The organism is Paenibacillus hunanensis, assembly GCF_034055775.1.
GTDB classification, from domain to species: Bacteria; Bacillota; Bacilli; order Paenibacillales; family Paenibacillaceae; genus Saccharibacillus; species Saccharibacillus hunanensis.
On record NZ_CP139194.1, the window covers coordinates 3,473,332 to 3,531,002 of the forward strand.

The following is a 57,671-nucleotide window of genomic DNA, read 5'->3' on the forward strand; positions in this document are numbered from 1 at the left end:
ATCGTGACTGTCCATAATCCAGCAGGATTGCTACCAGGCCAGAAGCCGGGCGATGCTTCATGCTCGGTTAACCGATGCTGCTGCACCCGATCCATACGATGTGCCTGTCCCCGATGACGATACGGATCATCGAGCGAAAGAGTCAGTAGATTTTGCAGTGGCGCATATTTACGCCAGTCCTCTGCTCTTTGCTGCTCATAGCCATACTGCTTCATTGCCCGGGTAATAAGCTGCTCTGCTAGCTGTTCATCCTCCAGTAGCTTGGGCTCATAGCTAAATTCAATATTCAGACTTTGCACGGGCTCATGCAGCATAAAGCGGTAAGCAACATGGCTTTGAGCACTGTTAGGATTAACCGTTCCGGAAGCTTCATATAATACATTCATCTCCGCTCTAGCTCCTTTCCTTACCTATCCGATTCTCCAAATGTCCATATCAGCGCTTCCGGTGTATCCTTTGTTAAACGAATAAACGATTCAGCACGAATGCCCGAAACTGGACGATACTGTTCATCTAGCGTATAGGCATACATATGACCAAGCTCAACTTCATCTAGTCCGCCAGGCAATAATACAGCACGAATGGCAGCGATATCGTCTAAAGTTAACTGTTGATCTGTTTTGATCGTTGTGGCAAAGCCTGAGTAAGGCCCTTCATATGCCGCACGAAATGCTCCAATTCGCATATCAAAATAACTGGACGAAAGCCATTCCTGCTCCCCTTTTAAACGAAGCTGGTAATCGATTGGCGTCTGACGGAGCAAGGAAATATTCTCACCCGTCACTTCATCAATAGGGGTATCCTGCGACTGGCTACGAAGGGATTCAGGCCACTGCTTCAGCCCATGAATAAATAGATAATGCCGCTGATCGGCAAGCTTCCAGGAATGACGATCCACGGGCTGCTCTAGCTCATACTGACGATTCATTTCCCAATTGCTTACCTGATGGATGAATGGATATAACGCCATCACACGCTCACGCGGCTCGCAGGTACGATCCCATTGCAGCAGTGGCGGTAGCATATAACGATAATCCGAAAGCGGCTGATCGGTAAAATTGCCGTTAGCCGTAGCCGCCTGAAGCACCGGATGACCACCGCAATCAGTCAAGCCAGCAAATGCCGTTTCCACATGATGCGGCCCTTGATACGTATGACGTAAAACCTTGCCATCGCGATCTAGCTCTACCCGATGCATCCATTCGATATCTGTCGTACGCCCCCATTTACTCATAAGTAGACCAGACGGCGTTCCTTCATCCTCGTGGCTGAACACCATATGATATTCAATCGTCATACGATCCTCTTGCTGTTCGATCGAGTACATCAACAGCAAGGGCGTATCGGTAAACGTACTCTCATACGGATGAGTCAGCTGACGTCCATAGATAACAGGAGTATGCCGATATACCATCGCTAGCGGCTCCTTCTCATCAATATGGTATACACCTGCTCTTCGTACAACAGCGCGTGTAGCTCCAGCCGGTGTCATATCACGCTGTAGCTCTAGTGTGACGGTATGGGCTCCAGCAGGCAAGCAGCCGAGCAGTCTGCTATAATCCAGCGTCTGCTCGCCATAAAATAAAATGACATCCTGCTGGTATTCACCATTTAGATATAACCGCAGCACGACGGATTCCCGTCCCTTCTCCTGCCAGTTGCTATCCCCTGCGGCTTCCAGTCCAAGCACCGCATAACCTGGCTGCTCCAATTGAAAATGGATACTCATCGCCTGTTCACTGTCGACTATCGCATCCGTCATGCTCCGTCCATGCTGCATCGCATCTGCTGCATCAGTAACCGACTGCACATTCAGCTCATAATGCTGCTCATCATGTCCTGCCTGCTCCATTGTAGATGCCGCCTCGTTAGCTTGATTCATCGTCCATTCACTCCTTGTCCTGATACGAGCAGCCTACCGCTATATCACTTAGGACTGCTTATCCAGATCCTGTCCCATCGTACGAATGTAAAAGTACCCCATCACCGAGCATAACAAAAACATAAATACAGCCATCGCGCTTGCTGTATGCGTCTCCTGATAATTCGAAAACACCTGCTGCATCGCTACTCCAAGCACCTGCGGCGAATTCGCTCCGATTAGAAACGGCGCCGTAAAGCTACCGACAATGCCCATAAAAATAAAGGTGAGCGCCACCCACATCGTCTTGTAGGATAGCGGCAAAATAAAGCGAAAAAATAATTGCAGGCTACTCGCTCCTGCATCGCGCGCACTTTCGACTACGGAGTTTGGCACAGCAGCCAGCGCTGAGCTGAGCAGCATCGTAGCGAACGGAATATTAAACCACAGATTGGCTAGCAATAGACCACTGTAGCTATAAATGATCTTCGGAAAGGTATCGATCCCGATCAACAGCAGCAATCTAGCCATCCAGCCATGATTGCTATAGAGCGTGATCAGCCCATATGTAGCAATAACACCCGGCACAAACATTGGTATAAAATACAAGCGATTAATCCAGCGCGCCATCCAGCCTTTGCCAAAACGCAAATAAACAGCAAGCGCATAGCTAACGAGTAGAGCAATCACCGTCGAGACCAGTGTCACATTTAACGTGTATATAATATTGGTGCGCATCGCTGGCTCTGTAAACATACGAATATAGTTACCGAGTCCGAACTCACCACTATTTTGATCAATCAGACTTTCCTGTACAGCATACAGAATCGGCAAAATGACGACAACGAACAAAATGAGAAAGGAGGGGATAACCAGGGCAAGCCCCAGCATCCCTCTCTTTACCGAATGACTCATCTGTTATTGCCCCGCTACTTCGCTCTGCCAGCGTTGATTGATTTCTTTTTGCAGATCGCCGCTGTTAAATTGACGATATCCGCTGGACACACTGGCAAACTGATTTTGCAGCTCTTTTGGCATCAAATCCCATTTGATCCCTGGATAGCCATACATTTTGTTGACGATGATCGTTTGCGCTTCTGGTGTTAGCACATAGTTCAGCAGCTTCTCGGCAGCTTCTTTTTTCGTCGACATTTCTGGCATCAGCAGGTACGAAGGGCCACCTGTAAATGGAGGATCGATCTGCGCCAGCTTCACTGTTGATGGTAGCAGCTGCTTATTCAATTGCTCCAGCGCCATATCCGACCATGCTGGAATCATATCCACCTCGCCGCTTGCCAGCAGATCGAGTGTACCCTGATTTTTCTTAGGATATACGCCTTTTTGATACATGTACGGGCCGAGCTCTTTGAGCAGATTGAAGCCTTTATCCCATTTTTGCGCCATCGATGGATCACTGCTGTTCATCGCATCTGCTGGCAGGAAATTATAGATCGCCGTGTTCACAAATGAGCTACCCGAGCCACCTGTCGCTGGATCATTGTAAGCAAAGCGACCTGGGTGCTGACGAATCCAATCGTACAGCTCATCTGCTGTTTTCGGCGGCGTGCTGACACGTGAACTATCATAAGCAAGGACGACCGAAGAAGCACGATATGGAACAGCCATATCATTCGCTTGCTTGAGTGCATTGCTGTCTACATTGGACAGATTCGGAATAGCCGAGCTATCCAGCTTCGCCCAGATCCCCTGACTGTTGCCGCGTGTCATATCATCCAGACTGCCTTCATACAGATCCACATCTACACTTTGCTGTCCGCTCTGCTTTGCTGCAAGTAAACGATCTACCGCAGATTGACCGCCTGTACCGGATGGCAGGTACACCAGCTTCACCTTGATCGTTGGATTCGCTTTTTCAAATTCAGGAATGAGTGTTTCCCATAGCTCCTTCACGTTCAGTGAGCCACCGGTATACAGCGAAATCTCGGTTGTGCCTGTACTGCTGGCACTTGCTGCCTCTGAGCCTGATTTGCCGCTACAGCCTGCCAGCAGTGCGATACTGATTACAATCATGAACAGTGAACTCCATTTTGCTTTTGTGAACACGTTGGTTCCTCCTCGAATATGGGAAATGACGATAGGAAATGAAGATTAACTTTTTTAATGTAGACGAATGATAACGACCTTGCCCTCAAAAAAGACCATTCTGTTCTATTCAGACATCCTATTATGCTCGTGCAACGTATCCAGCACATCGCCTTTCTAATACCGGTTCGCGCTGAAACGTTGTTATTATCACCTCAGCTTTCTGGTATGATCCATGTATAGCCGTTATAGGATCGGCATACTCATACAGTTGCTGCTTGAGATGCTGCTGTATGACTAACCGTTATGCCTGCTGTCTGTTCGGGAAAGGCTGTAAATTTACGCAGCCCGATCCGAATCGCTTGCCCGTTTAGCAAATGAACTGCCTGCTCGCGTGGCACGAACATTTTAATAATCTGCCCATCGCACACGACCGATACTTCTGCATAATGACCAAGCACCATCACCTGCCGAATCGTGCCTGCCAGACTATGCTGCTCATCTGTCAGGTACACATCCTCCGGTCGAACAGCAATCGTGCAGGCTCCAGGCAAGAGCGTCTGTCCGGGCTGCGGCTCTAATTCCAGCGACTGTAGACGAATACGTGTACCATCACTAACTGCTGGCAGCAGGTTGATCCGACCGATAAAGCTCGCGACAAATAAGGAGCTTGGACGATCATAAATATCCTGCGGGGTAGATAGCTGCTCGATCTGTCCAGCGTGCATCACGACAATCCGATCGGAGATCGATAAGGCTTCCTCCTGATCATGGGTTACGAACACCATCGTCATGCCTGTACGCATCTGAATATCTCGCAGTTCTTCACGCATCTCCATCCGTAGCTTGGCATCCAGTGCAGAGAACGGCTCATCCAGAAGCAATACATCGGGCTCAAGTAGTAAGGCACGCGCTAATGCTACACGCTGCTGCTGTCCACCGGATAGCTCGGATGGGTACTTGCGTGCTGCGGGCGCTAGCTGTACGAGCTCCAATGCATCTGTAACCGCACGCTGAATATGTGCTTTTTTATGCTTGCGAATATGTAGCCCGAATGCAAGATTGTCATACACCGTCATATGCGGCCATAGGTTATAGCTCTGGAACACCATCGCGGTCGGTCTTTTCTCCGGTGGTAGCTTTAACACGCTCTGACCACGAATCAGAATATCGCCGCTATCCGGTTCCAAAAAACCGCCGATCGAGCGTAGCACCGTCGTCTTGCCACAGCCAGATGGTCCCAGCAATGTGACCATTTCGCCAGGCTGCACATCCAGTGTAATATCGCTAACGCCATCGCCTGTTTTGAATCGTTTACTCAATTGTCGAATCGATAGCTGAGGTTCTGTCATCGAATATCCTCCTGCTTTTCTATAAAGTCTTACTCCATCTGTATAAGGAAATGAAGATAAAGTGATTAGTACATACAGGTGAAGCAATTAGCCAATAAATATCAAGCGCGTACTACATACAAGCTGCGAATGGAATAACGACTACTCTTCATACGCACCGTCATTTCACCTGAAAGCCTCCTGCTAGCACATCCGCACTCACAAATCGACGTGCAGCAAGCAGCAGAATAATAGTAGGCAATGTTAAAATGACAGAAAATACAGCGCCTGTCGTGCTCGGATAATCGGCGATAATCGAATACATAATGATTGGCATCGTTTTAAAATCAGGGATACCTACCAGCAGTGTTCCCTGCGCCTCGTCCAGCGAAGCAAGAAACGTGAAAATCGATGCGACCATAATGCCGGGGAATGCCATCGGCAGTGTAATTTTCCAAAACACACGTAGTGGCCCTGCACCTGCATCACGCGCTGATTCCTCCTGTGCCCGATGTACACTCCGAAAAGCAGAGGATGGAATCCAGGTCATATACATCAATGTGTTGACCATATGAATGAGCACGATGCCCACAAAGGTATTCATCAAGCCGAACTTATAAAATAAGACGGCAATCGATACATACAAGCCCATCTTTGGAAAGGCATGAGTGAGCAAGAAGGAAAACAAAAACCAGCGACTAAACGGAAAGGCAATCCGTGCAAAAGCATATGCAGCTGGAATACAGACGATAATCGAGCAGATCGTGACTACAGCAGCAATCAGAAACGAAAGCGAGATTGACTCCAGTACATCATCCTGTGTTAAAACAAATTGCCACCATTCCAGCGACCAGCTCTGTGGTAATGCCGCTGGATATTGCCATTTGCCTGATACCGCGAGCAGTAACAAATTCAACAATGGCCCCAGAAAAAAGATAACAAACACAACCAGCACAACAAATTCCATAACCTTCCTCGCACCGAGCGAGCGTACATACCAGCCCATGACTCCATCCTTCCTACCTGAATTCCTCGTCACCTGTTCCGTGAAGTTGTCTAGACGTCTCAATTGTTTGCAACTCTGAGTATATAGATCGTTTATTAGCTCCACATGCGTCCCAGTTTATTTTTGTGTAAAGGAAATTTCTGTCTCTACTCACAGTGGAGATCAGCAAATGTTATACACACGGATCACTTGTATAACGCTTCCATTGCATTAGATACCCTATATCATGAACAGATATAGCCCGATAAAGACAGCTTCATAAACTGCCAAAATCGGGCTAGACATCTCATTTATTCGTTTATCAGGTACTGGCAATCATTTACGTCGAATTTACAATTGCATAGAGAGCTTGTACCTGCACATGAAAAAAAGGACTGGTTTCCCACAATCAAAGGAATATCAGCCTTTTATTTCATCTTATCGTTATGATGGTGCAGATCTATTCATGTAGACCCTCAATGAGAAGCTCCTACACATTATGTGCTCTTATTCATTCGTGCCACATTCTCGTCTAATTGCATCAATATTTTTTGCAAGGTATCCAATTCGTTGTCACTAATCTGTTGCAGCAGCTCCTCCGCAAAATTCTCTTTTTCCTTTTGCGATGCCTCAATGGATTGTCTGCCCAGATCGGTTAGTTGCACCCAGATAATGCGGTTATCTCCCGCTTTTTTGCGACGTGAAACGAGCTGTTGCTCTTCCAGCTGCTTGAGGTGCCGAGCAACGGCAGCTTTGTCCAGCGTGACTCGCTTTTGCAAATCGCCCTGACTGATCTCCGTCTCCTGATAGATTAACGCCAAAATTTCAAAGCGCGATTGGCTAAGACTAATATAAGCATCAAAGGTCGTATTAATAGCGTTGTTCACGCGATACATCTGATATAGTAACTGCGATTTTTTCGACCAATCCTGACTCAAAGGTATCACATCTTTCATAAGCATAATAGATTGTACAAAGCTTGTAATGTACTAGCCAATATACAACTTATGCTGTTTGTTGACAAGCATTCCGTGTCATGACGGCATCTTCTTGTAACGAAAAGATGAATAATGGTGATCAGGTGTGATCAAGCTAGCTCTGTTATTCCCAACGTGAGAAACCCTTGCCATTAGCTCAAAAGAAACGATCTCGCACAATCCCATACGATACACTCGAATCGGTATTCGATCAAGGCTAATTAGCCATAAACAATGGGTGTGCCATCATAATTAATAATCTGTCCATTATGATTTTTGTCATCGATCAGGAAGCTTACGATGAACTCAGCCGCTTCAGCAGGCATTTTCACAAAGTCACCGGTCATATTCCCATTCAAATCTGTAGAAACAGCACCCGGCAACACAGCCAAAATCTGTACAGGAAGCTGCTCCTGCTCAAAGCTCATTCCCCACGATTTAGTCATCACATTCAGCGGCGCCTTAGATGTGGCATAAGCAAATGCATTAAAATGAGTCAGCGGCTCAATCGGAATTGTGACATTTTGAATCTTACCATGGTTGGCAATCAGTAATGGAAGCAGCCCTTTCGTTAGCGCAAAAGGCCCGATAAAGTTAACGTCATACGTAGCTCGTAGCTCTTCTACATCAAATTCCCAGCCTACCTTATGCATATCGCCCGGAATACCTGCATTGTTAACCAGCAGTGACAGCTCACTGTATTGGTCAGTAACGATGCGTACAGCATGCTCAATACTTTGCAAGTTCGCCACATCCAGCAATACGAGCTGTGCATCACCCCATGCTTGCAGCTCTGCTACCGCCTTCTCCCCACGCAGCTGATCACGCGCTCCTACCAGAACCCGATATCCCTCCTGCAACAAACGCTTGGCAATCTCATACCCGATTCCCTTATTACCACCAGTGACTAGAACTGTTTTGGTCATTGTTATTCTCCTTTGTGTGGGCAGTATGTAATTAGATGCCCTTATTCAGTTTATGTTGATATATCAACGTTGATACATCAACAATATAGAATGAATTTGGAATTATGGCAAGTGTTTTATTTACTGTGTCTGTAGATTTTTGCGAAGAAGGTTATCAGATGAGAAAGTCATATTTAGTGATATCCGCTACATTACATTTACATTTAAGCTTTTCAATCATAAAATTGTGAAGGCTTTAATTAATATTTGAGCACACACTTGTTCATAAGTTCAGTAAACACCAAGCTTAAACAAACTATAAGAGACCATAAACATATTGATTCAATTGAGGAGGTTCTATTTTGCATTTAAAATCTACAGATTATACGATCTATATCCAAAAATATATCAACCATATGTATATTGAAAAAAATTTGTCTATGAAATCGATCAAAGCCTATATATCTGACTTGAATCGCTTCACCATCTGGTTAGATGAGCATCAATATGACTTTGTTACTGAAGATATTATTCATTTATATTTTTCTCATCTTATTCAGAATAACAATCTTAAAGATTCCACTATTAAAAGAAAGTATATTACCTTTAAAAGCTTCTTTGCTTTTATTGCACAAAAAAACTGGATTAGTGAATCTCCTCTTATACATCTTGGAAAACGATTTAAAACTTCTAAACGCATACCTAAAACGCTCCCGCCGCATGAAATTAAACGTCTATTAACTGCTCCTGAAAAAGAACGATCATCTCGTACAAGTCCATTTCAAGTACGTCTAAGTATACGAAATGATGCAATCATCGATCTTTTATTTTCTACAGGTATACGTATCGGCGAATTAGTACAAATTCGATTAAAGGATCTCGACTTGCGTAATCGCTCTATTATCATTTTTGGAAAAGGTCGAAAAGAACGGTTATTGTATCTATCGAGTTCAGAATTAATTGATAAAATTCAACACTGGTTAAAGATTAGATTCGAATTTTCACCTCAATGTGATTCCCTATTTTTAAATAAATATGGACAACGTCTTTCCATTTATGGCATTGAAGATATCTTTTCCAAGTATAAACAATTAGCCAAAATCAATACTAGCGCTACGCCTCACTATCTACGTCATTCTTTCGCAACCCAATTACTTGAAAATGGCGCCGATTTACGAGCAGTCCAAGAAATTTTGGGCCATTCTAGTGTGAGTACAACCGAAATTTACACTGAAGTTTCTATCAAACGAAAACGTACAGTATTGAATAAATATAACCCTAGAAACAAAATAGAGACCTCCAAATAACTATAAATTATTTGGGGGTCTACATACGTGCATGAAGTAGTAAAAAATTCTTACAAGGTTAAGATAGCGTCTAAAGGAGATGATGAAGACCTGATAAAGGCGCTTAAGATATATAACGATGAGACTCCACCAGAAATTAAAACTGAAACCAACCACATTTTGCATTGGTTAGAATCTAATAATAATGATGATTTTAAATTTTTAATATTTATTATTTATTTAGATAACATGGTAGTCGGTTTTGCAGAAATTGCTTATTTTCGCAAAATTAGAACCTCTTTTATTGATTATTTAACTTTTAAAAGTGGTTATCGTTTGAATGCTGTCTTCTTTCCCTCATTCAGTTTGATACAAAATTTAATGGACAAGAATGGATACGAATCTGATTACTGGGTTACGGAAATTAATAATAAAAAAAACGGAGAGCATATCGACAAAGAGAGTTCTTTTTTGAGAAGATTACTGTCCATGGAAAATTTTGGCGTTATTGAGTTTGATTACTTTCAGCCAGCACTGGGCGAGAATAACTTCGAAAGCTTTCTTCCTGCCAAACTGCATATTAAAAGCAATGCAACTACGGAATTAAAAGAATTATCCAAAAACACAGTAATAAATTTAGTTAAAACAATTTACTTTACGTATTATTTAAATTGGTATCAAGCATTTATGGCAGAAAAAGAGTTTGAAGAATATCAATTAGAATTAGAAAAATTATTTGCTCAAGTAAAAGAAGGAATAATAAAAGACCCAGTCAGTATCTCAGTAGAACAGCGTATTCTGTTAACGGTTGATGATTCACAAAAAACAGCAGGTTCTGTACCTGCAAAAAGTGTTAGAAGTAAAGTTATTTATTCTTTTGCCATAACAACATCGGTTTTTCTATTACTAGTTTTAGTATTTTTTGTTTATCAATTTATTTATAAGCATTTTGGACTAAAGGAAGAGTCCATAGCTACACTATTAAGTGCAATTATAACTGGTTTGACTACGATCGTAGGTATTTATATATCCCGGAAAATCAAATCATAATTTTTGACATAATAAAATAATGTTATGACTTCTTTTGGAGAAAAAGGGGATTTTTCTAAAAAAAACATCTAGGTAACAGAATTTAGCAGAATCATTTTCGCTTTTTGTCTTGAAATACGCATAACTACTAATTATATGAAATCTTGATGAATCGACTAATTTGAAGTTATTCATTTTCAATAGCTTTTTTATATATTCTATGGAATAAACAGTCAAAATATGATCTTCATTAAAATATTTTGTTTTGATAACACAGGCACTTTTTTTATGACTAGTTGACTTATAAAATTCCATACTCCAGCTACTCTCAAACTCGAGCACCAAGTATCCTTTGTGCTTAGTTATTCTAGACATTTCAGAGATTGCTTTTAATGCATCACAATAATTAATAACACTACCAACACAAATAATAGATCCAAAAGCCTCGTTTTTAAATGGAGTTTTTTCTATACTACACACTGTATAGTCTTCACAATTTTTAATATGTTTCTCAATTATATCGCTATGGTGCATTTTGATATCAAGGTTATATGTATTTCCTCCAGAACCAGCATTTAAAGTGGAGGGATTGTCTAGAAATAATTGCTTTTTTTTGTTTAAGTAAATTTCAATTTGTATTTTAGTATATTCATGCCATAAATCTCCTACAGGCCATATATCATTTTGAGATTCATAAAATTTTTTTACATCCAGATTATCTAAACTCATAGTTAGAGACCCCCAAATAATTTATAGTTATTTGACTATGACTGTGTTTATTCATAAGCCCTTAGTCTTAGTCCATTATACTCTCAATAAAAACAAGAGTCTCCATTTTTTTCTTTATATGGAGACTCTATCTTCAAAATTTATTCTATTTTCGCTCCCAAATCGCTCCCAGCTCATCCAGCTCATCAATCGTACGCCACGGCTTCATTCCTAGCTCATTATCCCATGCAAAGCTGCGACGCAGGAAAATACCACGCATACCCGATTGAGCGGCACCCCAGATATCATTTACCGGATGATCACCGACGAATACTGTTTCAGCTCCGCTTGTTCCCAGCCGTTCTAATATCATCTCATAAATGCGCGCATCAGGCTTCTTGATTCCCGCTTCTCCTGAGGTCAGAATAACATCGAAATCTCCTTCAAGCTTCAGATGACGCACCTTTCCATACTGAATATCATATGTCCCGTTTGTTAATATTCCCAGACGAAATCCTTGCTCTCTGCAAGCAGCAATCGCTTCACGCGCATGCTTCATCAGACGCGCTTCCTGCATATAATGCTCATTGTAATAAGCAAACAGATCATCCACTTCTGGCTTCTCTGCCCATGGTAAGCGCTCCGTCAATTCTTCAAAAAAGCCCCGTTTATCCCGATAGCCATCTGCATCGGTAATACGCAGGTAGCCGATAATATCTCGCGCCAGCGTTTCATCCACATGTCCAAGATAATCCCGAACGAGTCGCTCCGAAAAAGCGCGAAACGCATGATCCCGATCCATCAGTGTATTGTCCAGATCGAAAATGACTGCCTTGATCGGTGTATCATTTGCTGTAACCTCCATCGTCCTTCCCTGCTGGAGATTTTCTGCCGCCTTTTCCAGTGCTTCAACTGGTAACTGTTTTGTCATCTCATCGTTCTCCCCTGTCTATCCTTGATCTATCGTTCTTAATATCCTACTACGTCCCGTTTATTCTACAAAAGGGCAAGCTAGATGGCAATCGCCTGCTGCACACATCCTGTATTGTATGCAGGAGCCTACTATACGTACAAACAGCACAAAAAAGCCTGCACCGATTAGAATACACCGCTACAGACCTTGATTACCTCAAAATATACAATACATTTCCAATCTTCTTCTCATTCATGATCAAACGTTTAGCTAGTATCCATCACGAAGCCCAGCATCTGATTTTACTCGATACCATGCTCATGCCAACCTACTCGATACTACTCTATTCTTTATAAAATATATTATATTCATACGTTTTCAAGCCAATTCAGCCTATAACAGCACATATGAGCGATCCTGCTCTTCCTTCTGCTTCGGTAAAATAGCAGGCTCACGGTGGGTAACCATCATCTCCTGATCGGTCACGTATACGGGAAAATCAGGAATCTCATGCAGATAGCGCTGCTGATAGAGCTTGCGGCAATCCACCTCCAAATAAGGCGAATCGCTTAACACTGGCAAATGCCCGTTTTCATTCACATAATCATCGACCGCCCACTGCACACGATCCAGATGATACGGAATATGACGCTCGCTTTCGTCAAACAGCTCAAATGTTTCGCGGGACAGGTAAAACTTCTGATCAGACGAGCCTCCCAGATAACGACTCAAACGACCCAGATCTATACTTCCATCCTCCTGCATCAGTACAGTGCGGTTAATCCCATTGCCCATATCACGTTCAAAGCGCAGTACAGCGCTCCGTAATTCATCCAGTGTTACGTGAACAGACGGCAAGCGGTTAAGAGCCTTTTTACCTTTGCTTTTGAATCGTTCCAGAATAGACATAATTGTCTCTCCTCTCTAGCACATCGTTTCATAAATAACGAGTGCAGAAAACGGTTACAAACCCATCCGACGAAAGCGACTAACCTTTTCTTTATGCTTACTATTATTATACCGCCTTTTACAAAGATTGATGCATATTTTTACAAATTTATGCGATTTCACGCCAATTTGATTCATTTTAGCTAGCTGCAACAACATACTTAGGTATATGCTCTGATTCGACCCGGTCAGCGTCCCCTTCTCTCTTCCTGGTTCGATGTACTCACATCCTTGCGCTATAGCTATACATTATGCTCTATCATACATAATCGCGATTATGAAGTTATATACGAAGCGTATCTGACTTCATAATGTATGCAGCGTATAGTAGGATGGCTGTCAGCGTACACAGATTAGTATACCGACTGCGGTTTTTTGGTAAATATGGTATGATGGAGAGCAGCGAGTTTATAGAAATAATATGCGGATATGGAAAGGAGATTTACCCTGTATGCAAGATGTTATTATTGTCGGTGCCGGACCGTGTGGCTTGTCTGCCGCGATTGAATGTGAGCGTCTGGGCCTGAATACTCTTTTGATTGAAAAATATAATGTGGTGCACTCGATTTATCTGTACCCGACGAATATGCAATTTTTTAGCACAGCCGAGCTACTGGAAATTGGTGATCTTCCTTTTCCAACGCCCAATGAAAAGCCTTTTCGTCATGAGGCATTAGCCTATTATCGCCGTGCTGCACAGCATTATGAACTAAATGTGCAGCCGTATACTGAAGCAACCGGTATTGAAAAGCATGACGATGGCAGCTTCTCCCTGCACACGGTGAATCGTCAGGGCGAGCAGCATACGTATCAAGCACGTCGCGTGATCATTGCGACAGGATATTTTGACCATCCGAACTATCTGGGCATTCCGGGTGAGGATCTGGATAAAGTAACGCATTATTTTCGTGAGGCACATCCCTATACAGGTATGCGTGTTGCTATTATCGGCGGCAGTAACTCGGCGGTAGATGCCGCACTGGAAATTGTACGTGTAGGCGCGAAGGTCGATATGGTCTATCGCGGTAGTGATCTGTCTGCCAATATTAAATCATGGGTGCGTCCGATCTTTGAAGGTCTGGTCATGAAGGGCAAAATCGCGCTGCATCTGAATTCACGTGTGACCCATATTACCGAATCCGAGGTGCACGTTACTCGCAATACCGATGGCTCGATCGACAGGCTGGATAACGACTTCGTACTGGCGATGACTGGCTTTCGCCCGGATCGTAAGCTGATCACATCGATGGGTGTGACGATGAGCGATGATATGGACAAGCCGCGCTTTGACCCGGATACGATGGAAACGAATATCGCTGGTCTGTATGTCGCTGGTGTTATTGCTTCTGGTCGCAATGCGAACGAGGTATTTATTGAGACAGGACGTCGTCATGGCGCCTTGATCGCTCGTCATATTGTAGATCGTCTATCACCGAAAACATTGGCTGAATAAGGTTCAAAATACAGGCCAGGACGAGCTTGGGAAACGGAGGCTATTTTTGATCCCTTTCGTTTCTATCCTTTCGTCCGGTTTACTATTACTATTGTATCTATAGTTTCGGCTTATACGTATGTGTGTGAGTGTATAGGTCTTCGGTTTATACGTATGTACAGCTAGCTGTAGCTACTTCTATATAACTGTAGCTGCTTGTGTGTATAGCTGATACAGCTTATATGTATAGTTGTAGTTCCTTATGTGCATGAGCTACTCTCCAAACAATGTTACTTCTTATTACTGTTCCTATCTCAACATACGTCCGCTGGATTCCGGCGGACATTTTCAATTTGTCATACGATTCTTTATTGATATACTCGTTCACTTTTATGCACGATCATGTTGCTTGGTTTTTGGCAATACGTAAGACAAGAACCCTATGCTAATGATTGTAGCTTGCCTACAATCCGAGCAGGATAATCTCAGAACAAAGGAGTAATGAATACATGGCTGCCATTGATATGCCTTCGCTGATCCTGCTTGTAATGGCAGGACTCGGTATCGTAGGTAAAAATACAACGGTCACGATTGCGATGCTCGTGCTGCTGCTTATCCGTGCGTTTGGCTGGCATCAGGCTTTCCCGTGGCTGGAAAAGTACGGCTTAACGATTGGTATTGTAATTTTGACAATTGGTGTGATGACGCCGCTGGCTAGTGGTAAAATTTCCATCGATACGATCCTTTCCTCCTTTCTCAGCTGGAAATCGCTTGTCGCTGTAGGCATTGGTCTATTTGTCGCTTATCTGGGCGGACGCGGTACGATCTTGATGACGAATCAGCCAACGCTAGTAGCAGGATTACTGATCGGAACGCTGATTGGTGTCGCCTTTTTCAAAGGAGTTCCAGTTGGACCATTGATCGCGGCTGGACTGCTATCTCTGCTCATCGGTAAATCTTAATTCCCTCTATAATAGCGAGGTGTTCAGATGAAAAAGCTAACGACAGCAGCCAAAAATCGTATCGCTCGTGACTGGAGCGAGGTGCTTTCCGATTATACGATAATCAAGCCTTTACACTGGGTTAAACGTTATGGCCCTCTTCTGATCGGCGTATATATGAAGCCAGTCTATGGCGGCGAGCATTATGTGCCGATTGTACATACGCACTCTTTGATGACGGTATTTCCAGTTATTTCGTTAGTCTGTCCCCTTCCTATGTATGATGCCAGAGGTAGAGAAGAATCGATTAGCTTCATTCGCCATAGTCAGGAGTTTCAATATATCGCAGCGGCGTTTCGCTCCCAGTATAGCGCGATCCTCACAGAGCCGATAACCTATGCAGCGATGCAGCAATGGTATGATGCATCCATCCGCAGTGCTACAGATTATCCCGTGCAAGCGATGACCGATGCGGTGTTGCTCTCCTGGTGGTGCAATGAAATGCAGCAGGCTGAAGCGCTGATTCTCAGCTATAGCGCCATGATTGCGATATGGCCCGCCGCGGCTAGCACTCGTTTTGGAGGTTCAGCAGGCTGGGAGCAGCGTGTTCGTGCTCAGGCGAATCATGAACAGCTTCATCATACCGCTACGGCAGAATTGACAAAATTCAAGCTTGATACACTTCAGGATTATGGTTTAATTAGCTCTGACTAGAGCGATTGGAGGATGCATGACCTTCACTATAGTCTGGCGTTATACGCATGATCAGGCTGTAGCTCTCCTTGTACTCCCTGCTTGCTACAGCTGTACTTCGATTTTTTGCAAGTTTGCATTTATTGCGAGGGATCGAATATGGTATACTGCCAGTACAGCTTTGACTGTTTTTCTAAATGGTCAGGTTAACAACGATGTGTATACGTATGCATTTCCAGGAGGATTTGTCCATGTCCCAGACATTTGTCATTGAAGCGGTCATGATCGCGATTTATGGGCAGCTTCTAAACCCGGATAAACCGGTCAATTATATCGTTCCATACACAACGATTATGGAGTTATATGAATTTGCGGAAAGTGATGAACCCCTCATGAATAGTCCACTTGAGGATCGTGAGGTACGCAACCGGGTTCAAGAGCTGATCCGTTACTTAGAAGAGCCGCTCAATAAAAAGAAAATTCAGCGTTGTCTACAGATGCCATGGGCGCAAAGCTCTGGTATTGTATTTAGCGACAACGTGCAAATATCTGTCGTCAATGCGCTGGATAATGCGTATTACGGCGAGTCATTTGACCCGATCGAAACCGAATTAATTCTATCTTCACTGAAAAAGGAAGCGCCGATGCTAACCGATCAGTTCGAGTTAATTCAGCGTATGATCGAAGCGAAGGTACCTGTTCAGGTATTCGATATTGAAGATTTCTCTTATGCTCTAGAAGGTACTTCGCCCGTATAATCGCCAGGCAGTATAACCTAAAAAAGCTTCCAAAAGCGTGCCTGATGTACACGGCATCGTCCTTTTGGAGGCTTTTTTGTTGTAAAGATTACACATAATATACACTGTGACATTCTCATCTTCTGCCATCCTTCTATATATAGCATCCCATTACATATTCCCACTAATTCCGTACATGCTCAGCATCGAGGCACCTAGCATGAAGAAGCTTACCGATAGACAGAGCACCGCGTACCGTCCTCTTAGCACATGCTGACGGGTAAAATAAATAGCCGCTGTTGCGAACATCACACTGACCAGTAGCCATAAAAAGACAACCATTCCTGTTAATGTACTCATCTCTCTCCCATTCCTTTCCTGTATAACGTATATTGCCTTACTGCTTCGTCTACTGGAGCAGCTAAGCATGTCGTTATCATACCCATGCTGTATGAACGCTATGTAACGATAAGCTTAATGCTAGATAAATTCACGTATGGCTATGACAGGTATACTACTTTTTGCTGTGTTCTGATCGGTAGGCACCGGTCCATCACCCCTGTTCTGATCGCTATATACCAATCAATAATCGAGCGTCTGCGCTTATGTTATTGATATATTTTATAAGCAAATCGATCTTATCTATTAGTAAACGCATTGACGCTACTGCATGTACATCATACATTTAATGGCATAATTCATATTTATTCGATAGGAATTAAATGAATAATTCGGATCTGAGGGGAAGCTTATGCTAGATCATTTATCGCTTGAAACACATGCATGGAGGGATACGCTGGAAAGTGATCTGTCGCGCATTCGTCGTCACCTGCATCGTTATCCGGAATTGATGTTTGACGTTGATCAAACGATGAGTTTAATTGCTGGCTTATTACGCAAATGGGATATCGAATTGCATGAGCAGGTAGGACGTCATTTTCATAAAGGGGTGATCGGTATTTTACGCGGATCACAGCCAGGGCCTGTTGTTCTGCTGCGTGCCGATGTGGATGCACTGCCTATTCATGAGCAAAATACAGCCGCTTATGCATCGACTCGCGAAGGAATCATGCATGCCTGTGGTCATGATGCGCATACCGCGATGCTGCTTGGCGCCGCCAGGGTACTGACAGCCGAACGCGAGCAGTTGCACGGAACGATTATTTTTGCTTTTCAACCGGCCGAGGAAGGCGCGCAGCCTTCACTACTCGATGGACGATTGATTAGCGGTGGTCGCGATCTGATCGAGGATGGCCTATTAGAGCATGTCGATCAGGTATTTGCACTGCATGTATGGCCGCAATTGGAAACCGGACAGCTCGGTATTCATAACGATGTGGCGATGGCGGCATCGAGTCATTTTACCATTACCTTTCATGGTACACCTGGTCATCATAGCACGCCCCATCTGGCTTCAGACAGTATTATGATGGCGGCACGCTTTATTAACGATATCAAGCTGTTTATGGCAACTCAGATTGATCCGCTGGAAGCAACCGTACTGTCATTTGGAACATTGCACGCTGGCACTGTAAAAAATGCTATTGCTGGCAAAAGCGAGCTGACCGGCACCTTCCGCTCCTTCCATTCACAAACGGTAGAACGTATCACATCCGCTATCCAGCTTTATGCGGAACAGATTGCTGCGCAGCATGGTGGAACCGCCGAGATTGTACAGCGTACAGGCACCGTGCTGCGTAATGATCCGGCTGTCGTAGAGCAAGTGAAGGCAGCGGCAGCAGAAGTATTCGGTTCAAGCGGTATTCAGTCATTAGAGCCCGTACTGGCAGGTGAAGACTTTGCGCTGTATACGCATCAGCGCCCCGGAGCCTTTGCTTTTATCGGCTGTCGTGCACCAGAGCAACAGGAGGTTTATCCACTCCATCATCCACGCTTTGATATTGATGAAAATGTACTGCTGCTGGGCACACGCCTGCATGTGCAGTTTGCCCGAAAAGCGTTATCCTCTATCTCTCATCAACGAAAGGATGAATCCGATGAATGATGTTACACCTAAAATCGCTTTACACTATTCCCGACGCAGCCTATGGATTGGCTTGCTTGTAATGGTATTTATTTTGTCGGGTTGCGGTTCCCATGCAGGCACTGGCAGCGAATCTGCACAGGCTGCCAATGGCGGAACCGGCGGTACGCTCACCTATGCGCTGGCGACAACGCCTGATACGCTTGATCCGCAGCGAAGTGGCTGGGCCGTATCGGTGCGTGTATTTGGCAATATTTATGACAATCTGGTTGTCCAGGATCAAGACGGCAAAATCAAGCCCTGGCTGGCAAAAAGCTGGACAACCTCCACAGATGGATTGAGCTATACGTTTAAGTTACGTAAAGATGTTACCTTCCATGATGGCACCCCATTCAATGCAGAAGCTGTCAAATTCAATCTGGATCGTATTATCAATCCAGTAACCAAGGCAGCGAATGCACTCGCGCTCATACAACCATATCAATCATCCAATGTGATTGACGAATATACGATCAAAGTTAATCTGTCGCATCCATCGCAGGCATTTCTTGCCAATCTAAGCCAGTCGATGCTGGGCATCATCTCTCCTACCGCAGCCAAAAAATACGGCGAGCAGTTTGGACAGCATCCTGTCGGCACAGGTCCATTTGAATTTGTGAGCTGGGAAGACAATGCCAGCATTAAGCTGAAGCGTAATGATCGCTATGCATGGGGACCCGAAACAGTGGACAATACAAAGGCACCTCAACTGGATGGAATTACATTTTCCATTATTCCAGAGGAAGCTACGCGTGTTGGCAGTGTACAGAGTAGACAGGTGCTAGCCGCTGAAACCGTCCCTCCGCAAAATATACTCGGACTGCAAAACAGCTCGGATCAGCAATTGCTGCAAACCGATACACCTGGCTTACCTTATACGCTTTTTATTAATCAACGCAATGCTCCGTGGAACGAGTTAAAAGCACGGCAGGCACTGCAATCCGCTATCGATGTCGGCGCCATTGTCAAAACGCTGTATCTCGGAACCTACAAACAAGCATGGTCTGCACTCACTCCAAACATTCTAGGCTATGATGCATCACTGGAAAATAAAATCCAGCCCAATGTAGAGCGAGCCAATCAATTACTGGATGAATTGGGCTGGACACGCGGTGCAGATGGAATTCGCGTGAAGGACGGCAAACGGCTAGTACTACGATATGTCGATAGCTCCCCTAATCGCGAAAAACGCAATGATATCGCCGCTATGGTACAGCAGCAATTAAAAGCCGTCGGGATCGAAGTACAGGTAAATATTACGAAAGATATCGCTACCATCGTCTTTCAAAATAAGGCATATGATCTGTATGGAAATAGTCAGGTGAACGCCGACCCCAATGCATTATCTTCCTTCTATCACACCCCGGCAGCTGGTGCACGCGAAACGCTGACAGGCTACTCTGATCCGCAGCTCGATACATGGCTGGAAGAAGGTGCTGTGACCAAGGATTCTACTAAACGTCAACAGATCTATCGCCAAATTCAGGAGCGGATTAGCGATCAGGCGCTCATTATTCCAGTGTATATTTTCCCATATACCGTGGTCGCTTCTAAAAGTGTGCACGGTCTACACTTTAACTATCTGGGATATCCGGTCTTCAATGATGTGACATTAACAGGAACAGGAGGATGACCATGCTTCGTCTGGCAGGAATCCGTATCATCTCGTCCTTACTGGTCGTGCTGGGATCATTGATACTCGTATTTGCTATCTTTTATCTACTGCCGGGCGATCCGGTGTTGTCCATGATTGATCCAACGTATGCTACCGCGGAAATGATTCAAAATTTGCGGGTACAGCTAGGGCTGGATCAACCCTTTTACATTCAATTCTGGCACTATTTGAGTGGTATATTACGTGGCGATTTTGGCGTATCGATGCTGAATTCAGAGCCTGTATTGCCTAAAATTCTGGCTCATTTTCCCGCAACGCTCATGCTTACGCTAACGAGCACGCTGATCACCGCAGTTATTGGAGTTACACTCGGTGTGCTGTCCGCTGTACATCGTAATGGGTGGATTGACGTTCTGGCTCGCATTATCGGATTGTTCGGTATTTCGATGCCAACCTTCTGGTCAGGCATTCTGTTGATCCTTATCTTCTCTATTCAGCTCGGCTGGTTTCCAGCAATGGGCTCAGATGGCTGGCAGACACTCGTACTTCCCTCCATTGCACTCGGTATCGTGGGTGCTGGCTTTATTATTCGGATGGTGCGAACGAGCATGCTGGAAGTGATTCATGAACCGTTTATTACAACCCTTCGTGCTAAAGGCATTAGTGAGCGGGTGATCATGTACCGCCATGCGTTACGCAACGCATTAATTCCGGTCGTTACCGTTGTCGGGATGCAGCTTGGCGAAATGCTGGCAGGTACAGTCGTTATTGAGACGGTCTTTTCCAGACAGGGCATCGGGCGTATTCTTGCCGATGCGATTATGGGACGGGATATTCCGGTTGTGCAGGGTGTCGTCTTTTTCACAGCGATTGTGTATGTGTTGATTAATCTGATTGTGGATCTGTCGTATGCGTATATCGATCCGCGCATCCGCCGCTCTACTTGAATGATATAGCGAATGCCTTATTAGCAGCATGAGTTCAACTATAGACCGATATACGACAAATCGTATCCAAAATAGGAGGATTGCAGATGAAAGCTCTATTCGGTATAGCTACCGTGAATCGGCGCGATGCTGCAAATCATGCTCTACAAGCCGAAAGTCATGGCTGGAAAAAGCAAAAGCGACAGCAATGGTTCAGTCTGCTGCTGGCTGGAATTGCCTCGGCACTCGTTGCGTCACTGATCGTATTTGCGTTAGTTCCACAATGGATCGCGCCCTATTCGCCTACTGCCATGATGGCAGATCGTATTTTGCAGCCGCCTGGAGCTACGAACTGGCTCGGAACGGATTATTTTGGTCGCGATATATTAAGTCTGGTTATCTATGGCACAAGAGTCTCACTATTAATCGGCTTCAGCTCTGTTCTTGCTGGCGTACTTGCTGGTGGTATACTGGGCGCACTGGCAGGCTATGCAGGAGGTTGGACAGATACGATCATTATGCGCATTATGGATATTTTGATGACGATTCCGGGTGTATTGCTCGCACTTGCTATTGCCGCAGCATTAGGTCCTGGTCTGCCTAATATTGTGCTAGCGATTGCAGTTGCTTCCATCCCTGGCTATGCACGAGTCATGCGTGGTGGGATTGTTGGGCTTCGCACACGTGGTTATATTGAGTCAGCACGTGCGCTTGGTGCTTCTAACTGGCATGTCATTCGTCGCCATATTTTGCCGAATGCCGTATCTCCTGTACTGGTAATGGCAACGATCGGTCTGGGTAGTTCCATTTTGACCGGAGCCGGGCTGAGCTTTCTTGGTCTGGGAACGGTGAGTGAGATTCCTGATTGGGGAGCCCTGCTATCACAGGGACGTGGCTACTTGACGATCGCATGGTGGATATGTACATTTCCAGGGCTAGCCATTACCAGCTTTGTCCTCGCCGTTAATCTAATTGGGGATGAGCTGCGCGATCGATTAGATCCCCGTGTCGGAGCCTAATAGCAACTTTACTATGTAGAAACGATTATCAATGCCCTTATCCTCGCGGCATCTGTAATCCTATATTAAAATCACAAAAAAAGCGGTATGCACCTCATGTGCACACCGCTCTTCATCGTTTAGCTACCCGCTTATCGTTCATGCTCGCTTACATTCGATCGCTTACGATTCTGGAATATAGGCGTAACGGATGTCATCCTCATGATCCATATACTCTACATTCAATCGATAACCGTTCAAATACCACATATCCTGAGATTCCATATAGAACTGGATCCCTTCTGCCTGCTGCTGAAGTACCGGACTGATTGGCTGCTCTACCGAAATACCGAGCGAAAAGCCCGGATGAATATCGCTATTACTACTGTAGCGGGCGTAAAAGCGAATCGCATCGCCCTCCTTCAGATCAAGCTCCTTTTTATACCAGCGTGCTGCTTCATCAGAAACTGCAATGGACATCATTGATCCCGCCTTTCTTTAAGTTTAATTCATTCAATGCATACAACTGCGATACAATACATTGTGAAGTATAACCATGTAAAGGTCTTGGTATCCTATACCCTCAACATGCAATTATTATATCATGCTTGCAAGATATTCGTCACAGCTTCATGCCAGCTTAATGGGTGCAACATGACATGTCAGTGTATATTCAGCCTGAAAGCGACTACGTTTCGTTATCCGCAATTCCATTTGACATAACTACTTGATATGAAGTTCGTTATGTAAACTTTTTTAACTCTATACGGAAAAATAGAATTCATGATATCTAAAATTTGTTATAAAATCGACAAGTTTTTGATTGACAACGTAAAAAACGCAGTGCTACAATCAGACACAGGCAAGTGATAATTTTCAAATTATTGCCATCTGCCACTATTCCAAGAAGAAAGGGTGAACTCCATGCGTCCACTGATGATCGTACATAACCTTGATATGACTTTCGATATGAATTTTGATTCGATGGGACAACTTAACAATGGAGCAACCCGGCAGATGGATATCCTTCTTCAAGGTGATTGGTACGCCTGACTACACCTTACAAGTATCCACTGGAGATTATTCGCGCGGTTGCTCACAACCGTGCGCTCATATGACGTCCAATGATTAGGACACGTCGTCTGCTTATGCACACGACGTGTCTTTTTTTGGTTGCTGCATGTGGAAGGATGCCAGAATAGCAAGTTTGGAACAGCATGTCGAAGCAATGAGAGGTAACATGGTGCAGATGACATTTGCACCGGAAAGGTAGTGATACTATGTTCGCTGTTTTGAAAAATCTCGGCTGGTTTTTTCGCCGGGAACGTAAGAGGTATTTGATCGGGATTATTATGCTGGCGGTGGTTGGCGTGATCGAACTCGTTCCGCCCAAGCTGCTTGGAGAAGCGATTGATCAGATTTCTGGAGGCACCATTACGTACCAATCGCTGTTTTATTACTCTGGAACGATCGTATTGACGATGGCTCTCATTTATGGAATCACCTACGTCTGGATGCATAGCCTGTTTGGTGGCTCCAATCTGGTCGAACGACTGCTACGCACACGTTTTATGGCGCATCTGCTACGCATGACACCGCCATTTTTCGAGCGTAGTCGTACAGGGGATCTGATGGCAAGAGCGACTAACGATCTTCGCTCTGTTGCACAGACGGTTGGATTCGGGATGCTGACCTTGACCGACTCCACAGTCTATCTGCTGACCGTCCTGATGGCGATGGGCTTTCTGATTAGCTGGAAGCTGACGTTGGCTGCTATTTTACCATTGCCCTTTATCGCCCTGTCGATGGCAATTTACGGTAAAGTCATTCACTCGCGCTATACACTGGCACAGGATGCTTTCGGTGATATGAATGACCAGGTACTGGAATCGATCGCTGGTGTGCGTGTTATTCGCGCTTATGTACAGGAGCGTCAGGATGAGAAACGATTCGAGCATATTACGAATGATGTATATCGTAAAAATCTGGCGGTAGCTATGGTGGATGGATTGTTCGAGCCAACGATTCGATTGTTCGTTGGACTGAGCTATATTATCGGTCTCGGCTACGGAATCTATCTCGTATTCAATAATGAGCTGACACTCGGTAACCTGGTGTCCTTTAACATCTATCTGGGCATGATGATCTGGCCGATGTTCGCTATTGGCGAATTGATCAATATTATGCAGCGTGGTAATGCATCGCTGGATCGTGTCAATGAAACGCTTGCGGTGAAGCCGGATGTGGAAGATATCGATGAGCCATTCCCGGTGAAGCGCCCAGATCGCATTGAATTTAAAGATGTGATGTTCCGTTATCCAACCTCTACAGTGGATAATTTACAGCAGGTTTCACTTCGCATCAAAGCAGGCGAAACGCTGGGTGTTGTCGGTCGAACCGGTAGCGGTAAGTCCACGCTGCTCAAGCAATTACTGCATGAGTATCCAGCAGGCAGCGGTACACTGAGCATCAATAGCGTACCGATCCAGCATATTGCAAAGGATCAGCTACATAGCTGGCTTGGATATGTACCGCAGGAGCAAATTTTGTTCTCGCGTAGTGTACGGAACAATATTCGCTTTGGTAAATCGGATGCTACGGATGAAGAAGTGATGACAGCAATTCGCACAGCTGCCTTCGATAATGATCTGCATACCTTCCCGGAAGGTCTGGACACGGTCGTAGGTGAGCGCGGGGTTGCTCTCTCCGGTGGACAAAAGCAGCGTGTTTCTCTAGCACGAGCATTTATCTCCAACCCGGAAATTCTGATTCTGGATGATGCATTATCCGCAGTCGATGCTAGAACGGAAGCACGTATTATTGAAAATATCCGCAGCGAGCGTTCAGGTAAAACGACGCTGATCGCTACTCACCGCCTATCTGCGGTTGAGCATGCTGACCATATCGTCGTACTGGACAAAGGACGAATTATAGAAGAGGGAACACATGCCGAGCTGCTACAAGCCGACGGCTGGTACCGTGAGCAATATGAGCGGCAGCAGGTTTCGGATTCTCTTGATGAGGAGGTGTCTTAATCGTGGAGACACAGGATTTGAATGAACAGCCGATGACACGGCTGGATAATAAGACAATTACGAAGCGATTGTATCAATACGCTTTACGCGCCAAAAAGACATTTATCGTTGCGCTGATCATGCTCGTGATCGGCGTCGGCGCCGAGCTGGCTGGTCCATTTATCGCTAAGAACATTATCGATAATCATATGTTTGCTATTGAGCAGCCTTTTTACGAAACGACTGCTAACGATACGAATGCGGCTGCCTACAATGGAAAGTTCTATAAGCGTGAAGGCTTGTGGGCAGAAGGTGCTACCAAAGGTAACGAGGCTCATGTCCTGCAAAGTGGAGCCAGCTTCTATTTTGTAGAAGGACCGATGCAGACAACAACAGGTGAAAAAACATATGCCGATGGTAAGCTGACGATCAGCAGCCCGCAGGGTGAGCAAGCTGTCTACAACGCAGTTCCGCTATCGGCTAGTGAATTGTTTTCCTTTTATAAGCCAGAGCTGCCGAGTATTTATAAGCTGATCGGACTTTACTTTATCTTTTTGATCATCTCGATCATTACAGAGTTTGGTAAAACGTACTGGCTGCAATCCTCTGCCAACAAGGTCATTCAGCAGCTGCGTATCGATCTATACGCTCATATCCAGCGCTTGCCTGTGCCGTTCTTTGATAATCTGCCCGCAGGTAAAGTCGTATCACGGGTAACGAATGATACGGAAGCAATAAAAGACCTGTTTGTTGCGGTTCTGGCTAACTTTAGCTCAGGTACAGTCTATATGCTGGGCGTGTATGTGGCGCTGTTCATTCTGGATTTCCGACTTGGACTTGTCTGTCTATTCCTTGTACCGGTACTGATCGCATGGGTTATGATCTATCGCAAAATTGCAACCAAGTACAACAAAATTATCCGTTCTCGTCTGAGTGAGATTAATGCGATCATCAATGAATCGATTCAAGGGATGTCGATCATTCGCATCTTCCGTAAGCAGAAGCAGACACAGGATGAATTTGAACAGTTAAACAATGACTATCTGTTCTATCAAAATAAAATGCTGCGTCTAAATTCATTGACCTCGCACAATCTGGTCAATGTGCTACGTAACCTGACGCTAGCTATGGTGCTATGGTACTTCGGTTCTGCTGCACTCGGTAGCTTTGATAGTGCAATCTCGCTGGGTGTGCTGTATGCATTCGTCGATGTGCTTGGACGTCTGTTCCAGCCGATGACAGGTATGGTGAATCAGCTGGCTGCACTCGATCTGTCGATGGTATCCGCAGGACGTGTGTTCGAGCTGATGGACGAGGAAGGCGAAGCCGTAACCGATGGCTCGATGCCTCGCTATAAAGGGGATGTACAGTTCAAGGATGTTACATTTGCCTATAAAAAAGACCCTGTACTGAAAAATATCAACTTTGAAGCGCGTCAAGGTCAGACGGTCGCACTTGTCGGTCATACCGGCTCAGGCAAAAGCTCGATCATCAATCTGCTGTTCCGCTTCTATGATCCACAGCAGGGCAAAATTACCATCGATGGTCAAAATGTTCGCGATCTGCCGAAGCAGTGGATTCGCCAGCATATGGGTATCGTCTTGCAGGACCCGTATCTATTTACCGGTACGATCGCGTCTAATGTCAGTCTGGACAATGAAAAGATTAGCCGCGAACGACTGGAGCAGGCACTGCGCGATGTAGGTGCGGATACCATTCTGGCCGATCTGCCAAAGGGCTTTGATGAGCCTGTAGTGGAAAAAGGAAGTACATTGTCTGCTGGACAGCGTCAATTAATCTCTTTTGCCCGCGCACTTGCGTATGATCCAGCTATTCTAATTCTGGATGAAGCGACAGCCAATATCGATACCGAGACAGAAGCACTGATCCAATCTGCACTCGAAGTGTTAAAACGCGGACGGACTACCTTTATCGTTGCCCACCGTCTCTCCACCATTCGTAGTGCCGACCAGATTCTGGTGCTGCATCGCGGAGAAATCGTTGAACGCGGTACACATGATGAGCTGATGGAGATCGATGGACGCTATCGTCAAATGTATCGCATGCAAACCGGGATTGGCTCGAATGCTGTTCCAGATGGTACAGAACGTCCCGAGGATCGCGAAGTTCCTGTACCCGCAGGGCTGGTTGGGCGTACGACATAAGGTAGAGATATGAGATGAGACAAATAAGAATGGAGAAGCGATAAGGAGCGTTGGGTTGAACCTACCTCCTTTCACTCTTCACTCTTCACTCTTCACTCTTCAGATGAAAATGTACATTATATTAGCGTTATAATCAGGGCAATGCAGGATCGGTTTCTGCAGGAGCATATATTTCGGTGTACATGCGTGGTATCGTGGCGCGTGACATCGTTTCATTTCAATTTACCTTTAGACTTAGCAATGGATAAGCTAGATCGAAGACTTTATATCATAGCTCTCGTGCTCCATAATGGGCGAGAGCAAGTATTGCATATCATAATCGTAGCTTTTTTAGAACGACAATAGCTTTTAGCATGTATAGACTGGCAGTTTAATGCTGCCCGTGCAACTACAACAGGTCAGGCATCATAGACGATTGGAGTGCTAATTACGAGCGTCTTTATTTACTGCCCTGTTTATAGCTCCTGTAGAATGACCTGCGCAAATGAATTGGCGCCAAAACAAACAGACCGTATACACTTCTTATCGTAGCGATATGGCTACGTCTAGCTGTGATACGGTCTGTTTTTTAATTGGAATTAGATTCAGGCGGTGAATACCTTCGTTTTTTCTAATAAACGCGAGGTCATGCTGCTCAGCTCATCGGAGGAGGAAGAGATTTCTTCCATGATCGCTGTTTCTTCATGGGTTGCAATCGAGATCTGGCGTGCGCCTTCATGGAATTTATCCGCCATTTCGCGAATTTGCTGCACATGCTGGTATGTTAGCTCGACGCGATCCGTTTGCTCGGAGATGGAGCTTTCCATTAATTGTACAGCCGCCATGAATTCATCGACAACGCTTCCAAACTCATTCAATGTACGCTCCACCTGACTTGTATGCTTCGTCTCACGCTGTACAAGCTCATTTTGATTATGGATAAGCTCTACGGTGGCATGAATTTGCGTTTGTACCGCGGTGATCAATGATTGAATGCGCTGTGCGGAATCATTACTTTGTTCTGCCAGTTTACGAATTTCGGAAGCAACGACAGCGAACCCTGCGCCGTGCTCGCCAGCATGAGCCGCTTCAATGGATGCATTCAGTGCCAGTAGATGCGTTTGCTCGGCTAGCTCTTTTACCGTACCGCTAACTGCGCCGATATCGGAAGCCTGATTGTCCAGCAGTCGCACCGTTTGCTCGGCTTGATTTTGCGAAATGGATAAGGTATCCATGCCTGTCTTCAGCGAAGCGAAAATACCACGTGTGGATTGGACAGAGTTTTCCATCGTACTGGACAGCTCCAGCATATGATGAGACTTATCACGCATCTGCTGAAAGGAACCGAGCATATTTTCCGCAGTTTTCAGCGAGGTTTCCGCAGATTCCTGTTGCCGCTGTACACCCTGATAGATGCCATCGGCAATCGTCGATAACGATTCAATCTGATGCGCTGCTTCATTAATTGCCCCGCTCAAGGAATCAGCATTGCTGGAGGTGGTACTTGTATTACGAGCAATATCGCCAACGATATCTTTAATATTCGTTACCATCATCCGAAATGCATCATTCAACACTTTAATCTCATCTTCTTCACGGCGTTCAGGAATATCAACCGTCAGGTCACCAGCAGATACATGCTCGGCAATCTTCGACAGCTGTACAATCGGACGCGTCAAAAAACGAGAGATCACGAAACCCAGAATACCGCTCCATGTAATACCGAGCAGCAATACAATCGATACATACATCCAATCCGCCATACCAGATGCCAGATAAGACTTCAAATAAAAAATAAAGAAAGCGCTTGTACCATACGTAATGATAGACACGGCAATAAAGCTTGCCACCAGCTTAGAACCAAGAGAGAGTTTCATAGTGCACCTCGCAAATCGTGATTTTGGGTAAGGTTGGATTGGAATAAATACAGAAATGTTGGAGATTCTACGAGCTGCTAGCTGCTCATATACACACTATTGTTCATTCACAATCTTATTAATTTAAATTTTATCAAAAAGCTAAACTAATCGTTGTGATGTAAGTCACAGTTTCTAAGTTTTTTTAAGCCTTTTGAACTACAATTCAATTTAGCTCTTTTCTCCTTCTTTGTCTACCTATAAATTGCATTTTTGTTAGTAATATTCATAGCTTTAACGCAGTTTACTTGCTCTATCAGTCGCTTACCGCTATGCTAGAAATATCAAGCGAATGGATCACATTACACATCATAGACAATTAGACTTAGAAGGGAATGAAGCCACTCATGGAACGCGCTAGACTATGGAGCGAACGTTTTAAATTATTTTTTCTAAACAATCGCTTCGTTATTTTTTTGCTTGTGTTATTTTTGATTTCGATTAATATTTTTATGCTTTCTAAAATTCCGTATGTGTTCACCCCATTGATCGTACTGGTTAAAACGGTCATTTTGCCGATCATCTTGAGCGGTATTTTATTTTATCTATTCAATCCGCTCGTCGACTTTTTGGAACGGCATAAAGTCAAACGTATTTATTCCATTATTTTGCTCTATATTCTCATTATCGGCGTACTCGTACTTATTATTAGTCTGGTTATTCCGGTCATCAAAAGTCAGATTCTCGAATTGATCGGTAATATTCCAACACTGTATGATCAGGCGACCGTTCAAATTCAAAAATGGCTTGGCAGCGATGTATTCCTCCAAATTCAGCAATCACTGAATGTGAATCCGCAAGAACTACTGAAAACACTCTCTGCTCGTGGCGAAGCATTGTTCAGTAGCGGATTTTCAGGATTTGCATCTACATTTTCCGGTATTGGTGGTTTCCTCGGTACATTAACAGAGGTTATCCTGTCGATCGTAACCGTACCGTTCATCCTGTTCTACCTGCTCAAGGATGGCAAAAAGTTACCGTCGTACATTCTGCAATTCATTCCGGTTAATCTGCGCGGACAAACCTCCGAAGTGATGTCGGAAATGAATAATAAAATCAGCTCGTATATTCGCGGTCAGATTATCGTTAGCTTTTGCATCGGTATCCTGCTGTATATCGGCTACAATATTATCGGTCTCGATTATGCGCTTGTACTGGCGATTATCGCTTCGTTTACAAGTATCGTGCCTTATCTCGGGCCTGCAATCGCCATTACGCCTGCTCTGGTCGTTGCACTCGTAACCTCGCCAGTCATGCTGCTCAAAATGATCGTTGTATGGACCGTGGTACAGTTGATTGAAGGTAAACTGATTTCTCCACAAATTATGGGTAAATCGCTGAAGGTTCATCCGATCACGATTATCTTCGTTATTTTGACAGCAGGTAATCTGTTCGGCGTAGTAGGTATTCTGCTAGCTGTACCAGGCTATGCGGTACTCAAGGTCGTTATTACGCATCTGTTCGAATGGCTGAAAAAAAGCTCTGATCTGTATGAAACGAAGAAGGTTACGGAGAAGCCAATCGAAGTCGAGCCGAAGAAGGTTTAAATTAACGATTAGAACAGTTTTAGGAGGCATCCATTACAATCCATTGCATATATAATGGTGGAAATGAATCCTACAATTAGTGGTACATTTATTTTTCTAAATGTATATGTATTTCTTACCTCTACCTGCTTCAATCTAAAATTTGCATCAAATAAGCGATCTAATTAATAAATCGTCATAAAAAACAGCCCGCTCGAATGTATCGAGGGGCTGTTTTTCTATATCTATTCTTCATCACAGTTATCCATGATGATGATGTATTCGTTAAATCGCTAACTCATCGTCTGGATCATACGGATGCATGATTCATTGCACCAAATGCCATTACTTCGTTGCCAGCTCCGGAGTATAGCCTGCTGGAATAACCGTCTCTACTTTACCTTCGCTAATCACCTGCGGATACATCATACCTGGCTCAGGCTGAGTCATAGAATAGGAAATAATCGCACGTTTGTCATCGGTCAGCTTCACATTATCGATCTTCAAGCCATAGCCCGGGTTAGGCAGTTCGACAGTTAAGGTAACCTTTTGCTTGCCATCCGCAGTACTGGTTACGTTCAGTAGCGGCTCATCCCCCATCTGCGATCCCTCCGATCCGGTAGCTGGTGGTGTTGTCGTATCATCATTCTGATTCGCATGAGCACGATCAATCATCTTCACTGCACTATCTACCCATACCGCGGCGTCCATACGAGTAATGGCTTCCTTCGGCTCAAACTTCTTACCTACACTGGAACGTGGAATCACATTCATATTGACCAGTGTCTGAATGGCATTGGTTGCATCCTTATTGATCTGATCCTGATCCTCAAACACGACAAACATCTTCGTCGCTGGATACTGCCCCGTTGTATTGATCGCTTCATACAGCCACAGTGCAAAGTCCTCGCGATTCACTTCTGCGGATGGCTTAAATGTAGATGGCAACGACAGCTTGTTCGCCTTAGCCGCTTCCACTGCACCGGAATACCACGGCTGGTTTGCCGCTGGAATCACCTGTGCACCACCCTTTTTCAATTCAAATGCTTTGGCAAGAATCTGAATCGCCTGCGCCTGTGTTAATGAACCATTCGGCTTGAACTGCGTAGCGGTCACCCCATTAATAATTCCCTTGTCCTGAAGCGAGCTCACGATCGCTTGATTATCTGCGCCCTTCACATCTGTAAATGCGGCTGCTGCCGCCGAAGCTCCGCCAGCAATGGCACAGGACAACGCCAGTGTTGCTGCAACCTTTTGTTTTGCATTCCACATTGCATATCCCTCCATCTATTATCGAATTTTCAAATGATACGGGCTTACTATAAAGCATTTTATTGCCCATGATCACGGTTCTGTATGAACCTTCACTCTATAAACGATTAGGTATACGCAATTGTTGCACGCGATTTACATCTGTTGTGGAGCCGCCATACCAAGCAATTTTAACGTGCGCTCCAGCGTATGCCCGGTCCATTTTGCCAGCGCGAGACGATCTGCTTTTACCCGAGGGTCAGCGTCGACAATCCGATCTCGACTGTACCACTGATTGAATAGCCTTGCCGTCTGTAGTGCATAGCGCGCCATCACTGACGGCTCCTGTAGCTGTACCGCACGCGCCAATGCTTCACGATAGCTACCCAGATGACCTAATAGTTCCCATGCGGCATCACTCCACATCTCCGGCATTGGCGCATTGTGCGCTACGATAGGATCATTTACAAAGCCTTCTGCTTTACTCAATATACTGCAAATCCGCGCATGCGCATATTGTACATACGGTCCTGTTTCCCCTTCAAAACTGAGCGCTTCCTCTAGTGAAAAGTCGATCTCGTTCTGACGTGCATTTTTCAGATCGCTAAAAATAATAGCGCCAATCCCAATCTGCTCGGCAACCTGCTTCCGCTGTGGTAAGGCTGGATTCTTCTCCGCAATGATCTGAGCTGCACGTGCTACCGCTTCATCCATTAGTTGCTCTAGCAGCACGACCTTACCTTTACGCGTAGACATCTTTTTACCGTTAATTCGCATCAAGCCAAATGCGACATGGGTGCAATGATCTGCCCACTCATAGCCCATTTTGCGTAGTACAGCAAATACCTGACGAAAATGAAGCGTCTGCTCGCCGCCCACTACATACACCAGCTGATCACCAGCCATCACCTGCCGCCGATAGACCGCAGTAGCCAGATCACGAGTCGGATAGATCGTGGTTCCGTCTGATTTTAAAATCAAGCATGGCGGAAGCTCCAGCTCATCAAGCCGTACAACCTGTGCGCCCTGGCTTTCCTCCAGTAATCCAAGCGTCGTGAGCTGCTCCACAACTGCTGGCATTTTATCATTGTAAAAGCTCTCTCCCAGCACTTCATCGAATTGCACGCCTAGACGCTCATAGATCCCATTTAGCTTCTCCATACTGACCTTTACAAAATAGCGCCATAGCTCCAGCGCTTCTTCGTCACCCTGCTCTAGTCGACGGAACCACTCTCGTGCTTCGTCCTCCAGCTCTGGCATCGTCTCTGCTTCCTGGTGAAACTTGATATATACTCGCAGGGCTTCGCCAATCGGATCAGCAGCTGCCTGCTCTGGATTACTCCAACGCAGATGTGCCACAATCTGCTTGCCAAATTGTGTGCCCCAATCACCAATATGATTAACACTAATCGGCTCATGCCCGGCAGCCGCATAAATGCGGTACAGTGCCGCTCCAATCACGGTTGAACGCAAATGCCCAACGCCAAATGGCTTCGCGATATTAGGCGATGACATATCGATAATGATGCGCTGCTTCTGCTCCGGCTGGAGCTGTTCGTAATCTGGCAAAGCAATTGCATTCAGCAGCAGTGGTGCATAATGCTGCCGATTCCAGGATAGATTAACATAACCTCCAGTTGCTGCTGCTGTAGCATAAGGCGATGCAGCGGCACCAAGTTGCTCACTTAGCTCCACTGCAATCTGCTGCGGCGCACGGCGCCAGCTTTTCGCCAGTACAAAACAAGGGAAGGCAAGGTCACCCAGCTCAGATGAAGGCGGAACCTCCAGCATAGAGATCACCTGCTCTACGGGTAGCTCCGTTAATGGCTGGAGCCAATTCGCCGCCTGTTGCTTGAGTGAATAGGTAGTAATCATCGTTTATTCCTCCATATTCTTTATTTTTAATCATTAGTGGATCATCGGGTTGGTGCTTATTTTCTAAATAAATAGTTGCTAATACTTCTGAAAAATCAGAACAGATACGAGCCGATCTCAGACTCTTGCCAATAGATAAAATCTTGTTATAGCCTGACGACTGCAAATCGATGCTGCATCATGCTATATGAATGAGCTAGCATACCGATCAGGTCACTCGCATCAAATACAAAAAAGCTCCCGTCATCCGGTACGCTACTGCATACGCGGAGACGAGAGCTATTCATGCTTTCCCGTGGTGCCACTCCATGTACAATTCAAGAATGCGGAGGATGGGGCTTGTCTATGCTTGTACAGCATGATACGGCGAGGGCTTCTTATCATTGCCCTACGTTTCGCATCCGTTCTGTAACTCAGCACAGATATCGTCCAATCCTATTCTTCGAATTGTCACTCATGAACCTGTAACGAAGGTTAGCCGTGTCTGTCTATGCACATTACACCGCAAGCTTTCGGGCTATAATGGGTTGGACAAACCTTCTCCAGGGTGCGCTTCTGCCAGATGTACTGCTGCCGGCTCTCACCCTCCCGGCTCGCTCGAAGCAGACCATTCCAGACATACTCTCCCCTTCATCGAGGTCAAAATTATGTAGTTTAATCACCATGTGACCTACTTCCGAGTGAATGCATGGATGCCATACTGAATCATACTCACATGAGCTGTCAAAGATATTAAGCTGTATTATACGGTTGCGTTCAGTAGAAGGCAAGCATTTTTCGAGAAGAATGGGTGCTATCATTCTAATTGCAACTCCAGAATTGCCGTGTATATATTGCGATCGGAGCCTTTACGATCCAGTCCATTTTAATTCTCATTTCACTCCAGCCGCTCGCTCATCCTGGACATTCTTTTCGTATTCATTCACGCAAAAAAAGCCATATTCGCTCTTCCACAGGCATTCGCCCTACACGAGCAGGAAACAACCTGATCGCCGGAAACACGACAATATGGCTTATCTGTTCGAATATAAGAATACAGAAGTAGTGATGATTACACCAGCGCCAGCGAACCTTCAAGCTCACGGCACATTTCTGCACAACGACGGCATGCCTCTACGCAATCCTGACAATGCGTCTGCTCGTGCTTGGAGCATTCTGCGATGCATGCTTCACATGCTTTTGCACATAGACCCGCAATCTCTGCTGCAAATGCATTACCCTGACTCAGCGCTTGAATCGTAAAGGAGCACACTTCTGCACAATCGCGATTCACACGAATGCAGTCGCATAGTTTTTCCAGATCATACTGCTTCAGGTTGGATACATAGGACAGATTACAAGCATTCATCGCTTCAACACAAGCTTCGATGTAAGGACGGTATTGATGTGGTGTAGACATCGTATAAACAACCTCCAGTATAGTTCAAATTAAGTACCCTGCATGAACGTCCAGCGTATCCTAGGCGCCTGGGTTCAGGCACCGGGTGATTATTGAACTATTACCCGCGACTTACTCTGGTTGAAACTCTGTCGAATACTTGCTGAACAGCTTATAGATTTGTCTCCTGCTGCTCCAATAGCTGCAATTGTTCCTGAATATGGCGTTTGTCGAAATGCTCGCCGATAAATACCGCGACATCTGGCACTTCCTTTTGCGGTGTAATTTTCATAAAATCACTTTGCTGATACGCATACTGGAATAAAAAGCGACTATTCGTATCGCTAAATGTTAAGATGCCTTTGGCACGGTACACCTCAGACGGCAAGCTCGCAATCAATCGCTCAAAAGCTTCACTGTTAATCGGCTGTTCAAAATAATGCGTATAGACCATCACATGTTCATGAGAATGATGCAACCCGGCATGCTTATGATCATGATTATGTTCATGCCGATGAGCGGATGTCTCGGACGAGGTAGCTTCGGTAGAAGCAGCCATTTCAGCAGTCGTACTATCGTCTTCTATCGCTGCGGAATGACAGCCACAATGCTCATCATCCGTATGATTGTCAGCATGAGAATGGGTAGCATTTGTCCCGGCATTCGGTGTAGTATTCTCCGCTACCATAGCTACTTCAGCCTGTACCGAGCTATCGGCGGCAAGGGATGGATGCGCTTCTTCATACAGCGCACGATCAAGCTCGCAACGTACAGTCGTGTACATCGGTGCATAAGGGTTCCAGCGACGTGCAATCTCCTGTACCTGTGTTAACTGCTCTGGCTGTACGAGATCACTTTTATTCACGATTAATATCGAAGCTGCTCGGATCTGCTCCTGCATTAGTCGATACGTTTTGCCCTGTTGCTGCTCATACAGCTCCCACAGATGCATTGCATCGACGACAGTGATCAGATTACGCAGCTCCATACGATGGTAGAGCGAGATTTCAGTCACTGCATCGAGAATTTCCACTGGATTTGCTACACCGGAGGCTTCGATTATAATGACATCTGGCTCGCCTGATTGAATGAGATTGTACAGCTCCATGCCCAGATCGGCTCGATTGGAACAGCAAATACAGCCACTGAGCAGCTCTGCCATCGCCACATCACCATCCAGCATCATACCATCCAGATTCACATCTCCAATCTCATTCATTACTACTGCGGGTGTCTTGCCTTCTGCCTTCCAGTTCTCCAGCATTTGCTGAAGCAGCGTCGTCTTTCCGCTCCCTAAAAAGCCGGACAAAATATAAATAGGTACTGTCATCATCATCGCTCCGTTCGTATCATTATGCTACATGTCGTCATAGGACATGATTGTTGGCTCATTGATCCATATCCCTTTATTATAAAGGATATAAGGAACGAAGCCTATCCCCTATCGTTTGTAGCATGAGTTTGCATCGTATTTTATACTTGTATTTTTGTACGCCTTATCAGCAACAGTAAGTCAGTCACCTACTCGTGATTTCTGACTTGCGGGTATGCTAAAATGAAAGCGAGCATAGATAGATGGATATCTACGAAGGAGCTTGCATGATTCTGCCTGTAGTAGAATGAGCGCATATCCCTGTAGATATTGGATATCGACGATCTCTAAGTCCCAAAGGAGTTGATCAAGATGCGTTCGGTAGATGAACATCGGGCAGAAGCGCCTGATACGGTGAAATGTATGGTCATTACAGTGTCGGACACACGTACGCCAGATACGGATACGGGTGGTCAATTGATTCAGTCGCTACTGCTGGAGCATGGTTATGAAATCGCAGGCTATACGATTGTAAAGGATAATTATGAACAGATTCGCGAGCTATTACATGAATATGCGGAGCAGCCCGATGTGGAAGCGATTTTGCTAACCGGCGGTACGGGTATTGCGCCACGTGATGTGACGTTTGAAGCCGTACAAAGTTTACTGACAAAGGAACTGCCTGGTTTTGGAGAGATTTTCCGCTATTTGAGCTTTGCGGAGGATATTGGATCAGCGGCAATTTTAAGCAGAGCGATTGCTGGTACGATCGGTCGCACTGCGGTGTTCTCTATGCCTGGTTCACGAGGTGCAGTCAAGCTGGCGATGGAACGAATTATTTTGCCAGAGCTTGGTCATGTGATGCGTGAAATTTATAAAAAGTAAATCATCATTCTGCCTACTAAATAGTAGCTCTCAACATATAAAAAAGCCCCTTTCTGCCAGACTTCGACAGAAAAGGGCTTTACTATTATGATATCGCTAGCTGTAGCATTAAAGGTTGCATATACCATCCCAATGTAAACTCAATATCACAACGATTCAATGCTCCGTATGAAGTACTCTGCATGATCGACATGGATACGAGCTGCTTTTCAATCTATAATCCGAATAATCTGTCTACCTACGGCCTGTCCATTCAGCACCGTTTGTAATGCCTTTGGAACATCATTCAGGCTATATTCCGTTATACCCTGACGTAATACCGTGTCTGGCTTCCAGTCTGTGGCTAGATGCTTCCAAAGCTTGGAGCGTAGCTCAGCAGGACAGTAAACCGAATCAATACCGATCAGCTGTACACCGCGCAAAATAAACGGAAATACGCTACTTTCGAACTTAGCACCAGCCGTATTGCCTGATACCGCGACAGCACCACGATAAGCTACACTTTTCAAACGTTCACCTAATGCTGCTCCACCGGTTGCATCGATAATCCCTGCCCATGTCGTTTTACCGAGTGCCCCTTTAATCGGCTGCTCGCTTTCCTGGCGTGAAATGATGTGGGTCGCTCCCAGCTCTTGAAGCCATTGTGCTTGCTCCACCTTGCCACTGGATGCGTATACCTCGTAGCCAAGCTTACTCAGAATCGAGATCGCTACCGAGCCCACGCCACCTGTAGCCCCCGTAACGAGCACAGGACCTGATGTCGGCTCTACACCGGCATGGATCAGCGCATCGACAGACATCGCTGCGGTAAATCCAGCCGTACCGAGCATCATCGCTTCCTTCGGCTCCAACCCTGTCGGCAAAGGCACAAGCCAATCTCCGGGCACGCGTGCATACTCGCTATATCCGCCATAATGACTAACACCAAGCTTATACCCCGTACAGAGCACCAGATCTCCAGGCTGGTAGCGATCATCCTGTGACTCTACCACCTCACCTGCCAGATCTACTCCGGGTACGAATGGATACTGCTGCACTACTTTACCATTGGTCAGGCTCGCCAGACCATCTTTATAATTGACATCCGAGTAGTGTACAGCGATCGTTACATTACCTTCTGGTAATTGTTCCATCGTAAGCTCTTGAATAGAGCCGTGTACTTCCTCGTCTTGCTTTTCTAATACATACGCGCGAAATGTTGCTTCCATGTGAATCATCCTTTCTATCATGCTGTGCAAGAAAAAGCATAGTGGTTCTTATCGTTGTCAGACTATGCCTTTTCTCATAGCGCGCTGCTCAGGATTCTTCTGCCGGTAAATGGTCAGCGATCAGCTTCTGCTTCATTTCCCATGCTTTCGGACTAATATTCACACGGTAAATTTCCGGATTCAGCTTGCGCAAATATTCCGGCCAGAATTGCTGCAATTGAGCACGATGATATTCGCGAACCTGTGCCAGTTCTGGTAGCTCATATACCTGCTTACCTTCTACGAAAATAGGCTGTAGCATCGCTACCGCTTCATAGTCCGACACATATTTACGAATATACGGATGCAGCGGATTAAATAGCTTGAGTCGTTTCCCCTCACGCGGCTCCGATTCATCGGGGAAGCAGATATAATCAGCAATCGCTTTGCCGCTACCTGTGCTAATAATACGATATACATCCTTGCTTCCCGGTGTCGTCACCTTTTCCGGATTCGCAGAAATTTTAATTACTGGCGTCATCTCGCCATCAATTTCACATTCGACGAGCTTGTACACACCGCCAAGCGATGGCTGATCAGATGCAGTGATCAGCTGTGTACCGACGCCCCATGTATCAATGCGAGCGCCCTGTGCTTTCAGATCAAGAATTGTATTTTCATCCAGATCATTCGAAGCGACGATTTTCACATAAGGAAGCCCTGCTTCATCCAGCATTTTGCGAGCTTGAATTGATAGATACGATAAGTCACCACTATCCAGACGAATCGCGCTCATCTTTTTACCGCGTGCTTCCAGCTCCTTCGCTGTACGAATTGCATGGGGCACACCGCTACCGAGCGTGTCAAATGTATCCACAAGCAGGGTTACGCCATCTGGCAATGCCGCAGCATAACGGTCAAACGCTTCCTGCTCGTTGCCAAAGCTCTGTACCCACGCATGCGCATGTGTACCCTTCGCAGGAATACCGAATTTGGCACCAGCAAGTACGTTCGATGTACCGTGGAAGCCTGCAATATACGCAGCACGCGCTCCCCAGATCGCAGCATCGGCTTCCTGAGCACGTCTTGTACCAAACTCCAGCAGTAGATCGTCTCCAGCCACCTGCTTAATACGCGATGCCTTGGTTGCGATTAACGTCTGATAGTTCATAAAGTTGAGCAACGCCGTCTCGACTAGCTGGGCCTCCATAATCGTGCCTTCGACACGAATCAGCGGCTCATCTGCAAAGACGACCGCTCCTTCCTGCATCGCGTACACATTCCCGTGAAAGCGGAATTGACGTAGCTCATCCAGAAAACGTGGATCATACTGCTCCTCCTGCTCTGCCAGAAAAGCAATCTCGTCCTCATGGAAGGTCAGATTGTTAATGTAATTCACAATGCGTTCCAGACCTGCAAACACTGCATAACCATTACCGAATGGCAGCTTACGGAAATAAGCTTCAAATACCGCTTGCTTATGGTGCGTACCATTTACCCAGTGTGCATACATCATATTGATCTGATACTTGTCTGTATGTAAAGCTAGGCCATATTGTCTCATCGTCGTTCCACCTCTTTAAGATCGTGATCACGCTGCAATTCTATGTGAATCGTATCACATTAGAGATTGCAGCGTTCGGCAAATGCCGGCTTGATTACCTTTTAACCACTTTTGACTACCTTTGCCCCCATTGTGGTGCGAAAATGTTCAAGTGCCCATGTATGCCCTGCCGCATTGAAGCTTGCAACGGCATCCTCATGCACCACAATATTAAAGCCTTTATTATACGCATCGACCGCTGTATGCAGTACACAAATGTCAGTACACACACCGATCAGATGCAGATCCGTAATGCCTCGTGCACGTAAGCGCAGCTCCAGATCCGTGCCGGCAAATGCGCTATAGCGTGTTTTGTCCATCCAGTATATCTGCTCACGATGCTGCTCATAGACAGACTTCAAGCGACCATACAGCTCGCGACCTTCGGTGCCACGAATATTATGCGGCGGGAACAGATTCGTTTCCGGATGAAACGGGTCCTGTTCCTCGTGCAGATCAACGGCCATCACAACCCAGTGACCCATATTCACAAACTGCTCCGTGAGCTCAGCAATTTTCGCTTCAATCGCAATTCCCGGCTCTCCAACAGGTAGCTTCCCATCTACAAAATCATTCGTATAATCAATAACGATCAAGGCTCTCATTCTTGTGCCTCCCTGTAATTAGGACATATACGCAAACTAATCGAGCATGCAGATATAGCTTTCAGCCGATACAAAGTAACGCTGCCTATCCATCGATCATATCGTTGATACCCCATCATCGTTGCTATAGCGATACCGTTACGATCCGATTACGAATAAATCGATAAACGCGGCACAAGCCCTGTAAAACGGTATAGCTGTGCTGGACGCTGTGAATATTGATTGGAGCTGAGCGGATTACCATCCTCGTCTCGCACTTCCTCAATAATACCTTTACGACTACGCGTCGACGTAATTTTACGAATAAAATTCGGCTCTTCAAAATCAGGTACAACTGCCTTGATCACCTGATATAGCTCACTGAGTGTGAACTCCGGTGGCAGGAACTTCTTCGCAATCACAGTGCTCAGCATCTGCTCCTGAATCCGCATGTATGCATCACGAATGATATCATGATGGTCAAAGCCAAGCTCCAGTTCATCCAGCGCTTCCTCAATCGTAAATAGTCCTACCTCTTCCGCATCATCAGCAGCACGGCGTTTTTCTAATATTTCCTCTTCCACCAGGGCAAAAAAAGCATGTGAGATAATCCAGCCGCGCGGATCACGTCCCGGCTTGCTGTATACGCCGAGATATTCCAGGTGACGTGCATCGACGCCAGTCTCTTCCTTAAGCTCACGCTGTGCCGCTTCAAACAGGGATTCATCATCGTGTGAAAAGCCACCAGGAAGCGCCCATTTGCCAGCAAAAGGCCAGGAACGGCGTCGAATAAGCATGACCTTCAATTCGCGCAGCGGTAGTGTTTTCGTGAATGTCTTGCGCTCCTTTTTGGTTAGCGTAAACATGACGATGTCGGCGGGAGCGCCATCCGGGGTGCGGTACTTTTTGACATCGTACGTATGCTGCTTACTATTGTCCGTCATTATGATCACCACTGTTCATTTTATCTTTTTGATAATATCATTATGAACTATTAATGCCGTGAGGTCAATGTTTAATTTGACATCACGGCAAAGGAATCATGCAGGTATTCAATTTATAGGGTATAAAAAAATGCAGTTATTACTTGCTCCGTGTCGCGATAAATGTAGCTGTAGCAATAGCACCCGTCTCTCCTGCTTCGTTCGTAATCTCCGCTTGCAGTGTCATCGTGCGACCGGACTGATGGATCACTCTGGCGATTGCGTATAGCTCACCTTCACCCATCGATTGTACAAAATGAGTATTCATATTCGTCGTTACACATGGCTGCCCACCCTGTACTGCCATCGACATCATGCCCATCGCCTGATCCATCATAGACATCATTACCCCACCATGCACAATATGCATATGATTCAGGTGACGCTCTGTTGCAGTTAATGCAATTTTGATATATTCATGGTGACTTTCCACCAGTCTACAGCCAAGCAATCCCCAGTACATTCGCTCACTTGCTTCTAATATCTCTTGCCACTCCGTCATTCTCTATTCCTCCTGTTGATTCCATCGTGCTTTAATCGATTCCGGCTCAAACGTTCATGTCGACAGCAACAAGCTCATCTGAATCAGATCGACATAGCTTCCTTCTACGATCAATGCCTGCTTTTGGATGCCCTCGATATGGAAGCCGAGGGAGCGATACAGATGAATACCACGTGCATTCGTAGACTGGACGGTTAGCTCCAATCGCTGAACACCGCGATCCTCTGCCCAGTGCATCATCGTCTGGAATAATCTTCGACCAATGCCGCGATTCGCATATTCCTGTAGTACACCGACCACAATATAGACGCTGTGACGATTACGCGTCACTTTGCCGCCCATCGCTTCCAGATAGCCAATAATCTGACCCTCGTATTCTGCAAGGAAAATATTCGAGTTTGCGCTACGCAACGCATATCGTATCACATCTCGCTGCTCGCTTTCACCCATCATGCGCTCACCTGGCTCCAGCAGCATAAAGGTCGTCTGTTCATCAAGCCGCCGCTTCATACGAATCAATGGCCCTGCATCACGAATTTGTGCGATACGGACAGAGACACTGGCTTGAAAATTAGACAATACGATAGGACGCTTAGCCTTAGGCGCATCGTTAGCCTGTCGCCTGCACAAAATAATGCGATCACGACATGGGATGCCATTTTCCATAATTGGCTCATCATAATGCTGAATAAAATAATCCGGCTCAATCGCTTCCATCCGAAATCCATTTTTCTGGTAAAAGGCGAGTGCGCCCAGGCTAGAATTGCCTGTGCATACGATGATCTCGATAGCGCCTTCATGATCCAGATCCGCAAGCACGCCCTTCATCAGCCTGCTCCCGATTCCCTGACCCTCGCAGCGAGTCAGCACAGCCATATTCATAATCTCCCAGGCGCCACGGCTACGCTCCAGCACACCGCATACACCAACAATCTCATTCCCATCGTCAGCAAACCACCAGCGGCACAGCGCAGCATAGCGCTCAATCGCTGCTGGCTCCGGATCAGCGAGCAATAGTAAAGGCATAGGTAGCGCTTCATGCTCGGCACGCGGACGTATGATCACACGAGCATCATTATAGTTGGACGATTCCATGATCAGCTCACTTCTTTCCGCTCAAATTCGATCTGGTATACTACGAAAGAACATTGTGTGACCATTATATCGTAACGCTGACCCTTTATTGAGATAAAAAAGACGCGGAGATGAATTCCGCGTCCTCTACTTCTGTGTTATTTCTCCATGATCATCGATCTGATCAAAGGCTTAGTCCCCGCAGGACGCCGGGGGAGAATCTTTACCGCTCTCCACATGGATCTTCTCCGATACCGTGCTGTAAATGGCAGATACGACCATTTGCAGCAGATCGTTGATCTCTACCTGAGATTCCTGATAATCACCGACAAGCGGGATATCATCCAGCTCCTGTTGCAGCTCAGCCATCTCCGCTTCAATCTTCGCTACCATTTTCTGATTGCGAAGCGATTCGAAGGCAACGACTTCCTTTTGCTTTTTCTTGATCTGCGAAATCAGACTTTGCACACGTTCATGCGACTGAATCATCTGCTCTGCCTTTTGAAAATGAATAATTTCCTCGCTGTTGGAGATCAGGCCAGCAAGCTGCCGCGTTTTCTCCATAATATCTTCACGGATGTACAATCCGCTCGTTTCCAGCTCCGGGCTGTCTGCTGCCGTCTGCTGATTATTTATGTTATGCTCCTGTCGGTCCACGGCAATAGCATCCTTTCCGTCAGGTCAAGTCTGGCAGCACCCTGTAATCAGCTTATCGCTGCCGGCTCAGCTACCAGCTCGCCTTTAATATAAAACGATTTGGAATCGGTAATCTTTACATATACGAACTCGCCAATCAGCTCATCCGAGCCTTCAAAATGGACGAGCTTATTCGAGCGTGTGCGTCCAGCCAGCACCTGATCATTGTTTTTGCTGGCACCTTCTACCAGCACCTCAACGACCTGACCAAGAAACTTCTCGCTACCGATTCGGCTATATTGCTTAATCGTAGCGTTCAGACGCTGTAAGCGCTCCTTTTTCACTTCCATCGGCACATTATCTTCCATCGTGGCAGCCGGTGTACCTTCACGCGGCGAATAAATAAATGTATACGCTGAATCAAAGCCAACCTGACGCACAAGAGATAATGTTTCTTCAAATTGCTCGTCGGTTTCCCCAGGGAATCCAACAATAATATCGGTTGTGAGTACCGCATTTGGAATAGCACTGTAAATCTGGTCAACCAGCTCCAGATAACGCTCACGGCTATACTTACGGCTCATTTTCTTCAAGACTTCCGTGCTACCGGATTGAACAGGCAGGTGAATATGCTCCACCAGATTGCCACCCTTAGCCAGAACCTCGATCAGGCGTTCATCAAAATCACGCGGGTGTGAAGTGGTAAAACGTACACGCGGAATATCGATTTTGGAAATATCGTCCATGAGATCGCCAAATGTATAATTCATGCCTTCCAGGTCTTTACCGTAGGCATTCACGTTCTGTCCGAGTAGCGTAATTTCCTTGAAGCCCTGACGTGCCAGCTCGCGAACTTCCGCGATCACATCCTGCGGCAGACGACTGCGTTCTTTACCCCGTGTATACGGAACGATACAGTAGGTGCAAAATTTATCACAGCCATACATAATATTTACCCAGCCGCGCATACCCTGGCGTTTTTTCGGCAGATTTTCAACGATATCGCCTTCTTTAGACCAGACCTCAACGACCATTTCCTTGCTGAACAAGGCACCCTGTACAAGCTGTGGCAAACGGTGAATATTGTGTGTACCGAAGATCATATCGACAAAATTATGCTTCTGCATAATCCGATTCACGACGCCTTCCTCCTGCGCCATACATCCACATACTCCCAGCAGCAAGCCCGGACGCTCCAGCTTGAGAGTTTTCAGATGACCCAGCTCACCAAACACACGATCCTCTGCATTTTCACGAATGGCGCAGGTGTTGAGCAGAATAATATCAGCTTCCTCGCGGCTTTCTGTAGCCGTATAGCCCATTTGCTCCAATATACCCTTGATCGTCTCCGAATCATGCTCATTCATCTGACAGCCAAACGTATAGACGAGATAATGCTTGCCTGCACCGATCTCGCGCAGTTCTTCTGGCACCGCATCTTCGTACATCACCTGTACTTCCTGCTTGCCACGCTTCTTCTCTTCGCGCTGATTCGGTTCGGACATAATGTGGATTTCGCGTCCGCGAATACGGATCTTTTTGCCCGTTTCATCCTCGGATATTACCTTAGCATCCGAAAAATCAAAATATTGAGAATAATCTTTTGTTTGTTTTGACATGCTATGCTGTCACTCCCCCACCATAAACATTTCCTGAACATACCGATCGTATCGCAATATACTAAACAGCCTGCGCTGCTTGATATGGACAACTGCTGCTCTATTCTTTTGCCGATGGATGCGATCCATAGAATGTGAATTCTTTACGAATCTCTCTCTATTTTGCACCATAATTAACGGAAGCAATCGGTTCAACAAAAAAGCATCACCTGTAATTATAGCATGGCACTATCTATATAAAAAGCAAGGAATCTCCATTCATGCTGGATCAGAGTAGCGAATCACGCCAGGAGCTACTGTCATCCATCGATCTATTAGTAAATGCCATTACCGACACCGATACGAATTTTGGGAGAACGATCAGGATTGATGGTCTTCATCACGCGCAGCAGATTCTCCTTCGACATCGCGATGCAGCCTTCGGTAGGCTTATCAGCTGCTCGCCAGATATGCATGAAAATAGCACTGCCTTTCCCTCGTATAACCGGGTTGGTATTGTAATTGATCACCACTGCATACTGATATAATGGATGATTAAGCCGCTCGAAGGAAGACCAGCGCTCCTTCGGATCACCCTCGTAGGCAACCCAACTGTTATAGTCTGGAGATTGCGGTGTATCGACCCAGTAATCATCTACTCCTGCAGGGCGATAATCGATTTGCAGGCCTGCTGGCGGCTGTGAACTGCTGCCAAAGGCGGTACCAAGTGTATACGTGCCAAGCGGTGTTTTTCCATCGCCTTCTTTCGTTTTGCCAAGGCCTTTATTACCGAAAACAACAGGAACAGGGCCTAACTGATGCTGCCAGCTACCAGCCTGCTTCTCGTATACATATAGTCTACCTGTGATTGAGCTTGAGCGATCAGCAGTCACCAGAATAATCTGTTCACTGCTAAGCTGATCCAGCTTCTTAAATAGCCTCGCTTCATCGATCAGTCCTCCAGCCTCTGCCTCTGCCTGCGAATAGACAGGCATTGAACCGATGAGTAGCAATAACAGCATTGTCAGTCGAACACGGTATTTCATCATATGACCCTCCTGTAGTTATGGCTGTATTTAGAGTTTTATTTATAATGTAGTTATCATTCATTTTTTAAAGTAGTTATGGTTCATTTTTTAATTTTAGTTCCGATGCTAGTACTCATTTTACTTTAAAAACTAGATCATCTAACATTCATGGTATGTATAATACATAATTATTCAAGGAGGGTACAAGTTGAAACAGCCTACACTATGGTTAACGAATGAATTACGCCCTTATTTTGGCTTACAGCAGTTGAATGCGGATTGGGAGCTAATGGAGCTACGCGCAGGCTACTGGATTGCGCTCGAGGACGATGTGATTCGGAAATGTATGGGCACGTACGAACAAGCCTATTCCGAGACAGATGTACATATTGAGACGCGGGATCGACAATGGATTCTTCCTCAGACGGCAAAAGGAAAGGAAAAGAAGCTGAATTTTTCGAATATTACAAGCATCAAAGCAGCCAGCATAAAATTTTCAGCTGGTATCCGTGATCATGATCATAAAGGCTATGTGACGGTCACGAATCCGAATAATACGATTTCGCTGCCGCTTGGCGAATGTCCGCAATGCCATACGCGTGAAGAGCTGCTGGCATGGCTCCAGCAGTATCCCACACTGCTTCCAGCCGATTATGATCAAAAGCTGGAGCGCCTTCTATATGCGAAGCGCACGCGTTATAACGCGATACCAGGCGATATTTTCCGGGTGGAGCTAGATTTGTACCATGATGCCTATGTACTGGTCGTTGGAGATTTGCGTAAAATGCAAAAGGATGGGTTATTTAGCGAGTATAGTATCTGGAATCAGGCTATGACGATGCCGCTATTTGTGCGTCCTTATTTGTATCGTACAACGAATCGTTCTACCCAGCTTGCTGACATTATTATGGCTCCACAATCCGATCATGTGATCACAGTCATGGATGATCATTTTCTACGGGGGCACTATGAGCATGTCGGTCATAAGCTGCTGGACGAGCAGGATATTGCTTTTCCAATCGGATATGGCAAAATGAATGCTAAGCCGGAAAATGGTTACTCCTTATCATGGGGTACCGGAACGGCATTCAAGCCTGAATCAGAGGTTCAATTTACCGCAGCACGTACGTATATCAATAATGGCGTGTATAGTGGCATTTCACCGCATGAATTCGAGCCGCTGGAGAATCGTGATTGGCCCAAAACTTTGGATCATCCGCTCTACATTGAAGCACGTCAAAAAGCAATGGCAGAGTTCGGTTTTCCAGTCGATATCTCATATGACGATTTTAATAAACAAACGTGTGGTTTGACACGCAGGCAATACTTGGAGTATTTACAGGGTACGTATGCACGCTATGGGAAGGCTAAAGATCAGAAATAAATAAAAACGCAAGAATACTCGGTGGTAAAGCCAACTATATCGTGTTTCGTTTAACGCGTTTCTATTCTATCTAATACGCATGTTATTTGTGCATAGGTAGCATTACGTTAGTCCAGATAAACGTATTCATCTGTATGTATCTACTTTATATGTATCTACTCCATATATGGCTATTCTATATAAAAGTGCTATACAGGTGCTGTACATACAACTACTGCACATACAGCCGCCAGTTGCTGCAAATCTAACTCATGCAATTGTAGTCGAGTTCATGCAGTTATGGTGGAGTTCATGCAGTTAGGGTCGAGTTCATACCGTTATCGTCTAAAGTTTAAAACAAACTCCGCGTATGATATAAGATAGGATAAATTATCAGATTACATGAAAAAAAGCCAGAACAGCTCGATACTTCATCCGTGCACAATAGCTATATGCTATCCAGATGAAGCAGTCAAAATCTGTTCTGGCTGTTTGATTATACATAATCACATTAAACACTATTATATCGAAGCACAGGCTAGCAATTATTGAAAGTCAATTGTTCGCTTCCGCTCGATCTATAACTATGCTTTAGCTTTTAGTCGATGATTTCAGCAGTGTCACCAGTGCGTGCACCAGCAGCATTCGCTTCGTCTGTATCGATGTGCATATCCAGTGCAAAGGAATCGGATACACGTGCGATTACATTTTCCAGCACCATGCCGCGCTCGCCAGACAGACGAACTTTCAGCTTGTCTTGATCGTTGATGCCCCATTTTTCAGCATCCGAAGTGTGGAAATGAATGTGACGAGCTGCCACGATTACGCCTTCTTGAACTTCAACCTCGCCTGCTGGTCCTTTGATCAGGATGCCTGGCGTACCTTCGATATGGCCAGATTCGCGAACAGGTGCTTTAACACCGATTGCAAAGGAATCGGTCAGGGAGATTTCCAGCTGAGTTGCCGCACGTGCTGGACCCAGAATACGAACTTTAGGGAAAGAACCTTTAGAACCAACAACCTCTACAGTTTCGTTGGCAGCAAACTGACCTGGTTGGGATAGTGGTTTGAATTCAGTCAATTGATATCCTGCACCAAACAGAATTTCAATATGCTCTTGAGACAGGTGAATATGGCGTGCAGATACGCCTACAGGTACTACTTTACTCATTGATCATTCACTCCTTGGCTATTGTGTACATATATGTTTGTAACAAAATACACGTACTAGATGTAATGAAAACCATACCTTTCTATTATACATCTTTTACTATGAAAATGAAAACCAACTCGGCAAAAAGACCTGCACGCTTTCAGTAAAAAAGCGATACAGGTCACAAAATTTTACGTTTTTTCCGCCATTCCTGTCTGGTATCTACTGGGAATTGTACAAATACCGCTCCATCTTATGCCTTGAATGGTAGGCTTGCAGGGCGGCTGTGCAACGATCAATGCTACTTATCTTGGCTCCACGATCAGCTTCATCGCAGTTCTGTCTTCTCCATCAATCACAATATCGGTAAAGGCCGGAATGCAAATCAGGTCAACTCCACTTGGCGCTACAAATCCTCTGGCAATAGCTACAGCTTTGATCGCTTGATTCAGTGCACCCGCTCCGATAGCTTGAAGCTCGGCAGCGCCGCGTTCACGCAACACTCCCGCCAGGGCTCCGGCTACTGAATTCGGGTTGGATTTTGCTGACACTTTTAATACTTCCATGTTAGGTACCTCCCCTAGGAATGAATGATGGCTTGGCTTCAAAAATGATCGGAAATGCGTCTAGTTAGTATTCGAGGATTTATCTCAATTTCCTTCTTTTTTTGAACCGCACAGGTGGAATTGTCAAATATATTTTTGAAGGATCAATATACTTGGATCTTCTTCCTACAAACAGGGACGTTGAATCGATGTGGTAATCTGACAAGTCATGATAGCAGTTGTTTGAAGCACAGCCAGCCTGTAAAGGCGCTACACCATCAAAATGATAATATAGCAAGTCGATAAGCAAAAGTTTGCTTTCGCTTGGATTGCCGCTTAATCCATATGCCACTCGTCTTCATACATGCGGATCTTTTCGATTTTTTTCGCTCTACCGGTCACATCATCAATATCGACATAGACAGCATGGAAATGCCATTTGCCTTCACATACTTGAAAACGTGCAGGAAGCTGTGTCTGGAACTTATACAGCACCGCATCGCGCTGCATGCCCAGCACACCCTCATACGAGCCAACCATACCCACATCGGTCTGATACGCGGTACCACCTGGCAGGATGGTATCATCGTTACTTTGCACATGCGTATGTGTACCAACGACCATCGATGCACGTCCCTCCAGATGCCAGCCCATAGCAATCTTTTCAGACGTTGCCTCCGCATGAAAATCAACTAGAATCGCATTGGTTTTACCCTTGAGCTCGTCCAGAATTTCATCCACTTTGCGGAAGGGGCAATCGATTGCCGGCAGGAAGGTACGTCCCTGCAAATTGATAATGGCAAGCTGTTTGCCGCCGTTCTTGATGATAGTGTAGCCACGTCCTGGTGTATCCGGTGGAAAATTCGCCGGACGAACCATGCGCGCTTCATCATCGATAAACTCGAAAATTTCGCGATTATCCCATGTATGATTACCCATCGTAATCCCATGCACGCCCTGTTCAAATAACTCGTTAGCGATTTTGCGTGTAACACCGCGCCCGGAGGCGGAATTCTCGGCATTCGCGATAATCATGTCCGGGTTATACTTTGATTTTAACCGAGGAAGGCTTGACTTAATCGCTTTCCGTCCTGTACTACCTACAATATCTCCAATAAAAATAACTTTAATGATATTCTCCTCCGTCCAGTAATACAAAAAGTGACCCGTGTCCAGGTCACTTTTCGCATGATCTTTATTTTGCGTAATCAACCGCTCGTGTTTCACGGATAACGGTGACTTTGATATGTCCTGGATAATCCAGTTCATTTTCAATCGTTTTGGTAATGTCTCGAGCGAGTCGGAAGCTCTCTGCGTCGTCAATCTTATCCGGTTGTACCATAACGCGAATTTCGCGTCCGGCTTGAATCGCATACGATTTTTCGACTCCATCGAACGATTCCGAGATTTCTTCGAGCTTTTCCAAACGACGGATATACGTTTCCAGCGTTTCGCGACGTGCGCCAGGTCGTGCGGCAGACAATGCATCTGCTGCGCCAACGAGCATGGCGATAATCGACGTTGCTTCGGTATCACCGTGGTGAGAAGCAATACTGTTGATTACAACTGGATGCTCCTTGTATTTCTTCGCCAGCTCTACGCCGATCTCCACGTGGGAGCCTTCCACTTCGTGGTCAAGCGCTTTACCGATATCATGAAGCAAACCTGCACGCTTCGCCAGTGTAACATCCTGACCAAGCTCCGCAGCCATCAGGCCGGTAAGGTAAGCAACCTCCATCGAGTGCTTGAGTACGTTCTGACCATAGCTCGTACGGAACTTGAGTCGTCCGAGAATTTTGATCAAATCTGGATGCAGTCCGTGTACCCCAACCTCGAATGTAGACTGCTCACCGTATTCACGGATACGCTCGTCCACCTCGCGGCGAGATTTATCGACCATTTCCTCGATTCGTGCCGGGTGAATACGTCCGTCAGCCACCAATTTTTCCAGTGCAGTACGGGCGATTTCACGACGAATCGGATCAAATCCAGACAGAATAACCGCTTCCGGTGTATCATCGATAATCAGATCAATACCAGTCAATGTTTCCAGTGCGCGGATGTTACGTCCTTCGCGGCCAATAATACGGCCTTTCATTTCTTCATTAGGCAAGGTGACAACAGAAACGGTAGTCTCTGCCACGTGGTCAGCTGCACAACGCTGAATAGCGAGTGTAATGATCTCACGGGAGCGCTTGTCCGCTTCGTTTTTCGCCTGTTGCTCAATGTCTTTAATCATCTGTGCAGTCTCATGACGCACTTCTTGCTCTACATTGCTCAGGATGATGCTGCGTGCATCTTCCATCGTCAGATTGGAGATTCGTTCCAACTCGGATACCTGAGTTTGATATAGCTGCTCGATCTGTTGCTGTGTCTCTTCGATACGTTTCTCTTTGTTAACCACTTGTTCTTCTTTGCGTTCCAGTGATTCCAGCTTTTTATCCAGCGACTCTTCCTTTTGCAACAATCGTCTTTCCAGCCGTTGGTTTTCATTCCGACGCTCACGAATGTCTTTTTCAGCTTCAGCTCTGAATTTGTGGATTTCGTCTTTTGCTTCCAGAACTGTTTCTTTTTTCAGTGCTTCTGCTTCCTTTTTCGCATTTTCTACGATCTGAGCGGCAGCCGTTTCAGCACTGGAAATTTTAGCTTCTGCAAGAGATTTGCGAATAAAATATCCGATCACGAACCCAAAGAATAATGCGGCAACAACGAGAATTATGATCCAGAGATAACCCATTCTGTTCACCTCCTCGCTGATTCCTCCAAGGTATTCCTTGGGAACTACCATGTTGATGGTAATGTAATGCTTCGTCCCTTTAAATTCCGTTTCATCGCTCATGCGGGTACATGTGCTAATTCCCCGTTCAAGGGGCTTAAACATTTTCAAAGTTCAAGCACAATTGTAACAGCCCGTCATAACCACAACATTTGAGGTCAATAAGCAAAAAATGACGTAAAAATGACAAACTGTACACATCCATTTTATTATTTGCCAAAAGACATTGTCAAGCAATTGGCATTTCCTGTTGTTTACGTAGAGATACTCAGCCACACTTCTAGGAAAATGGCTGAGTACGGAATTTCGTTATTGTTGTGTTGTAATTGAATTTATAAACAAAGCGTATCGTATAAAGCTTCGATGATTCGCTGAAGGTTGATCATTTAAATGGGATTAATTATTGCACTCCTAGATCCATAGTTCCGTATTATTATATCTAATCGTTTTCCTCTTCCATTTGATCCTGCTCCTCCATTGCAGCCAGTGCACGGCGCACAAGATCAGAGGAATACCCACGACGCATCAGGTACGCCATCGTCTTCCGCTTTTTATCCAGCCATTCACCGGATGTGCTATTCCACTTTTTACGAGCAAGCATGGTTGCACTGACCAGTTCTTCATCTTCGTCAATCTCTCCTAATGCCTGCTCAATATGAGCAGGCTGTACGCCTTTTTGACGCAGTTCCTGACGAATCCATACTTTCCCCTTCTTCTGGGTACGAACGCGCTGTCTAGCCCACTGCTCTGCGAACAGATGGTCATCGATCAGCTTCTCCTGCTCCAATCGTTCCAGAGTCGTCTCAATAACATGTTCGTCGTGGCCTTTTTCTTTTAGCTTTCGAGCTACCTCTGTACGCGTACGTGAACGATAGCTCAAATAATTGATCGACGAAGCATAGGCAGCCTGAAGCTTATTGGCAGCCATAATATCGCGTAAGGCATCCTTAGTAAAGCTGTACCCTTTGAGCATCCGATACTTGATCATAACATCTTCATGTACGACTAGCTTTAGCTCGCCAAAAAATAATTTATAATGAAGTCGTGGCCACCTTGCCTGCTCCACGCCTGTAATTTCCAATTCCTCATGCTCAGGAAAATCCTGGAGTGGATCAGCACGATCCTCTAGCTCCTCTTCCTGCTCCCATTGTTGTTCCTTTGATGTTGTACTATATTCATTGTTCTCATTCGATTCATTTGGTTCATTCGTTGTATTCGATGCTTCGCGTTTCTTCTGCTTGCGACCCCAGCTGTATCTATTGTTCATGCTTTTGTCCCTTCCACTCTGCCATTGGATTATCGTATGATGCAGAGCTGCTATCGTTAATCAGCTTGATTTTTGATTTATTACCAGGTTATCACTCTAACACGAATTCCTTATCCTCTGCCGATATGTGCAAAAAGCGCCTGTACGTGAGACACGTTACAGGCGCTTGCTTCGACGGAATGCTGGCACAAACCGACGAAGGAATGCTTATAAAGTTTGCAGCCCCGGGCATATGGGACCAAACCTGAAATTACTCTGTTGCTTCGGAGAACAGTTCTTGCTCTTCGATCTCTTCTTCACGTTTTTGTGCATCACTCGGAGCTTCAACAAGCGTAGTCAGATTGCTCAGCTCACGAATTTTGTTTTCAATAACAAGCGCAACCTGAGGATTTTCTTTCAGATATTGCTTCGCATTTTCACGACCTTGACCCATACGTTCACCTTCATAGGAGTACCAAGCACCGCTCTTATTGATAATATCTTTTTCAGTACCGATATCGATCAAGCTACCCTCTTTGGAGATACCTTCACCATACATAATATCGATCTCTGCTTGTCTAAATGGAGGGGCAACTTTGTTTTTAACAACTTTAACACGTGTACGGTTACCAACCACATCGTTACCGTTCTTGATAGCTTCAATACGGCGAACATCCAGACGAACAGTCGAGTAGAACTTCAATGCACGACCACCTGGTGTTGTTTCAGGGTTACCGAACATAACGCCAACTTTTTCACGAAGCTGGTTGATGAAGATTGTGATTGTTTTGGATTTGCTGATCGCACCGGAAAGCTTACGCAGCGCCTGAGACATCAGACGTGCTTGCAGACCTACGTGAGAGTCACCCATCTCGCCTTCGATTTCCGCTTTTGGCACGAGTGCTGCTACGGAGTCGATAACGATGATATCAACCGCACCACTACGTACGAGTGCTTCAGCGATTTCCAGACCTTGCTCACCTGTGTCCGGTTGGGACAACAGCAGCTCATCGATGTTAACACCCAGGTTTTTCGCATATTGAGGGTCCAATGCGTGTTCAGCATCGATAAATGCTGCTTGTCCGCCCGCTTTTTGAACCTCTGCAATCGCGTGCAGAGCTACTGTCGTTTTACCTGAAGATTCAGGGCCATATATTTCAACGATACGACCTCTTGGCATACCGCCTGTTCCCAGAGCGATATCCAATGCGATAGAACCGCTTGGTACAACTTCTACTTGCATATGCGTGGATTCACCAAGTTTCATAACGGAACCCTTACCGAATTGTTTCTCTATTTGACGAAGCGCCATATCCAGCGCAGCACGACGATCTGACAATCAGCTCACATCCTTCTCAATGTTTATAAGTTAATTATACCTTATTGTTCGCTCTTTGCCAAGCTTTTTTCGAACATATATTCGTCTTTTTACCGCTTTGTCACTTATAGATTACAAATAATGGTAATTTAAGAACGGATACATTTTTAACCTAATTTAAAGCTACTTGATAGATAAAATAGCTGCTTGGCTATACAAAAACGATAGTCTATTTCATCGATCATCATACAATTTTGGGCGCCCATGAAACAAAAAACCGCAGCAATACGATTGCTGCGGTTCTTCCGTCTGAAATGATCATAGCACACGGTTTTGTGCTCTGCAAGCACAATAAATATACAGTCTGATATGCTATCTATAATGCCTGTAACAGGTAATTAATGAAGTGGAATAAGAGCACAAGCTTGTACCATTATATTCGTTATTTGTGCTTACTCCTGTGAATCGATAGATGATCGTTTAGCGTTAAGCATTTATGATTTATACCATAGCTATATGATCAGGATTGCTCTGCAAGCTGCTCATTCTCGCGCTGCTTGAGGCGCAACCACAGACGATACATCAAGCTTTTTGCAGAACGAATCCGAATCGCTTCACGATTGCCTTTCAGGTTAAGCTGGAAGACTTCAGTTTTGCGATCACGTTCAGCGATCGCGATATAGACAAGACCGACAGGCTTACGTTCAGATGAGCCTGGACCTGCCACACCGGTCACTGAGACCGCGAAATCTGTATCCAGCAGACGACGTGCTTGATCCGCCATCACCTCTGCTACCTCTTCACTTACAGCTCCCGGTGCATTCTCTCCCTCCAGCAGCTCATGCGGAACATTCAAAATCTGCTCCTTCATCTCGTTGGAGTAGGATACAACGCCACCCATGAATACAAGCGCGCTTCCTGGGATCGTCGTCAGATTTTGCATTACCAGTCCGCCTGTGCAGCTTTCGGCTGCGGCTAGCGTAAGCTTCATCCCTGTCATCATCTGAATGATCTGATTTTCAATTGTAATATCTCGATCTGCATACATATATTCTGGCAGGCGCTCGCGAATTTGCGCTTCCATCGCTTTTAGCTTACTCATCGCTTCCTTCTCATCGGGAGCTTTCGTCGTCAGGCGAATCGTGACCTCGCCTTCTTTCGCATAAGGTGCGATCGTAGGGTCCGTTTGCGCACTGATCAGATCAAGCAGCGCATCCTCCAGTGCGGATTCTCCAATACCCGCGAACTTGAGCATTTTAGAATAGATTGGGTATTCATCTGTCAGCACATGCTCCAGCAACCACGGAATCGCTTGATTTTCGAACATCGGTTGCAATTCCTTTGGCGGGCCTGGCAGAACGATATAGTGCTTCTCATTTTGCGAGATCGCAACACCTACGGCTAAGCCGACTTCATTGCGAAGCGGATCGCTATTTTCCAAAATAATCGCCTGACGACGATTGTTTTCTGTCATCGGTTTATCCCGACCCTCGAAAAACTTCTCTACCGTCTGCATCGATTCCGCATGAATGTGCAGAGAGCGCCCCAGCACCTCACCAAGTGCATCCTTGGTCAGATCATCCTGGGTTGGCCCGATGCCACCGGAAAATACAATTACATCTGCCCGGCTAGAAGCAAGCTCAATCGCTTGCTTGAGACGATTCAAGTTATCCCCTACCACAGTCTGATAGTATACATCAATGCCCAGATAGGATAACTGCTGGGACAGATAGCGTGCATTCGTATTCGTAATCTGACCGAGCAACAGCTCGGTGCCTACTGCGATAATTTCTGCTTTTACTGCTTTCATGAATCGTTCTCCTCCTCGCTATGTGTACAACCAACTATTTTAATATGCGCCTGCTCATAGAAAAAGGCAATAGAGAGACCCCTATTGCCTTTAGCGATGCTCTGTCTATCCTGAGTCTCCCTTATATCTTACCGCTCTGTGCGTGCACGTGAAACGGTAAGCTCTATTCAGGAATTGGATAGATGAAGCAGATGTTTATTTTTCACAAAATAATCTACACCGGAATACAATGTAATGATCGTAGCTGCCCAGATGGCAATCTCAGCAAGCGGGAAGCCTACGAGTGCAAATGGGAAGTTATTAATCATCAGCAATACAATCGCGATAATCTGTGTAATCGTCTTCGCCTTCCCCCAGTTGCTGGCAGCGACAACCGCACCTTCGAGCAGCGCAATCTGACGCAAACCCGTAATCGCAAACTCACGGAAAATGATAATGATCGCCATCCATGCCGCACACTTACCAAGCGATACAAGCGAGATCAATGCTGCCGATACGAGCAGCTTATCTGCGAGCGGATCCAGCAGTTTACCGAGATTCGTGACCAGATTACGCGAGCGTGCAATATGTCCATCAATACCATCCGTAGCGGCTGCGATGATGAAAATCACCG

50 protein-coding genes (2 of these 50 only partly in view) are annotated in these 57,671 nt (G+C 45.6%); 15 read left to right on the top strand and 35 right to left on the bottom strand.

What is annotated here, in order from left to right; genetic code table 11:
* From SK066_RS13990 to SK066_RS14025, 8 genes are all read right to left on the bottom strand, one after another.
* Positions 1-386: the 5' portion of a hypothetical protein gene (locus SK066_RS13990; RefSeq protein ID WP_320541974.1), read on the bottom strand. It extends 70 nt beyond the left edge of the window; only the first 386 of its 456 coding nucleotides appear in the window; it begins with the start codon at positions 384-386; its stop codon lies beyond the left edge, outside the window.
* A gap of 20 nt (positions 387-406) precedes the next feature.
* A complete protein-coding gene (locus SK066_RS13995) occupies positions 407-1,882 on the bottom strand; it encodes a hypothetical protein (RefSeq protein ID WP_320541975.1) in 1,476 nt (491 codons plus the stop codon).
* 48 nt (positions 1,883-1,930) lie between these two features.
* Complete coding sequence (locus SK066_RS14000; protein ID WP_320541976.1) at positions 1,931-2,776, bottom strand: ABC transporter permease; 846 nt, start codon at positions 2,774-2,776, stop codon at positions 1,931-1,933.
* 3 nt (positions 2,777-2,779) lie between these two features.
* Positions 2,780-3,925: an extracellular solute-binding protein gene (locus tag SK066_RS14005; protein ID WP_373289151.1), complete on the bottom strand. Its 1,146-nt coding sequence runs from the start codon at positions 3,923-3,925 to the stop codon at positions 2,780-2,782.
* Between the two features lie 242 nt (positions 3,926-4,167).
* A complete protein-coding gene (locus SK066_RS14010) occupies positions 4,168-5,256 on the bottom strand; it encodes an ABC transporter ATP-binding protein (protein ID WP_320541977.1) in 1,089 nt (362 codons plus the stop codon).
* Between the two features lie 160 nt (positions 5,257-5,416).
* Positions 5,417-6,241: an ABC transporter permease gene (locus SK066_RS14015; protein ID WP_250343348.1), complete on the bottom strand. Its 825-nt coding sequence runs from the start codon at positions 6,239-6,241 to the stop codon at positions 5,417-5,419.
* A 476-nt stretch (positions 6,242-6,717) separates the two neighbouring features.
* Positions 6,718-7,158, bottom strand: a complete 441-nt coding sequence (locus SK066_RS14020; RefSeq protein WP_320541978.1) for a MarR family winged helix-turn-helix transcriptional regulator — start codon at positions 7,156-7,158, stop codon at positions 6,718-6,720.
* 260 nt (positions 7,159-7,418) lie between these two features.
* Positions 7,419-8,123 carry an SDR family NAD(P)-dependent oxidoreductase gene (locus SK066_RS14025; protein WP_320541979.1) on the bottom strand — a complete coding sequence of 235 codons (705 nt, stop codon included), beginning with the start codon at positions 8,121-8,123 and terminating at the stop codon, positions 7,419-7,421.
* A 341-nt stretch (positions 8,124-8,464) separates the two neighbouring features.
* Between SK066_RS14025 and SK066_RS14030 the strand changes: the two genes are divergently transcribed.
* Both SK066_RS14030 and SK066_RS14035 read left to right on the top strand, forming a co-directional pair.
* On the top strand, positions 8,465-9,409 hold the full coding sequence (locus tag SK066_RS14030; protein WP_320541980.1) for a tyrosine-type recombinase/integrase: 945 nt from the start codon (positions 8,465-8,467) through the stop codon (positions 9,407-9,409).
* 27 nt (positions 9,410-9,436) lie between these two features.
* On the top strand, positions 9,437-10,438 hold the full coding sequence (locus tag SK066_RS14035; RefSeq protein ID WP_320541981.1) for a hypothetical protein: 1,002 nt from the start codon (positions 9,437-9,439) through the stop codon (positions 10,436-10,438).
* Here the strand turns inward: SK066_RS14035 and SK066_RS14040 are convergent.
* The 3 genes from SK066_RS14040 to SK066_RS14050 form a co-directional block, all read right to left on the bottom strand.
* The gene (locus SK066_RS14040; RefSeq protein ID WP_320541982.1) at positions 10,433-11,146 is read right to left on the bottom strand and encodes a methyltransferase domain-containing protein; all 714 of its coding nucleotides are present in this window, start codon (positions 11,144-11,146) and stop codon (positions 10,433-10,435) included. The two genes, SK066_RS14035 and SK066_RS14040, sit on opposite strands and share 6 nt — an antisense overlap.
* Positions 11,147-11,291: 145 nt before the next feature.
* The gene (locus tag SK066_RS14045) at positions 11,292-12,056 is read right to left on the bottom strand and encodes an HAD family hydrolase (RefSeq protein ID WP_320541983.1); all 765 of its coding nucleotides are present in this window, start codon (positions 12,054-12,056) and stop codon (positions 11,292-11,294) included.
* A gap of 375 nt (positions 12,057-12,431) precedes the next feature.
* On the bottom strand, positions 12,432-12,947 hold the full coding sequence (locus SK066_RS14050) for a DUF3939 domain-containing protein (RefSeq protein WP_250343351.1): 516 nt from the start codon (positions 12,945-12,947) through the stop codon (positions 12,432-12,434).
* A gap of 490 nt (positions 12,948-13,437) precedes the next feature.
* Here SK066_RS14050 and SK066_RS14055 point away from each other — a divergent pair, with 490 nt between their 5' ends.
* The 4 genes from SK066_RS14055 to SK066_RS14070 all read left to right on the top strand — a co-directional run bounded on the left by SK066_RS14055 (position 13,438) and on the right by SK066_RS14070 (position 16,810).
* Positions 13,438-14,439: a YpdA family putative bacillithiol disulfide reductase gene (locus SK066_RS14055; RefSeq protein ID WP_250343352.1), complete on the top strand. Its 1,002-nt coding sequence runs from the start codon at positions 13,438-13,440 to the stop codon at positions 14,437-14,439.
* 497 nt (positions 14,440-14,936) lie between these two features.
* The gene (locus tag SK066_RS14060; protein ID WP_320544888.1) at positions 14,937-15,380 is read left to right on the top strand and encodes a DUF441 domain-containing protein; all 444 of its coding nucleotides are present in this window, start codon (positions 14,937-14,939) and stop codon (positions 15,378-15,380) included.
* A gap of 27 nt (positions 15,381-15,407) precedes the next feature.
* Entirely contained in the window at positions 15,408-16,073 is a 666-nt protein-coding gene (locus tag SK066_RS14065; protein WP_320541984.1) for a hypothetical protein, read from the top strand.
* A 230-nt stretch (positions 16,074-16,303) separates the two neighbouring features.
* Positions 16,304-16,810, top strand: coding sequence for an ADP-heptose synthase (locus SK066_RS14070; RefSeq protein WP_188776741.1), 507 nt, complete (start codon positions 16,304-16,306; stop codon positions 16,808-16,810).
* Between the two features lie 150 nt (positions 16,811-16,960).
* Here SK066_RS14070 and SK066_RS14075 read toward each other — a convergent pair whose 3' ends face one another.
* Positions 16,961-17,149, bottom strand: coding sequence for a hypothetical protein (locus SK066_RS14075; protein ID WP_320541985.1), 189 nt, complete (start codon positions 17,147-17,149; stop codon positions 16,961-16,963).
* A gap of 391 nt (positions 17,150-17,540) precedes the next feature.
* On the opposite strand from SK066_RS14075, the gene SK066_RS14080 reads away from it, so the two are divergent.
* The 4 genes from SK066_RS14080 (at position 17,541) to SK066_RS14095 (ending at position 22,372) form a co-directional block, all read left to right on the top strand.
* Positions 17,541-18,794, top strand: coding sequence for a M20 metallopeptidase family protein (locus tag SK066_RS14080; RefSeq protein ID WP_320541986.1), 1,254 nt, complete (start codon positions 17,541-17,543; stop codon positions 18,792-18,794).
* Positions 18,787-20,445: an ABC transporter substrate-binding protein gene (locus SK066_RS14085; RefSeq protein WP_320541987.1), complete on the top strand. Its 1,659-nt coding sequence runs from the start codon at positions 18,787-18,789 to the stop codon at positions 20,443-20,445. Before SK066_RS14080 ends, SK066_RS14085 begins: the two co-directional genes overlap by 8 nt.
* A 2-nt stretch (positions 20,446-20,447) precedes the next feature.
* Positions 20,448-21,374 carry an ABC transporter permease gene (locus SK066_RS14090; RefSeq protein WP_320541988.1) on the top strand — a complete coding sequence of 309 codons (927 nt, stop codon included), beginning with the start codon at positions 20,448-20,450 and terminating at the stop codon, positions 21,372-21,374.
* 86 nt (positions 21,375-21,460) lie between these two features.
* Positions 21,461-22,372 (top strand): ABC transporter permease, encoded by a 912-nt coding sequence (locus SK066_RS14095; RefSeq protein WP_320541989.1) that lies wholly within the window; start codon positions 21,461-21,463, stop codon positions 22,370-22,372.
* Positions 22,373-22,534: 162 nt separating this feature from the next.
* On the opposite strand, the gene SK066_RS14100 is transcribed toward SK066_RS14095, so the two are convergent.
* Positions 22,535-22,831, bottom strand: a complete 297-nt coding sequence (locus SK066_RS14100; RefSeq protein WP_250343435.1) for a HesB/YadR/YfhF family protein — start codon at positions 22,829-22,831, stop codon at positions 22,535-22,537.
* An 800-nt stretch (positions 22,832-23,631) separates the two neighbouring features.
* On the opposite strand from SK066_RS14100, the gene SK066_RS14105 reads away from it, so the two are divergent.
* Both SK066_RS14105 and SK066_RS14110 read left to right on the top strand, forming a co-directional pair.
* Entirely contained in the window at positions 23,632-25,386 is a 1,755-nt protein-coding gene (locus SK066_RS14105) for an ABC transporter ATP-binding protein (protein WP_320541990.1), read from the top strand.
* A gap of 32 nt (positions 25,387-25,418) precedes the next feature.
* Entirely contained in the window at positions 25,419-27,530 is a 2,112-nt protein-coding gene (locus SK066_RS14110; RefSeq protein ID WP_320544889.1) for an ABC transporter ATP-binding protein, read from the top strand.
* 584 nt (positions 27,531-28,114) lie between these two features.
* On the opposite strand, the gene SK066_RS14115 is transcribed toward SK066_RS14110, so the two are convergent.
* On the bottom strand, positions 28,115-29,386 hold the full coding sequence (locus SK066_RS14115; RefSeq protein WP_320541991.1) for a methyl-accepting chemotaxis protein: 1,272 nt from the start codon (positions 29,384-29,386) through the stop codon (positions 28,115-28,117).
* A 386-nt stretch (positions 29,387-29,772) separates the two neighbouring features.
* Here SK066_RS14115 and SK066_RS14120 point away from each other — a divergent pair, with 386 nt between their 5' ends.
* Positions 29,773-30,972 carry an AI-2E family transporter gene (locus SK066_RS14120; protein WP_250343360.1) on the top strand — a complete coding sequence of 400 codons (1,200 nt, stop codon included), beginning with the start codon at positions 29,773-29,775 and terminating at the stop codon, positions 30,970-30,972.
* Between the two features lie 324 nt (positions 30,973-31,296).
* Here the strand turns inward: SK066_RS14120 and SK066_RS14125 are convergent, their stop codons facing one another.
* From SK066_RS14125 to SK066_RS14140, 4 genes are all read right to left on the bottom strand, one after another.
* On the bottom strand, positions 31,297-32,223 hold the full coding sequence (locus SK066_RS14125) for an S-layer homology domain-containing protein (RefSeq protein ID WP_320541992.1): 927 nt from the start codon (positions 32,221-32,223) through the stop codon (positions 31,297-31,299).
* A 135-nt stretch (positions 32,224-32,358) separates the two neighbouring features.
* Entirely contained in the window at positions 32,359-34,077 is a 1,719-nt protein-coding gene (gene argS / locus SK066_RS14130) for an arginine--tRNA ligase (RefSeq protein WP_320541993.1), read from the bottom strand.
* A gap of 1,051 nt (positions 34,078-35,128) precedes the next feature.
* Positions 35,129-35,476 (bottom strand): four-helix bundle copper-binding protein, encoded by a 348-nt coding sequence (locus SK066_RS14135; protein ID WP_250343363.1) that lies wholly within the window; start codon positions 35,474-35,476, stop codon positions 35,129-35,131.
* Between the two features lie 151 nt (positions 35,477-35,627).
* On the bottom strand, positions 35,628-36,791 hold the full coding sequence (locus tag SK066_RS14140; RefSeq protein ID WP_320541994.1) for a CobW family GTP-binding protein: 1,164 nt from the start codon (positions 36,789-36,791) through the stop codon (positions 35,628-35,630).
* 342 nt (positions 36,792-37,133) lie between these two features.
* Here SK066_RS14140 and SK066_RS14145 point away from each other — a divergent pair, with 342 nt between their 5' ends.
* Positions 37,134-37,652: a MogA/MoaB family molybdenum cofactor biosynthesis protein gene (locus SK066_RS14145; protein ID WP_320544890.1), complete on the top strand. Its 519-nt coding sequence runs from the start codon at positions 37,134-37,136 to the stop codon at positions 37,650-37,652.
* Between the two features lie 209 nt (positions 37,653-37,861).
* Here the strand turns inward: SK066_RS14145 and SK066_RS14150 are convergent, their stop codons facing one another.
* The 9 genes from SK066_RS14150 to SK066_RS14190 form a co-directional block, all read right to left on the bottom strand.
* Entirely contained in the window at positions 37,862-38,860 is a 999-nt protein-coding gene (locus SK066_RS14150) for an acrylyl-CoA reductase family protein (protein WP_320541995.1), read from the bottom strand.
* An 88-nt stretch (positions 38,861-38,948) separates the two neighbouring features.
* Positions 38,949-40,403, bottom strand: a complete 1,455-nt coding sequence (locus tag SK066_RS14155; protein WP_320541996.1) for a nicotinate phosphoribosyltransferase — start codon at positions 40,401-40,403, stop codon at positions 38,949-38,951.
* A gap of 101 nt (positions 40,404-40,504) precedes the next feature.
* Positions 40,505-41,047, bottom strand: a complete 543-nt coding sequence (locus SK066_RS14160; RefSeq protein ID WP_188776726.1) for a cysteine hydrolase family protein — start codon at positions 41,045-41,047, stop codon at positions 40,505-40,507.
* Positions 41,048-41,196: 149 nt separating this feature from the next.
* Positions 41,197-41,970, bottom strand: a complete 774-nt coding sequence (locus SK066_RS14165; protein WP_188776725.1) for an NUDIX domain-containing protein — start codon at positions 41,968-41,970, stop codon at positions 41,197-41,199.
* A gap of 139 nt (positions 41,971-42,109) precedes the next feature.
* Entirely contained in the window at positions 42,110-42,511 is a 402-nt protein-coding gene (locus SK066_RS14170) for a PaaI family thioesterase (RefSeq protein ID WP_320541997.1), read from the bottom strand.
* Between the two features lie 54 nt (positions 42,512-42,565).
* A complete protein-coding gene (locus SK066_RS14175) occupies positions 42,566-43,606 on the bottom strand; it encodes a GNAT family N-acetyltransferase (protein ID WP_320541998.1) in 1,041 nt (346 codons plus the stop codon).
* 171 nt (positions 43,607-43,777) lie between these two features.
* A complete protein-coding gene (locus tag SK066_RS14180) occupies positions 43,778-44,221 on the bottom strand; it encodes a YlbF/YmcA family competence regulator (protein WP_229685890.1) in 444 nt (147 codons plus the stop codon).
* A 68-nt stretch (positions 44,222-44,289) separates the two neighbouring features.
* A complete protein-coding gene (gene miaB, locus SK066_RS14185) occupies positions 44,290-45,840 on the bottom strand; it encodes a tRNA (N6-isopentenyl adenosine(37)-C2)-methylthiotransferase MiaB (RefSeq protein WP_320541999.1) in 1,551 nt (516 codons plus the stop codon).
* A gap of 314 nt (positions 45,841-46,154) precedes the next feature.
* A complete protein-coding gene (locus SK066_RS14190; protein ID WP_320542000.1) occupies positions 46,155-46,868 on the bottom strand; it encodes a L,D-transpeptidase family protein in 714 nt (237 codons plus the stop codon).
* Positions 46,869-47,055: 187 nt separating this feature from the next.
* Here SK066_RS14190 and SK066_RS14195 point away from each other — a divergent pair, with 187 nt between their 5' ends.
* A complete protein-coding gene (locus SK066_RS14195) occupies positions 47,056-48,231 on the top strand; it encodes an immunity 26/phosphotriesterase HocA family protein (protein WP_320542001.1) in 1,176 nt (391 codons plus the stop codon).
* A 577-nt stretch (positions 48,232-48,808) separates the two neighbouring features.
* Here the strand turns inward: SK066_RS14195 and pduL are convergent.
* From pduL to pgsA, 8 genes are all read right to left on the bottom strand, one after another.
* The gene (pduL, locus tag SK066_RS14200; RefSeq protein WP_250343370.1) at positions 48,809-49,381 is read right to left on the bottom strand and encodes a phosphate propanoyltransferase; all 573 of its coding nucleotides are present in this window, start codon (positions 49,379-49,381) and stop codon (positions 48,809-48,811) included.
* Between the two features lie 287 nt (positions 49,382-49,668).
* Complete coding sequence (locus tag SK066_RS14205; RefSeq protein WP_017813748.1) at positions 49,669-49,929, bottom strand: stage V sporulation protein S; 261 nt, start codon at positions 49,927-49,929, stop codon at positions 49,669-49,671.
* A 315-nt stretch (positions 49,930-50,244) separates the two neighbouring features.
* Positions 50,245-51,039, bottom strand: coding sequence for a TIGR00282 family metallophosphoesterase (locus SK066_RS14210; RefSeq protein WP_188776814.1), 795 nt, complete (start codon positions 51,037-51,039; stop codon positions 50,245-50,247).
* Between the two features lie 64 nt (positions 51,040-51,103).
* A complete protein-coding gene (rny, locus tag SK066_RS14215) occupies positions 51,104-52,645 on the bottom strand; it encodes a ribonuclease Y (RefSeq protein ID WP_250343371.1) in 1,542 nt (513 codons plus the stop codon).
* A gap of 478 nt (positions 52,646-53,123) precedes the next feature.
* Positions 53,124-53,951, bottom strand: a complete 828-nt coding sequence (locus SK066_RS14220; RefSeq protein WP_320542002.1) for a regulatory protein RecX — start codon at positions 53,949-53,951, stop codon at positions 53,124-53,126.
* A 250-nt stretch (positions 53,952-54,201) separates the two neighbouring features.
* Positions 54,202-55,269 carry a recombinase RecA gene (gene recA / locus SK066_RS14225; RefSeq protein ID WP_188776718.1) on the bottom strand — a complete coding sequence of 356 codons (1,068 nt, stop codon included), beginning with the start codon at positions 55,267-55,269 and terminating at the stop codon, positions 54,202-54,204.
* A 499-nt stretch (positions 55,270-55,768) separates the two neighbouring features.
* On the bottom strand, positions 55,769-57,058 hold the full coding sequence (locus tag SK066_RS14230; protein WP_320542003.1) for a competence/damage-inducible protein A: 1,290 nt from the start codon (positions 57,056-57,058) through the stop codon (positions 55,769-55,771).
* A 167-nt stretch (positions 57,059-57,225) separates the two neighbouring features.
* Positions 57,226-57,671: the 3' portion of a CDP-diacylglycerol--glycerol-3-phosphate 3-phosphatidyltransferase gene (gene pgsA / locus SK066_RS14235; protein WP_188776716.1), read on the bottom strand. Its footprint extends 145 nt past the window's final position; the window shows 446 of its 591 coding nt (coding positions 146-591); its start codon lies beyond the right edge, outside the window; the stop codon is at positions 57,226-57,228.

Excerpts from the sequence above, each read along its gene's own strand:
- SK066_RS13995 (WP_320541975.1), bottom strand. The coding sequence starts at position 1,882 with ATGAATCAAGCTAACGAGGCGGCATCTACAATGGAGCAGGCAGGACAT.
- SK066_RS14000 (WP_320541976.1), bottom strand. The coding sequence starts at position 2,776 with ATGAGTCATTCGGTAAAGAGAGGGATGCTGGGGCTTGCCCTGGTTATC.
- SK066_RS14010 (WP_320541977.1), bottom strand. The coding sequence starts at position 5,256 with ATGACAGAACCTCAGCTATCGATTCGACAATTGAGTAAACGATTCAAA.
- SK066_RS14015 (WP_250343348.1), bottom strand. The coding sequence starts at position 6,241 with ATGGGCTGGTATGTACGCTCGCTCGGTGCGAGGAAGGTTATGGAATTT.
- SK066_RS14025 (WP_320541979.1), bottom strand. The coding sequence starts at position 8,123 with ATGACCAAAACAGTTCTAGTCACTGGTGGTAATAAGGGAATCGGGTAT.
- SK066_RS14040 (WP_320541982.1), bottom strand. The coding sequence starts at position 11,146 with ATGAGTTTAGATAATCTGGATGTAAAAAAATTTTATGAATCTCAAAAT.
- SK066_RS14045 (WP_320541983.1), bottom strand. The coding sequence starts at position 12,056 with ATGACAAAACAGTTACCAGTTGAAGCACTGGAAAAGGCGGCAGAAAAT.
- SK066_RS14050 (WP_250343351.1), bottom strand. The coding sequence starts at position 12,947 with ATGTCTATTCTGGAACGATTCAAAAGCAAAGGTAAAAAGGCTCTTAAC.
- SK066_RS14055 (WP_250343352.1), top strand. The coding sequence starts at position 13,438 with ATGCAAGATGTTATTATTGTCGGTGCCGGACCGTGTGGCTTGTCTGCC.
- SK066_RS14065 (WP_320541984.1), top strand. The coding sequence starts at position 15,408 with ATGAAAAAGCTAACGACAGCAGCCAAAAATCGTATCGCTCGTGACTGG.
- SK066_RS14070 (WP_188776741.1), top strand. The coding sequence starts at position 16,304 with ATGTCCCAGACATTTGTCATTGAAGCGGTCATGATCGCGATTTATGGG.
- SK066_RS14075 (WP_320541985.1), bottom strand. The coding sequence starts at position 17,149 with ATGAGTACATTAACAGGAATGGTTGTCTTTTTATGGCTACTGGTCAGT.
- SK066_RS14080 (WP_320541986.1), top strand. The coding sequence starts at position 17,541 with ATGCTAGATCATTTATCGCTTGAAACACATGCATGGAGGGATACGCTG.
- SK066_RS14085 (WP_320541987.1), top strand. The coding sequence starts at position 18,787 with ATGAATGATGTTACACCTAAAATCGCTTTACACTATTCCCGACGCAGC.
- SK066_RS14090 (WP_320541988.1), top strand. The coding sequence starts at position 20,448 with ATGCTTCGTCTGGCAGGAATCCGTATCATCTCGTCCTTACTGGTCGTG.
- SK066_RS14095 (WP_320541989.1), top strand. The coding sequence starts at position 21,461 with ATGAAAGCTCTATTCGGTATAGCTACCGTGAATCGGCGCGATGCTGCA.
- SK066_RS14100 (WP_250343435.1), bottom strand. The coding sequence starts at position 22,831 with ATGTCCATTGCAGTTTCTGATGAAGCAGCACGCTGGTATAAAAAGGAG.
- SK066_RS14105 (WP_320541990.1), top strand. The coding sequence starts at position 23,632 with ATGTTCGCTGTTTTGAAAAATCTCGGCTGGTTTTTTCGCCGGGAACGT.
- SK066_RS14110 (WP_320544889.1), top strand. The coding sequence starts at position 25,419 with ATGACACGGCTGGATAATAAGACAATTACGAAGCGATTGTATCAATAC.
- SK066_RS14115 (WP_320541991.1), bottom strand. The coding sequence starts at position 29,386 with ATGAAACTCTCTCTTGGTTCTAAGCTGGTGGCAAGCTTTATTGCCGTG.
- SK066_RS14120 (WP_250343360.1), top strand. The coding sequence starts at position 29,773 with ATGGAACGCGCTAGACTATGGAGCGAACGTTTTAAATTATTTTTTCTA.
- SK066_RS14125 (WP_320541992.1), bottom strand. The coding sequence starts at position 32,223 with ATGTGGAATGCAAAACAAAAGGTTGCAGCAACACTGGCGTTGTCCTGT.
- argS (WP_320541993.1), bottom strand. The coding sequence starts at position 34,077 with ATGATTACTACCTATTCACTCAAGCAACAGGCGGCGAATTGGCTCCAG.
- SK066_RS14135 (WP_250343363.1), bottom strand. The coding sequence starts at position 35,476 with ATGTCTACACCACATCAATACCGTCCTTACATCGAAGCTTGTGTTGAA.
- SK066_RS14140 (WP_320541994.1), bottom strand. The coding sequence starts at position 36,791 with ATGATGATGACAGTACCTATTTATATTTTGTCCGGCTTTTTAGGGAGC.
- SK066_RS14150 (WP_320541995.1), bottom strand. The coding sequence starts at position 38,860 with ATGGAAGCAACATTTCGCGCGTATGTATTAGAAAAGCAAGACGAGGAA.
- SK066_RS14155 (WP_320541996.1), bottom strand. The coding sequence starts at position 40,403 with ATGAGACAATATGGCCTAGCTTTACATACAGACAAGTATCAGATCAAT.
- SK066_RS14160 (WP_188776726.1), bottom strand. The coding sequence starts at position 41,047 with ATGAGAGCCTTGATCGTTATTGATTATACGAATGATTTTGTAGATGGG.
- SK066_RS14165 (WP_188776725.1), bottom strand. The coding sequence starts at position 41,970 with ATGACGGACAATAGTAAGCAGCATACGTACGATGTCAAAAAGTACCGC.
- SK066_RS14170 (WP_320541997.1), bottom strand. The coding sequence starts at position 42,511 with ATGACGGAGTGGCAAGAGATATTAGAAGCAAGTGAGCGAATGTACTGG.
- SK066_RS14175 (WP_320541998.1), bottom strand. The coding sequence starts at position 43,606 with ATGGAATCGTCCAACTATAATGATGCTCGTGTGATCATACGTCCGCGT.
- miaB (WP_320541999.1), bottom strand. The coding sequence starts at position 45,840 with ATGTCAAAACAAACAAAAGATTATTCTCAATATTTTGATTTTTCGGAT.
- SK066_RS14190 (WP_320542000.1), bottom strand. The coding sequence starts at position 46,868 with ATGATGAAATACCGTGTTCGACTGACAATGCTGTTATTGCTACTCATC.
- pduL (WP_250343370.1), bottom strand. The coding sequence starts at position 49,381 with ATGAGTAAAGTAGTACCTGTAGGCGTATCTGCACGCCATATTCACCTG.
- SK066_RS14205 (WP_017813748.1), bottom strand. The coding sequence starts at position 49,929 with ATGGAAGTATTAAAAGTGTCAGCAAAATCCAACCCGAATTCAGTAGCC.
- rny (WP_250343371.1), bottom strand. The coding sequence starts at position 52,645 with ATGGGTTATCTCTGGATCATAATTCTCGTTGTTGCCGCATTATTCTTT.
- SK066_RS14220 (WP_320542002.1), bottom strand. The coding sequence starts at position 53,951 with ATGAACAATAGATACAGCTGGGGTCGCAAGCAGAAGAAACGCGAAGCA.
- SK066_RS14230 (WP_320542003.1), bottom strand. The coding sequence starts at position 57,058 with ATGAAAGCAGTAAAAGCAGAAATTATCGCAGTAGGCACCGAGCTGTTG.